The following is a 55,064-nucleotide window of genomic DNA, read 5'->3' on the forward strand; positions in this document are numbered from 1 at the left end:
ATTGCCCGTGAGGCTTGACCATATAACACCCAAGCAATTTGCTTACGCAGATTGTGGTGGTGAAGACGAAAGACCCGAAGATTCGTAAGGCCACAAATTCACATATCCGAATTGGCTGGGAGTGCTGCAAGGCATTCACGGCAACCGAATTTCTTGACGACCATAGAGCATTGGAACCACCTGATCCCATCCCGAACTCAGTAGTGAAACGATGCATCGCCGATGGTAGTGTGGGGCTTCCCCATGTGAGAGTAGGTCATCGTCAAGATTCATTTCGCAAAACCCCTATCTGCGTGAGCAGGTAGGGGTTTTGTCTTTGTGGCGCAAAAACCCCAGGCAGGTGCGGTCCTTGTAGGAGCGGCCTTGTGTCGCGATCGGGCGCGCAGCGGCCGTAATCCAGGTGACGCGATTGTCCTGGAGGACCGAGGCTGCAGGTTTTGCGGCCGCTGCGCGCCCGATCGCGACACAAGGCCGCTCCTACAGGGGGCGTGGCAGGGCCCGGGCCAGGCAGACCGCGTCGCTTGGTTCGCCAGCAAGGCTGGCTCCTACAGGCCGCAGGCGAACACCGGCGCAAAGCGGCGCCGGCGATCTTGGCATGAAGGCTGCGATCCTGGGTCTGCTGCGCAGCCCTTTCGCGACACAAGGCCGCTCCTACAGGGGCCGCTCGCCGCCGTTGCCGGACCCTTTTCCTATGCAAGCCAACAGCCCATAGCTATCATGCCAGCCTTATTCAAAGTCGAGACTGGCATGCTGAAGTTGTTGAATCTCCTCAAGGATGGCCGGTTCCATTCCGGAGAAGCCCTGGGGGCCGCCCTTGGGGTGAGCCGCAGCGCCGTTTGGAAGCAGCTGCAGCACCTCGAAAGCGAACTGAACCTGACCATCCACAAGGTCCGCGGCCGCGGCTATCAGCTGGCAGCGCCGTTGAACCTGCTCGAGTCGCAGGCGATCGCTGGCTTCGCCGAGGTTGAGCAGTGGCCGCTATTCATCCACGAGACCATCGACTCCACTAATGCCGAAGGGCTAAGGCTTGCCGCAGCTGGGCAAGTTGCCCCGTTCCTGGTGTTGGCCGAGCGACAAAGCGCCGGTCGCGGCCGGCGTGGGCGGCATTGGGTCAGTCCGTTCGCTGAAAACCTCTATTACAGCCTGGTCCTGCGCGTTGACGGCGGTATGCGTCAACTGGAAGGGTTGAGCCTGGTGGTGGGGTTGGCGGTGATGCGCACATTGCAGGCGTTCGGTCTCAAGGATGTCGGCCTGAAATGGCCAAACGACGTCCTGGTCAAAGGGCGGAAGATCACCGGAATCCTGCTCGAGTTAGTCGGCGACCCTGCTGATGTCTGCCACGTTGTGCTGGGGATCGGCATCAATGTGAATATGCAGGCCAGTGAAGGCATCGATCAACAATGGACCTCGATGCGCGCCGAGTCGGGCCAGCTCGTCGACCGCAACCGCTTGGTGGCTTTGCTCAGCCAGCAGTTGCAGCGTGAACTGGCCCGTCATCGGCGTTACGGGTTTGCCGCGTTCCAGGAGGAGTGGGAGCAGGCCCATTTGTGGCAAGGGCGCAAGGTGTCGCTGGTCGCCGGGACTACCCGTATCGATGGGGTGGCACGGGGCGTGGATGGCCAGGGCGGTTTGCGTCTTGAGGTCGACGGCGTGGAAAAGAGCTTCAGCGGTGGCGAGCTCAGCCTGAGGTTGCGTGATGATTCTTGAGCTCGATTGTGGGAACAGCTTTATAAAGTGGCGTGTGATCCACACTGCCGATGCCGCCATCACCGGGGGGGGGATTGTCGACTCGGACCAGGCGTTGCTGGCAGCGGTTGCGGGGCTCGGCGACTTGCCTCTGGTCGGTAGCCGAATGGTCAGTGTGCGCAGCGAGGAAGAAACCTCGGCATTATGTGCGTTGATCAAGGATCGCTTTGCGGTCGCCGTGAGCGTTGCCCAGCCGGTTCAGGAAATGGCCGGCGTTCGCAATGGTTATGACGACTACCAGCGCCTGGGCATGGACCGCTGGCTGGGAGCGCTGGGCGCTTTTCACCTGGCCAAGGGTGCCTGTCTGGTCATCGATTTTGGTACAGCGGCCAAGGCGGACTTTGTCGCGGCCGATGGCGAGCACCTGGGCGGCTATATATGTCCGGGTATGCCGTTGATGCGCAGCCAGTTGCGCACCCATACCCGGCGCATTCGTTATGACGATGCTTCTGCCGAGCGGGCGTTGAGCAGCCTCGCCCCGGGGCGCTCTACCGTTGAGGCGGTCGAGCGGGGTTGCGTGTTGATGCTGCAAAGCTTTGCCCGTGCGCAGATCGAACAGGCCAGGGCCCTGTGGGGCGATGACTTCACGGTGTTCCTCACTGGCGGTGATGCGCCCCTGGTGCGCGAGGCCGCTCCGCAGGCACGCATCGTCCCGGACCTGGTATTCGTTGGCCTGGCCATGGCCTGCCCATTGAACTGAGGTGCCTATGCGCTGGTTGTTTCTTCTATTGATCGTGCTGAACGTCTTCTATTACGTCTGGCACCAGCAGGAAGCGCCCCTCAAGGTGAAGGAAGTCGCGCCGCTGTCGCTGTACAAGGGTAGCCAGCAGGAAATTCGCCTGCTGCGCGAAACCGGGGTCTCGGCGCCGGCCAGGCGCCGTGACGAATGCCTGGTGGTCGGCGGCCTGACGCAACGTGAACAGCTCGAGGCGTTGCGTCAGCGCCTGTTGAGTCTTGATATCGCAGCGGTGGCGGTCGCGGGGCAGCTGCCGGGGGCCGATGGTTTCTGGCTCAAGGTAGCCCCTGAAAGCGAGCGTTTGCTGGACCCAGCAGTGCTCTCGACTCTTTCCAAGGATTTCAAAGACTTAAAACACAAAATTATTTTCTGCGAAGGTATTGCAACTGCTGAATAGCTTGATAGAATGGCGCCCGCTTCACAGGGAACACCACTGAGGTGGTTGAGCTGGAAGCGGTGTCAAAGCAGCTAAGTTTCAGATTTGATTGAAAAAATTTGAAAAAGCGCTTGACACTAGGACGGCAGACAAATAGAATGCCGGCCACATCTGGAGGGATTCCCGAGCGGTCAAAGGGGACGGACTGTAAATCCGTTGCGAGAGCTTCGAAGGTTCGAATCCTTCTCCCTCCACCAGTTTTAGCGAGAGCCGCAAGCTCCGCGGGTATAGTTTAGTGGTAGAACCTCAGCCTTCCAAGCTGATGATGCGGGTTCGATTCCCGCTACCCGCTCCAAGTTTTGCAGGGTTTTGCACAAAGTGTTTCGCTCTTGTAGCTCAGTTGGTAGAGCACACCCTTGGTAAGGGTGAGGTCAGCGGTTCAAGTCCGCTCAAGAGCTCCATATAGACAAAGGCAGATATGAAAATATCTGCCTTTGTTTTATCAGCGGTAAGTCTATTTCTTCTGCGGAGGATGTATCGATGGCTAAGGAAAAGTTTGATCGTTCCCTACCTCACGTTAACGTCGGCACCATCGGCCACGTTGACCACGGTAAGACCACTCTGACTGCAGCGCTGACCCGCGTCTGCTCCGAAGTTTTCGGTTCGGCCGTCGTTGAGTTCGACAAGATCGACTCGGCTCCGGAAGAAAAAGCGCGCGGTATCACCATCAACACCGCTCACGTCGAGTACAACTCGAACATTCGTCACTACGCTCACGTTGACTGCCCAGGTCACGCTGACTACGTGAAGAACATGATCACCGGTGCTGCCCAGATGGACGGCGCGATCCTGGTTTGCTCGGCCGCCGATGGTCCGATGCCACAAACCCGTGAGCACATCCTGCTGTCCCGTCAGGTTGGCGTTCCGTACATCGTGGTCTTCCTGAACAAGGCTGACCTGGTAGACGACGCTGAGCTGCTGGAACTGGTCGAGATGGAAGTTCGCGACCTGCTGTCCACCTACGACTTCCCGGGCGACGACACCCCGATCATCATCGGTTCGGCTCGTATGGCCCTGGAAGGCAAAGACGACAACGAAATGGGTACCAGCGCTGTCAAGAAGCTGGTTGAAACTCTGGATGCCTACATCCCTGAGCCAGTTCGTGCCATCGACCAGCCGTTCCTGATGCCGATCGAAGACGTATTCTCGATCTCGGGTCGTGGTACCGTTGTTACCGGCCGTATCGAGCGTGGTATCGTCCGCGTTCAGGATCCGCTGGAAATCGTTGGTCTGCGTGACACCACCACCACTACCTGCACCGGCGTTGAGATGTTCCGCAAGCTGCTGGACGAAGGTCGTGCTGGCGAGAACTGCGGCGTCCTGCTGCGTGGTACCAAGCGTGACGACGTCGAGCGTGGCCAGGTTCTGGTCAAGCCAGGTTCGGTCAAGCCGCACACTAAGTTCACCGCAGAAGTCTACGTCCTGTCGAAGGAAGAAGGCGGTCGTCACACTCCGTTCTTCAAAGGCTACCGTCCTCAGTTCTACTTCCGCACCACTGACGTGACCGGTAACTGCGAACTGCCGGAAGGCGTTGAAATGGTAATGCCAGGTGACAACATTCAGATGACTGTCACCCTGATCAAGACCATCGCGATGGAAGACGGTCTGCGCTTCGCTATCCGTGAAGGCGGTCGTACCGTCGGCGCCGGCGTCGTAGCAAAAATTATTGAATAAGTAGTTGATTTAAATGACCGGGCCGGTATAATGGCCGGCCTGGTACAGTGTTAAAGGTCAGTAGCTCAATTGGCAGAGCGACGGTCTCCAAAACCGTAGGTTGGGGGTTCGATTCCCTCCTGACCTGCCATTCACCTCGGTGTGATTGGCTTTCTTCTCACAGGATCCTCCTCGATGACTCCCAAAACTGAAGCCCAAGAATCGCGTTTTGATCTGTTCAAGTGGCTCGCTGTTGTCGCATTGGTAGTCGTTGGTGTTGTGGGTAATCAATATTACTCCGCCTCTCCGATCCTGTATCGCGTACTCGTCCTGCTTGCTTTGGCTGCTGTCGCTGGCTTCGTTGCCTTGCAGACCGCCAAGGGTAAGTCGTTCTTTGCGCTGGCGAAGGAAGCTCGTGCCGAGATTCGTAAAGTCGTGTGGCCAACCCGCCAAGAAACCACGCAGACCACGCTGATTGTCGTGGCTGTTGTTCTGGTCATGGCGCTGCTGCTGTGGGGTCTTGATTCCCTGCTCGGCTGGTTGGTCTCCTTGATCGTTGGCTAAGGGTGTCTCGTGGCTAAGCGTTGGTATGTTGTTCATGCTTACTCGGGTTACGAGAAGCATGTCATGCGCTCCCTGATCGAGCGTGTCAAGCTGGCTGGCATGGAAGACGAATTCGGCGAGATCCTGGTCCCGACCGAAGAAGTTGTCGAAATGCGCAACGGCCAGAAGCGCAAGAGCGAGCGCAAATTCTTCCCGGGCTATGTATTGGTCCAGATGGAAATGAACGAAGGGACTTGGCACCTCGTCAAGGACACCCCTCGGGTCATGGGTTTCATTGGTGGTACCGCAGACAAGCCTGCGCCGATCACCGATAAAGAGGCCGAGGCCATCCTGCGTCGCGTTGCCGACGGCAGTGACAAGCCGAAGCCGAAGACGCTGTTCGAGCCGGGTGAAGTGGTGCGCGTCATTGACGGTCCCTTCGCTGATTTCAACGGTAGCGTCGAAGAAGTTAACTACGAGAAGAGCCGCCTGCAGGTTGCAGTGCTCATTTTCGGTCGCTCCACCCCGGTGGAGCTCGAGTTCAGCCAGGTCGAGAAGGTCTAGCAGAACGAAGCATCCCATACCCCGCAGCCCTATGTGCTGCGGGGTTTTGTCGTCACTGGGATAAAACGCAAGTCATACGGGGAGCCATCTGGCGCTTGTACCCGATTTTGGAGTAGCTCATGGCTAAGAAGATTCAGGCTTACATCAAGCTGCAAGTAAAGGCCGGCCAGGCCAACCCAAGCCCACCCGTTGGTCCAGCACTGGGTCAACACGGTGTGAACATCATGGAGTTCTGCAAGGCCTTCAACGCCCGTACTCAGGGTCAAGAGCCAGGTCTGCCGACTCCAGTGATCATCACTGTCTACAGCGACCGTAGCTTCACCTTCGAGACCAAGAGCACTCCTGCCTCGGTTCTGCTGAAGAAAGCTGCTGGCCTGACCAGCGGTTCGGCTCGCCCGAACACCGTCAAGGTCGGTACCGTTACCCGTGCTCAGCTGGAAGAGATCGCCAAGGCCAAACAGGCCGATCTGACTGCCGCTGACCTGGATGCTGCTGTGCGCACCATCGCCGGCTCTGCCCGTAGCATGGGCCTGAACGTGGAGGGTGTGTAATGGCTAAGCTGACCAAGCGCCAAAAGGCTATCGCCGAGAAAATCGAAGCAGGCAAGGCCTACAACTTCGAAGAAGCAGCAACCCTGCTGGCTTCGCTGCCGGCGGCCAAGTTCGTAGAATCCTACGACATCGCCGTCAACCTCGGTGTTGATCCGCGTAAATCCGACCAGGTCGTTCGTAGCGCTACCGTGCTGCCACACGGCACTGGCAAGACCGTCCGCGTTGCCGTCTTCACCCAGGGCCCAGCTGCTGAAGCTGCTCTGGCTGCCGGCGCCGACCGCGTAGGTATGGACGATCTGGCTGCCGAAATGAAAGGCGGCGACCTGAACTATGACGTCGTCATCGCATCGCCTGATGCCATGCGCGTTGTCGGTCAGCTGGGTCAGGTCCTGGGCCCGCGCGGCCTGATGCCTAACCCGAAAGTAGGTACCGTGACCCCAGACGTAGCCACTGCCGTGAAAAACGCCAAGGCTGGTCAGGTTCGCTACCGTACCGACAAGAACGGTATCATCCATACCTCCGTTGGCAAGATCGGCTTCGAAGCTGGCAAGCTGAAGGAAAACGTTGAAGCCTTGATCGCTGATCTGAAGCGTATCAAGCCAGCTTCCTCGAAAGGTATCTACGTCAAGCGCGTTACCCTGAGCACCACCATGGGCCCAGGTCTGATCATCGATCAGAGCTCGCTGAACGTGTAATGCTCGGCCGCTGCGACCTGGTCGCGGCGGCTTACTAAATTGGGGTCCCTGCCTGGCGGGGGCTATCCAAGACCGTAGGCGGCGCAAGCCTTAAACCACAAGCCTACGCAGATGGTGCTCCCGATTCGTTTACGAATCAGACACCAAAACGACATCCGGCCTCGGCCAGATGAAACGGTAGAAACCAGGAGTAAACCCGTGGCAATTAAACTCGAAGACAAGAAGGCCATCGTCGCTGAAGTCAACGAGGCTGCCAAAGTCGCTCTGTCCGCTGTCGTGGCCGATGCCCGTGGTGTGACTGTAGGCGCAATGACCGGACTCCGTAAAGAGGCCCGCGAAGCTGGCGTATACGTGCGTGTCGTACGTAACACCCTGCTCAAGCGCGCTGTTGAAGGCACCGAGTACTCGATCCTCAACGACGCGTTCAAAGGCCCGACCCTGATTGCTTTCTCCAACGAACACCCGGGCGCTGCTGCTCGTCTGTTCAAAGAGTTCGCCAAGGGTCAGGACAAGTTCGAGATCAAGGCAGCTGCGTTCGACGGCAAGTTCCTTGCCGCTAACCAGATCGACGTGCTGGCAACCCTGCCAACTCGCGACGAGGCTATCGCACAGCTGATGAGCGTGATCCAAGGTGCAACCAGCAAGCTGGCTCGTACCCTGGCTGCTCTGCGCGACCAGAAAGAAGCTGCTGCTGCCTAAGGCCCGCGCAACTCTTTCAAAATCATACGTTTAATTTGATGGCTGCGTAGGCTGTCACCCCAATACAGGATTTAAGTCATGTCTCTGACTAACGAGCAAATCATCGAAGCGATCGGCCAGAAAACCGTTCTGGAAATTGTTGAACTGATCAAAGCGATGGAAGAAACCTTCGGCGTTACCGCTGCTGCCGCTGTTGCCGCTGGCCCAGCTGCTGGCGCTGCTGCCGCTGCCGAAGAGCAGACCGAGTTCAACGTCGTTCTGACCGAAGCTGGCGACAAGAAAGTCAACGTGATCAAGGCCGTTCGTGAACTGACCGGTCTGGGCCTGAAAGAAGCCAAAGAGAAAGTCGACGGCGCTCCTCAGGTTATCGCTGAAGGCGTTTCGAAAGAAGCCGCTGAAGACGCGAAGAAGAAGCTGGAAGAAGCTGGCGCTAAAGTCGAGCTGAAGTAATTTCGACTTTGCGACAACAGTCCGAGCGTTGAGCGAAGGGCTGATGGCTGGTGGCTTATGCCACCGGCCTTTTTCCGTTATTGGTGGCCGATCAGGTCGGCCCCGATAACGAGCTGCAAGACACCCAAGAGGGTGGCGCAAACCAAGGGGTTTGCACGATTTTCGGCTGCTCCCGCCGGGAGATGCCAAACAAGCAGGTGACCAAGCTGGGGAATGCTGATGGCTTACTCATACACTGAGAAAAAACGTATCCGCAAGGACTTTAGCAAGTTGCCGGACGTCATGGATGTGCCTTACCTCCTGGCCATCCAGCTGGATTCGTATCGCGAATTCCTGCAGGCGGGAGCATCCAAGGACCAGTTCCGCGACGTCGGCCTGCATGCGGCCTTCAAATCGGTATTCCCGATCATCAGCTACTCCGGCAATGCTGCCCTGGAGTACGTCGGCTATCGCCTGGGCGAGCCGGCGTTCGATGTGAAGGAATGTGTCCTGCGTGGTGTGACCTTCGCGGTCCCGCTGCGTGTGAAGGTGCGCCTGATCATCTTCGACAAGGAATCGTCGAACAAAGCGATCAAGGACATCAAAGAGCAAGAAGTCTACATGGGTGAAATCCCCCTGATGACTGAGAACGGTACCTTCGTTATCAACGGTACCGAGCGTGTGATCGTGTCTCAGCTGCACCGCTCGCCGGGTGTGTTCTTCGACCACGACCGTGGCAAGACCCACAGCTCGGGCAAGCTGCTGTACTCCGCTCGCATCATCCCTTACCGCGGTTCCTGGCTGGACTTCGAGTTCGACCCGAAGGACTGCGTGTTCGTGCGTATCGACCGTCGCCGCAAGCTGCCGGCCTCGGTACTGCTGCGCGCGCTGGGCTACAGCACCGAAGAGGTGTTGAACACCTTCTACACCACCAACGTCTTCCACATCTCCGGCGAGAAACTGAGCCTGGAGCTGGTGCCGCAGCGTCTGCGTGGTGAAGTCGCGGTCATGGACATCCATGACGGCAGCGGCAAGGTCATCGTCGAGCAGGGCCGCCGTATTACCGCGCGCCACATCAACCAGCTGGAAAAGGCTGGCGTGAAAGAACTCGACGTGCCGATGGAGTACGTGCTGGGCCGTACCACCGCCAAGGCCATCGTGCATCCGGCCACCGGCGAGATCCTGGCCGAGTGCAACACCGAGCTGACCACCGATCTGCTGATCAAGATCGCCAAGGCTCAGGTCGTGCGCATCGAGACCCTGTACACCAACGACATCGACTGCGGTCCGTTCATCTCGGATACCCTGAAGATCGACACCACCAGCAATCAGCTGGAAGCTTTGGTCGAGATCTACCGCATGATGCGTCCAGGCGAGCCGCCAACCAAGGACGCCGCCGAGACCCTGTTCAACAACCTGTTCTTCAGCGCCGAGCGTTACGACCTGTCCGCCGTTGGCCGCATGAAGTTCAACCGTCGTATCGGTCGTACCGAGATCGAAGGTTCGGGCGTGCTGAGCAAGGAAGACATCGTCGAGGTCCTCAAGACCCTGGTCGATATCCGTAACGGCAAAGGCATCGTCGACGACATCGACCACCTGGGTAACCGTCGCGTGCGTTGCGTCGGCGAGATGGCCGAGAACCAGTTCCGTGTTGGCCTGGTGCGTGTAGAGCGCGCGGTCAAGGAACGTCTGTCGATGGCCGAAAGCGAAGGCCTGATGCCGCAGGACCTGATCAACGCCAAGCCGGTTGCGGCCGCGGTGAAAGAGTTCTTCGGTTCCAGCCAGCTCTCGCAGTTCATGGACCAGAACAACCCGCTCTCCGAGATCACCCACAAGCGCCGTGTCTCTGCACTCGGCCCTGGCGGTCTGACCCGTGAGCGCGCAGGCTTCGAAGTCCGTGACGTACACCCGACCCACTATGGCCGTGTGTGCCCGATCGAGACCCCTGAAGGTCCGAACATCGGTCTGATCAACTCCCTGGCTGCCTATGCCCGCACCAACCAGTACGGCTTCCTGGAAAGCCCGTACCGCGTGGTGAAGGAAGGCGTGGTCAGCGACGACATCGTGTTCCTGTCCGCCATCGAAGAGGCCGATCACGTGATCGCCCAGGCCTCGGCCGCGATGAACGACAAGAAGCAGCTGATCGACGAGCTGGTAGCTGTTCGTCACCTGAACGAATTCACCGTCAAGGCGCCGGAAGACGTCACCCTGATGGACGTTTCGCCGAAGCAGGTTGTTTCCGTCGCTGCCTCGCTGATCCCGTTCCTCGAGCACGACGACGCCAACCGTGCATTGATGGGTTCGAACATGCAGCGTCAGGCTGTACCGACCCTGCGCGCCGACAAGCCGCTGGTAGGTACCGGCATGGAGCGCAACGTTGCCCGTGACTCCGGTGTCTGCGTGGTTGCTCGCCGTGGCGGTGTGATCGATTCGGTCGACGCTAGCCGTATCGTCGTTCGCGTCAATGACGACGAAGTCGAGACCGGCGAAGCCGGTGTGGACATCTACAACCTGACCAAGTACACCCGTTCCAACCAGAACACCTGCATCAACCAGCGTCCGCTGGTGAGCAAGGGTGACAAGGTTCAGCGTAGCGACATCATGGCCGACGGCCCGTCCACCGACATGGGTGAACTGGCGCTGGGTCAGAACATGCGCATCGCGTTCATGGCGTGGAACGGCTTCAACTTCGAAGACTCCATCTGCCTGTCCGAGCGTGTGGTTCAGGAAGACCGCTTCACCACGATCCACATCCAGGAACTGACCTGTGTGGCCCGTGACACCAAGCTTGGCCCAGAGGAAATCACCGCGGACATCCCGAACGTCGGTGAAGCTGCGCTGAACAAGCTGGACGAAGCCGGTATCGTCTACGTGGGTGCCGAAGTTGGCGCTGGCGACATTCTGGTCGGCAAGGTCACGCCAAAAGGCGAAACCCAGCTGACCCCAGAAGAAAAACTGCTGCGCGCGATCTTCGGTGAGAAGGCCAGCGACGTTAAGGACACCTCCCTGCGCGTGCCGACCGGCACCAAGGGTACCGTCATCGACGTACAGGTCTTCACCCGTGATGGCGTCGAGCGCGACAGCCGCGCCCTGGCCATCGAGAAGATGCAGCTGGATGAGATCCGCAAGGACCTCAACGAAGAGTTCCGCATCGTCGAAGGCGCAACCTTCGAACGTCTGCGTTCTGCCCTGAACGGCCAGGTGGTCGACGGTGGCGCGGGCCTGAAGAAAGGCACCGTGATCACTGACGAAGTGCTGGACGGTCTGGAGCACGGCCAGTGGTTCAAGCTGCGCATGGCCGAAGATGCACTGAACGAGCAGCTGGAAAAGGCTCAGCAGTACATCGTCGACCGTCGCCGTCTGCTGGACGACAAGTTCGAAGACAAGAAGCGCAAGCTGCAGCAGGGCGATGACCTGGCTCCAGGCGTACTGAAGATCGTCAAGGTCTACCTGGCAATCCGCCGTCGCATCCAGCCGGGTGACAAGATGGCCGGTCGTCACGGTAACAAGGGTGTCGTCTCGGTGATCATGCCGGTCGAAGACATGCCGCACGACGCCAACGGTACTCCGGTCGACGTCGTACTGAACCCGCTGGGCGTACCTTCGCGTATGAACGTCGGCCAGATCCTCGAAACCCACCTGGGCCTCGCGGCCAAGGGCCTGGGCGAGAAGATCGATCGGATGATCGAAGAGCAGCGCAAAGCCGCTGAACTGCGCACCTTCCTCACCGAGATCTACAACGAGATCGGTGGTCGTCAGGAGAACCTGGAAGAGTTCACCGACGAAGAGATCATCGCCCTGGCGAACAACCTGAAGAAAGGCGTGCCGATGGCCACCCCAGTCTTCGACGGTGCCAAGGAGCGTGAGATCAAGGCCATGCTGAAACTGGCAGACCTGCCAGAAAGCGGCCAGATGGTGCTGTTCGACGGCCGTACCGGCAACAAGTTCGAGCGTCCTGTGACCGTTGGTTACATGTACATGCTCAAGCTGAACCACTTGGTGGACGACAAGATGCACGCGCGTTCCACTGGTTCCTACAGCCTGGTTACCCAGCAGCCGCTGGGTGGTAAGGCGCAGTTCGGTGGTCAGCGTTTCGGGGAGATGGAAGTGTGGGCGCTGGAAGCATACGGCGCGGCATACACCCTGCAAGAAATGCTCACAGTGAAGTCGGACGACGTGAACGGCCGTACCAAGATGTACAAGAACATCGTGGATGGCGATCACCGTATGGAGCCGGGCATGCCCGAGTCCTTCAACGTGTTGATCAAAGAGATCCGTTCGCTCGGTATCGATATCGATCTGGAAACCGAATAACACGTGACGCGAAGGGGAGTGGGGCAGGTAATGCCCGCTCCCTGCTCCGCCAGGAGGAAAGGCCTTGAAAGACCTACTGAATTTGCTGAAAAACCAGGGTCAAGTCGAAGAGTTCGACGCCATCCGCATCGGTCTGGCGTCGCCTGAAATGATCCGTTCGTGGTCGTTCGGTGAAGTCAAAAAGCCGGAAACCATCAACTACCGTACGTTCAAGCCTGAGCGCGACGGCCTGTTCTGCGCCAAGATCTTTGGCCCAGTCAAGGACTACGAGTGCCTGTGCGGCAAGTACAAGCGCCTCAAGCACCGCGGTGTGATCTGCGAGAAGTGCGGCGTTGAGGTTGCCCTGGCCAAGGTTCGTCGTGAGCGCATGGCGCACATCGAGCTGGCCTCGCCGGTTGCCCACATCTGGTTCCTGAAGTCGCTGCCGTCCCGTATCGGCCTGCTGATGGACATGACCCTGCGTGATATCGAACGCGTGCTCTACTTCGAGAGCTACGTCGTGATCGACCCGGGCATGACCACCCTCGAGAAGGGCCAGCTGCTGAACGACGAGCAGTACTTCGAAGCGCTGGAAGAGTTCGGTGACGACTTCGACGCCCGCATGGGTGCCGAGGCTGTCCGCGAGCTGCTGCACGCTATCGACCTGGAGCACGAGATCGGTCGCCTGCGCGAAGAGATTCCGCAGACCAACTCGGAAACCAAGATCAAGAAGCTGTCCAAGCGCCTGAAGCTGATGGAAGCTTTCCAGGGCTCGGGCAACCTGCCTGAGTGGATGGTCCTGACCGTCCTGCCAGTACTGCCGCCGGACCTGCGTCCGCTGGTTCCGCTGGATGGCGGCCGCTTCGCGACCTCCGACCTGAACGACCTCTATCGTCGGGTGATCAACCGTAACAACCGTCTGAAGCGCCTGCTCGATCTGTCGGCGCCGGACATCATCGTGCGCAACGAAAAGCGCATGCTGCAGGAAGCGGTCGACGCCCTGCTCGACAACGGCCGTCGCGGTCGCGCCATCACGGGTTCGAACAAGCGTCCGCTGAAGTCGCTGGCCGACATGATCAAAGGCAAGCAAGGTCGCTTCCGTCAGAACTTGCTCGGTAAGCGCGTGGACTACTCCGGCCGTTCGGTAATTACCGTTGGTCCGACCCTGCGTCTGCACCAGTGCGGCCTGCCGAAGAAGATGGCCCTCGAGCTGTTCAAGCCGTTCATTTTCGGCAAGCTGGAAATGCGTGGTCTGGCGACCACCATCAAGGCGGCCAAGAAGATGGTCGAGCGCGAGCTGCCGGAGGTGTGGGACGTCCTCGCCGAGGTGATCCGCGAACACCCCGTCCTGCTCAACCGTGCGCCAACCCTGCACCGTCTGGGTATCCAGGCCTTTGAACCGGTTCTGATCGAAGGTAAGGCTATCCAGCTGCACCCGCTGGTCTGTGCCGCGTACAACGCCGACTTCGACGGTGACCAGATGGCCGTTCACGTGCCGCTGACGCTGGAAGCCCAGCTCGAAGCGCGCGCGCTGATGATGTCGACCAACAACATCCTGTCGCCAGCCAACGGTGAACCAATCATCGTTCCGTCGCAGGACGTGGTACTGGGTCTGTACTACATGACCCGTGAAGCCATCAACGCCAAGGGCGAAGGTCGCGTATTCGCCGACCTGCAGGAAGTCGACCGCGTATTCCGCGCCGGCGAAGCCGCCCTGCACGCGAAAATCAAGGTTCGTATCAACGAGACCGTGAAAGAGCGTGACGGGACCATCAACAAGAACACCCGCATCGTCGACACCACTGTCGGCCGTGCGCTGCTGTTCCAGGTTGTGCCGGCAGGCCTGCCGTTCGACGTCGTCAACCAGTCGATGAAGAAGAAGGCGATCTCCAAGCTGATCAACCAGTGCTACCGCGTGGTGGGTCTGAAAGAGACCGTTATCTTCGCTGACCAGCTGATGTACACCGGTTTCGCCTACTCGACCATTTCCGGTGTTTCCATCGGTGTGAACGACTTCGTCATCCCCGATGAGAAGGCGCGCATCATCGGTAACGCCACCGATGAAGTGAAGGAAATCGAGAGCCAGTACGCCTCCGGCCTGGTAACCCAGGGCGAGAAGTACAACAAGGTCATCGACTTGTGGTCCAAGGCGAACGACGAAGTGTCCAAGGCGATGATGGCCAACCTCTCGAAAGAGAAGGTCGTCGACCGCGAGGGCAAGGAAGTCGAGCAAGAGTCCTTCAACTCGATGTACATGATGGCTGACTCCGGTGCGCGTGGTTCCGCGGCTCAGATCCGTCAGCTGGCCGGTATGCGTGGCCTGATGGCCAAGCCGGACGGCTCGATCATCGAGACGCCGATCACCGCGAACTTCCGTGAAGGTCTGAGCGTACTGCAGTACTTCATCTCGACCCACGGTGCTCGTAAGGGTCTGGCGGATACCGCACTGAAGACCGCGAACTCCGGTTACCTGACCCGTCGTCTGGTAGACGTGGCGCAGGATCTGGTGGTTACCGAGATCGACTGCGGCACCGACCAGGGCCTGCTGATGACTCCGCACATCGAAGGCGGCGACGTTGTCGAGCCGCTGGGTGAGCGCGTACTGGGCCGTGTCATCGCCCGTGACGTGTTCAAGCCGGGCACCGAGGACGTCATCGTGCCTGCCGGCACCCTGGTGGATGAGCAGTGGGTCGAGTTCATCGAGCTGAACAGCATCGACGAAGTGGTCGTGCGTTCGCCGATCAGCTGCGAAACCCGCTACGGCATCTGCGCCAAGTGCTACGGTCGTGACCTGGCTCGCGGTCACCAGGTGAACATCGGTGAAGCTGTCGGCGTTATCGCCGCCCAGTCGATCGGTGAGCCGGGTACCCAGCTGACCATGCGTACGTTCCACATCGGTGGTGCTGCAAGCCGTACCTCGGCTGCCGACAGCGTCCAGGTGAAGAACGGCGGTATGGTGCGTCTGCACAACCTCAAGCAGGTCGAGCGCGCCGATGGCAACCTGGTTGCCGTATCGCGTTCCGGCGAGCTGGCCATTGCCGACGAATTCGGTCGTGAGCGTGAGCGCTACAAGCTGCCTTACGGTGCGGTGATTTCGGTCAAGGAAGGTGAGAAGGTCGAAGCTGGCGCCATCGTCGCCAAGTGGGACCCGCACACCCACCCGATCGTGACCGAGCTGAAAGGTACCGTGACCTTCGTGGGCATGGAAGAAAACATCACCATCAAGCGCCAGACCGACGAACTGACCGGCCTGACCAACATTGAAGTGATGGACGTGAAGGATCGTCCTGCCGCAGGCAAGGAAATCCGTCCGGCGATCAAGATGGTCGATGCCGCAGGCAAGGACCTGTACCTGCCAGGTACCGACGTACCGGCCCAGTACTTCCTGCCGGCCAACGCCCTCGTCGGTGTGGCTGACGGTGCCCAGATCGGCGTCGGTGACGTTATCGCGCGTATCCCGCAAGAAACGTCGAAGACCCGTGACATCACCGGTGGTCTGCCACGCGTTGCCGACCTGTTCGAAGCGCGTCGTCCGAAAGAAGCCTCGATCCTGGCTGAAGTCAGCGGCACCATTGCCTTCGGTAAAGAAACCAAGGGCAAGCGTCGCCTGGTCATCACCCCGACCGATGGCAGCGATCCGTACGAAGAGCTGATTCCGAAGTGGCGCCACCTGAACGTCTTCGAAGGCGAACAGGTAAACCGCGGCGAAGTTATCTCCGACGGCCCGAGCGATCCGCACGACATCCTGCGTCTGCTGGGTGTGAGCGCGCTGGCCAAGTACATCGTCAACGAGATCCAGGACGTTTACCGCCTGCAGGGCGTGAAGATCAACGACAAGCACATCGAGACCATCCTGCGTCAGATGCTGCGTAAAGTTGAGATCTCCGAGTCCGGCGATTCCAGCTTCATCAAGGGCGACCAGATGGAACTGACCCAGGTTCTGGTCGAGAACGAGCGTCTCGCCAGCGAAGACAAGTTCATCTCGAAGTTCACCCGTGTGCTGCTGGGTATCACCAAGGCCTCGCTGTCGACCGAATCGTTCATCTCGGCGGCTTCCTTCCAGGAAACCACCCGGGTACTGACCGAAGCGGCGGTAACCGGCAAGCGCGACTACCTGCGCGGCCTGAAAGAGAACGTGGTCGTGGGTCGTCTGATCCCGGCCGGTACCGGTCTGGCCTATCACAGCGAGCGCAAGCGTCGCCGTGATGCCGACAAGCCGCTGCGCGTGAGCGCCAGTGAGGTGGAAGCCGCACTGACCGAAGCGCTGAATTCCAGCGGCAGCTAAGGACAGGGCAGGGCCCCGGCACGCCTCGCCAGGGCATCGGTGACATGAATTGTTGCCGATGACCGGGCGAGGAGGGCCGGGGCCTCGTCTTGACTGGGTGCAAGATCCTCTTTAGACTTTTGTACCCTTAAATTTGGTGAGGCTCCGTCTCGCCAATTTTTGGCTTTCTTGCAAGACAATAGAGTCGCAAGACAATCAGTGGAGCTAGTAGATGGCAACTATCAACCAGCTGGTACGTCAGCCGCGTAAGCGTTCGGTCGAGAAGTCCGACGTTCCTGCGCTGCAGAACTGCCCGCAGCGTCGTGGCGTGTGCACCCGTGTGTACACCACCACGCCGAAAAAACCTAACTCGGCACTGCGTAAAGTATGCCGTGTGCGTCTGACCAACGGTTTCGAGGTTTCCTCGTACATCGGCGGTGAAGGCCACAACCTGCAAGAGCACAGCGTCGTCCTGATCCGTGGCGGCCGTGTAAAAGACTTGCCAGGTGTTCGTTACCACACCGTTCGCGGCTCTCTGGATACTTCGGGCGTCAAAGGCCGTAACCAGGGTCGTTCGAAGTACGGTACCAAGCGTCCGAAGTAATCGGCCGTTTGCAGACATCCATTTATTTGAGTCGATAAGAGTAAGGTCGGGCAGGGGTCGAAGACCCGCGTCCCGGGCTAACCTGAAGACCGTTTGAGGGCTTATCATGCCAAGACGTCGTGTAGCAGCAAAACGTGAGATCCTGGACGATCCGAAGTACGGATCCCAGATCCTCGCCAAGTTCATGAACCACGTGATGGAAAGCGGCAAGAAGGCCGTAGCCGAGCGCATCGTTTACGGTGCCCTGGATACCGTTAAAGCACGCAAGAACAGCGACCCCCTGGAAATCTTCGAGAAAGCTCTCGACGCCATCGCTCCGCTGGTCGAAGTTAAGTCCCGCCGTGTCGGCGGTGCCACTTACCAGGTTCCGGTTGAAGTTCGTCCATCTCGTCGTAACGCTCTGGCAATGCGCTGGCTCGTAGACTACGCCCGCAAGCGCGGCGAGAAGTCGATGGCTCTGCGCCTGGCCGGCGAACTGCTGGATGCTGCCGAAGGCAAGGGTGCTGCAGTCAAGAAGCGTGAAGACGTGCATCGTATGGCCGAGGCCAACAAAGCGTTCTCGCACTACCGCTTCTAATTCAAGCATCAATATTTTTGCGAGGGCTCTATGGCTCGTACTACAGCAATTAACCGCTACCGTAACATCGGTATCTGTGCCCACGTTGACGCGGGCAAGACTACCACTACCGAGCGGATCCTGTTCTACACAGGTCTGAGCCACAAGATGGGCGAGGTGCATGACGGCGCCGCGACCACCGACTGGATGGTGCAGGAGCAGGAGCGCGGTATCACCATTACCTCCGCTGCCGTTACCACCTTCTGGAAAGGTTCCCGTGGTCAGTACGACAACTACCGCGTAAACGTCATCGATACCCCCGGCCACGTTGACTTCACCATTGAAGTAGAGCGTTCGCTGCGTGTACTCGACGGCGCGGTCGTTGTGTTCTGCGGTACCTCCGGCGTTGAGCCGCAGTCCGAAACCGTATGGCGTCAAGCCAACAAGTACGGCGTTCCACGTGTTGTCTACGTGAACAAGATGGACCGTGCCGGTGCCAACTTCCTGCGCGTTGTCGGCCAGATCAAGAACCGCCTGGGTCACACCCCGGTTCCGGTCCAGCTGGCCATCGGTGCGGAAGACGACTTCCAGGGTCAGGTTGACCTGATCAAGATGAAAGCCATCTACTGGAACGATGACGACAAGGGCACCACCTACCGTGAGGAAGAGATTCCTGCGGATATGGTCGAGCTGGCTAACGAGTGGCGCAGCAACATGGTTGAAGCCGCCGCCGAAGCCAACGAAGAGCTGATGAACAAGTACCTTGAAGAAGGTGACCTGTCCGTCGAAGACATCAAGGCTGGTCTGCGCGCCCGTACCCTGGCGAGCGAGATCGTTCCTGCTGTCTGCGGTTCCTCGTTCAAGAACAAGGGTGTTCCCCTGGTTCTCGACGCCGTCATCGACTTCCTGCCTGCTCCGACCGAAATCCCGGCGATCAAGGGTATCCACCCTGACCTGATCGACGTGCCGAAGGATGAAGTCACCGCAGAGCAGTACGACGAGCGTCCTGCTGACGACGACGCGCCGTTCTCGGCCCTGGCGTTCAAGATCGCCACCGACCCGTTCGTGGGTACTCTGACCTTCGTTCGCGTTTACTCGGGCTTCCTGACCTCCGGTGACTCCGTCATCAACTCGGTCAAGGGCAAGAAAGAGCGCGTTGGTCGTATGGTGCAGATGCACGCCAACCAGCGTGAAGAGATCAAAGAAGTACGCGCTGGCGACATCGCTGCTCTGATCGGCATGAAGGACGTCACCACCGGTGACACCCTGTGCAACGCCGACAAGCCGATCATCCTCGAGCGTATGGACTTCCCTGAGCCGGTAATTTCGCTCTCCGTAGAGCCGAAAACCAAGGCTGACCAGGAGAAGATGGGTATTGCTCTGGGCAAGCTGGCCCAGGAAGACCCGTCGTTCCGCGTCAAGACCGATGAAGAAACCGGCCAGACCATCATCTCCGGTATGGGTGAGCTGCACCTGGACATCCTCGTTGACCGCATGAAGCGCGAGTTCAACGTCGAGTGCAACGTCGGCAAGCCTCAGGTTTCGTACCGCGAGAAGATCACCAAGTCCAACGTCGAGATCGAAGGCAAGTTCGTTCGTCAGTCGGGTGGTCGCGGTCAGTTCGGTCACTGCTGGATCCGTTTCTCGGAGCCGGACGTTGACGAGAAGGGCAACATCACCGAAGGTCTGGTGTTCACCAACGAAGTCGTTGGTGGTGTGATTCCTAAGGAATTCATCGCCCCGATCCAGAAGGGTATCGAAGAGCAGATGAAAAACGGCGTTGTTGCCGGCTATCCGCTGCTCGGCCTGAAGGCCACGGTATTCGACGGTTCGTACCACGACGTCGACTCCAACGAAATGGCGTTCAAGATCGCCGCTTCGATGGCGACCAAGCAACTGGCCCAGAAGGGCGGTGGCGTGGTGCTTGAGCCGATCATGAAGGTCGAAGTTGTAACCCCGGAAGACTACCTGGGTGACGTGATGGGTGACCTGAGCCGTCGTCGCGGGATGATCCAGGGTAATGAAGACTCGGTGTCCGGCAAGGTAATCACTGCTGAGGTACCGCTCGGAGAGATGTTCGGTTACGCAACCGACGTTCGTTCCATGTCTCAGGGTCGCGCAAGCTACTCCATGGAATTCTCCAAATACGCCGAAGCTCCGTCGAACATCGTCGAAGCACTCGTTAAAAAACAAGGCTAATCCCCTTTAGGCAAGAGGTTCACTGTCGTGGCTAAAGAAAAATTTGATCGTTCCCTTCCCCACGTTAACGTCGGCACCATCGGCCACGTTGACCACGGTAAGACCACTCTGACCGCAGCTCTGACCCGCGTCTGCTCCGAAGTTTTCGGTTCGGCCGTCGTTGAGTTCGACAAGATCGACTCGGCTCCGGAAGAAAAAGCGCGCGGTATCACCATCAACACCGCTCACGTCGAGTACAACTCGAACATTCGTCACTACGCTCACGTTGACTGCCCAGGTCACGCTGACTACGTGAAGAACATGATCACCGGTGCTGCCCAGATGGACGGCGCGATCCTGGTTTGCTCGGCCGCCGATGGTCCGATGCCACAAACCCGTGAGCACATCCTGCTGTCCCGTCAGGTTGGCGTTCCGTACATCGTGGTCTTCCTGAACAAGGCTGACCTGGTAGACGACGCTGAGCTGCTGGAACTGGTCGAGATGGAAGTTCGCGACCTGCTGTCCACCTACGACTTCCCGGGCGACGACACCCCGATCATCATCGGTTCGGCTCGTATGGCCCTGGAAGGCAAAGACGACAACGAAATGGGTACCAGCGCTGTCAAGAAGCTGGTTGAAACTCTGGATGCCTACATCCCTGAGCCAGTTCGTGCCATCGACCAGCCGTTCCTGATGCCGATCGAAGACGTATTCTCGATCTCGGGTCGTGGTACCGTTGTTACCGGCCGTATCGAGCGTGGTATCGTCCGCGTTCAGGATCCGCTGGAAATCGTTGGTCTGCGTGACACCACCACCACTACCTGCACCGGCGTTGAGATGTTCCGCAAGCTGCTGGACGAAGGTCGTGCTGGCGAGAACTGCGGCGTCCTGCTGCGTGGTACCAAGCGTGACGACGTCGAGCGTGGCCAGGTTCTGGTCAAGCCAGGTTCGGTCAAGCCGCACACTAAGTTCACCGCAGAAGTCTACGTCCTGTCGAAGGAAGAAGGCGGTCGTCACACTCCGTTCTTCAAAGGCTACCGTCCTCAGTTCTACTTCCGCACCACTGACGTGACCGGTAACTGCGAACTGCCGGAAGGCGTTGAAATGGTAATGCCAGGTGACAACATTCAGATGACTGTCACCCTGATCAAGACCATCGCGATGGAAGACGGTCTGCGCTTCGCCATCCGTGAAGGCGGTCGTACCGTCGGCGCCGGCGTCGTAGCCAAAATCATCGAGTAATCACTCGATCGGTTGAAAAAACCCCCGCTCAGCGGGGGTTTTTTTTATTGGGTTGACACTAAATTGGGGCGTCTATAGAATCACGCCTCCTTTTAACGGGCGTAGTGCGCCCGATGGGAACAGCCTGGAGTCTGAAATCCAATGCAAAATCAGCAAATCCGTATCAGGTTGAAGGCTTTCGACCATCGCCTGATCGACCAATCCACCCAGGAAATCGTGGAAACCGCGAAACGTACTGGTGCACAAGTGCGTGGTCCAATTCCACTGCCTACCCGCAAAGAGCGTTTCACCGTTCTGGTCTCCCCGCACGTCAACAAAGACGCGCGTGACCAGTACGAGATTCGCACTCATAAGCGTGTTCTGGACATCGTCCAGCCAACGGATAAAACCGTTGACGCGCTGATGAAGCTTGATCTGGCGGCCGGTGTGGAAGTGCAGATCAGCCTCGGCTAAGACTTCGGTCTGGTCGTGTAACGCTCTGAAATGGGCGGCCATAGCGGGTGAAAGCCCCGTACACTCATGAGGTTTACAACATGACTATTGGTGTAGTCGGTCGAAAAGCGGGTATGACCCGTATTTTCACCGAAGAAGGTGTCTCCATTCCGGTCACGGTCATCGAGATCGAGCCGAATCGCGTCACCCAGTTCAAAACCGAAGAAACTGATGGCTACCGTGCAGTGCAAGTCACTGTCGGCGAGCGTCGTGCTTCGCGTGTGACCGCCGCTCAGGCAGGCCACTTTGCCAAGGCTAACGTTGCCGCTGGTCGCGGTGTTTGGGAGTTCCGTCTTGAAGAAGGCGATTTCCAGGCTGGCGATCTGATCAAAGCTGAACTCTTCACTGCAGGCCAGCTGGTAGACGTAACCGGTCAGTCCAAAGGTAAAGGCTTCGCCGGTACCATCAAGCGTTGGAACTTCCGTGGTCAAGACAACACCCACGGTAACTCCGTATCGCACCGTGTCCCTGGCTCCATCGGCCAGTGCCAGACTCCTGGTCGTGTATTCAAGGGCAAGAAGATGTCCGGTCACATGGGCGCCGAGCGCGTGACTGTTCAGTCCCTGGAAGTAGTACGCGTAGACGCTGAACGCAACCTGCTGCTGATCAAGGGTGCCGTCCCAGGCGCTACTGGCGGCGACGTGGTCGTGCGTCCGGCTGTCAAGGCTCGCGGTTAAGGGGAAACTGACATGCAACTTAATGTAAATGACGCTCAGGCGATCGAAGTTTCCGAACTGACCTTCGGTGGCGAATTCAACGAGACGCTGGTACACCAAGCAGTCGTGGCCTACATGGCCGGCGGCCGTCAGGGCACCAAGCAGCAGAAGACCCGTTCTGACGTAGCCGGTGGCGGCAAGCGCCCATGGCGTCAGAAAGGTACTGGCCGCGCTCGTGCTGGTACTACCCGTGGTCCGATCTGGCGTGGCGGTGGTGTAACCTTCGCAGCTCGTCCTCAGGATCACTCGCAGAAGCTCAACAAGAAGATGTACCGCGCAGCCCTGCGCTCCATCCTCGCTGAGCTGGTGCGTAGCGACCGTCTGGTCGTGGTTCAGGACTTCGCTGTTGAAGCCCCGAAAACCAAAGACCTGCTGAACAAGCTGAACGGCATGGGTCTGAGCGATGTTCTGATCGTTTCGGACGCTGTTGATCAGAACCTGTACCTGGCTGCTCGCAACCTGCCGCACGTCGATGTACGTGACGTTCAAGGTTCCGACCCGGTCAGTCTGATCGCATACGAGAAAGTGTTGATCACTGTCTCGGCCGTGAAGAAATTCGAGGAGCTGCTGGGATGAACCAGGAACGCGTATTCAAAGTCCTCCTTGGCCCGCACGTTTCCGAGAAGGCTACCGTTCTGGCTGAGAAAAAAGGCCAGTTCGTATTCAAGGTTGCTACTGACGCAACCAAGCTGGAAATCAAGAAAGCTGTCGAAGGCCTGTTCAACGTAAAAGTTGAAAACGTGTCGACTGTTAACGTTCTGGGTAAAACCAAGCGTACCGCACGTGGTCTGGGCAAGCGTAATGACTGGAAGAAGGCGATCGTCTCCCTTCAGCCAGGCCAAGATCTCGATTTCAGCAGCAGTGCTGAGTAAGGAAGGGGTGCATCATGGCAATCGTTAAATGCAAACCGACTTCCCCTGGCCGCCGTTTTGTGGTCAAGGTGGTCAACAAGGAGCTGCACAAAGGCGCTCCTCACGCACCGCTGCTCGAGAAAAAATCGAAGTCTGGTGGTCGTAACAACAATGGCCGCATCACCACTCGTCACGTTGGTGGTGGTCATAAGCAGCATTACCGTCTGGTTGACTTCCGTCGCAACGACAAAGATGGCATCCCTGCCACTGTCGAGCGTATCGAATACGACCCGAACCGTACTGCTCACATCGCCCTGCTGTGCTACGCAGACGGTGAGCGTCGCTACATCATCGCCCCTAAAGGCGTGAGCGCTGGCGACCAGCTGATCGCAGGTGCCCTGGCCCCAATCAAGGCCGGTAACTCCCTGCAGCTGCGCAACATCCCAGTAGGTAGCACCATTCACGGCATCGAACTGAAGCCGGGTAAAGGTGCTCAGATCGCTCGTTCCGCTGGTGCTTCGGCTCAGCTGATCGCCCGCGACGGTGTCTATGTGACCCTGCGTCTGCGCTCTGGTGAAATGCGTAAAGTCCTGGCTGAGTGCCGTGCGACCCTGGGCGAAGTCTCGAACTCCGAGCACAGCCTGCGTTCGCTGGGTAAAGCGGGTGCCAAACGCTGGCGCGGCGTTCGCCCAACCGTTCGTGGTGTTGCCATGAACCCGGTTGACCACCCACATGGTGGTGGTGAAGGTCGTACCTCCGGTGGTCGTCATCCGGTATCGCCATGGGGCTTCCCAACCAAGGGTGCTAAAACCCGTGGTAATAAGCGTACCGACAACATGATCGTCCGTCGTCGCAAGTAACTAGAGGGATACGACAGTGCCACGTTCTCTGAAAAAAGGTCCTTTTATCGATCTTCACCTGCTGAAGAAGGTCGAAGTGGCGGTGGAGAAGAACGATCGCAAGCCAGTTAAAACCTGGTCGCGCCGTTCGATGATCCTGCCACAGATGGTCGGTCTGACCATCGCGGTACACAACGGTCGTCAACATGTCCCTGTTCTGGTGAACGAAGACATGGTCGGCCACAAACTGGGCGAGTTCGCCGGTACCCGCACTTATCGTGGGCACGTGGCTGACAAGAAAGCCAAGCGTTAAGGGGTAAGGAAATGGAAGTAGCCGCTAAGTTGTCGGGCGCTCGCATCTCCGCCCAGAAAGCCCGCTTGGTCGCCGACCAGATCCGCGGGAAGAAGGTGGGCGAAGCGCTCAACCTGTTGGCCTTCAGCAGCAAAAAAGCCGCTGAAATCATGAAGAAAGTCCTCGAGTCGGCCGTTGCCAACGCCGAACACAACGAAGGCGCAGACGTTGATGACCTGAAGGTCTCCACCGTCTTCGTCAACGAAGGGCGTTCGCTGAAGCGCATCATGCCACGTGCCAAAGGCCGTGCTGATCGCATCGTCAAGCGGTCTTGCCATATCACTGTCAAGGTTGCGGACAAGTAACGGAGTCGATCAGATGGGTCAGAAAGTACATCCCACTGGCATTCGCCTGGGAATCGTCAAGGAGCACACCTCCGTCTGGTACGCAGACGGCGCGACTTACGCAGATTACCTGCTGAAGGATCTGCAAACTCGCGAGTACCTCCAAGACAAACTAAAAAGCGCGTCCGTAAGCCGTATCGATATTCATCGTCCGGCTCAAACTGCACGCATCACCATCCACACCGCTCGTCCCGGTATCGTTATCGGCAAGAAAGGTGAAGATGTTGAGAAACTGCGTCAGGACCTGACCAAGCAGATGGGTGTGCCTGTGCACATCAACATCGAAGAGATCCGCAAGCCGGAACTCGACGCTATGCTGGTTGCTCAGAGCGTTGCCCAGCAGCTGGAGCGCCGCGTCATGTTCCGTCGCGCCATGAAGCGCGCCGTGCAGAACGCCATGCGTATTGGTGCCAAGGGCATCAAGATCCAGGTGAGCGGTCGTCTCGGCGGTGCCGAGATCGCACGTACCGAGTGGTATCGCGAAGGTCGTGTGCCTCTGCACACCCTGCGTGCCGATATCGACTACAACACCTACGAAGCTCACACCACCTACGGTGTGATCGGTGTGAAGGTTTGGATCTTCAAAGGCGAAGTAATTGGTGGTCGCCAGGAAGAGCTGAAGCCTCAAGCACCAGCGCCTCGTAAAAAAGCTGCTAAGTAAGGGGTACGCCAAATGTTGCAACCAAAGCGTACAAAATTCCGCAAGCAGATGACCGGCCACAACCGTGGTCTGGCACTGCGCGGTAGCAAGGTCAGCTTCGGCGAGTTCGCTCTGAAAGCTGTCGCTCGCGGTCGTCTCACCGCCCGTCAGATCGAGTCGGCACGTCGTGCCCTGACCCGTCACGTAAAGCGTGGCGGCAAGATCTGGATCCGTGTCTTCCCGGACAAGCCGGTTACCAAGAAGCCTCTCGAGGTTCGTATGGGTAAAGGTAAAGGTTCCGTGGAATACTGGGTTGCCCAGATTCAGCCAGGCAAAGTCCTGTACGAAATCGAGGGTGTTTCTGAAGAGCTGGCGCGCGAAGCTTTCGCCCTGGCTGCTGCAAAGCTGCCTCTCGCCACCTCCTTTGTTAAGCGGACGGTGATGTGATGAAAGCGAATGAACTTCGTGAAAAATCGGCACAGCAACTGAATGAGCAACTGCTCGGCTTGCTGCGCGACCAGTTCAATCTGCGCATGCAGAAAGCAACTGGCCAGTTGGGGCAGTCGCACCTGCTCTCGCAAGTTAAGCGTGACATCGCTCGCGTGAAAACTGTGCTCAACCAGCAGGCAGGTAAGTGATCATGGCTGAAGCTGAAAAAACCGTCCGTACGCTGACTGGCCGTGTCGTCAGCGACAAAATGGACAAGACCATCACCGTTCTGATCGAGCGTCGCGTCAAGCACCCGATCTACGGTAAATACGTTAAGCGTTCGACTAAGCTGCACGCGCACGACGAAACCAACCAGTGCAAAATCGGCGACAAAGTTTCGATCACCGAAACTCGTCCGCTGGCCAAGACCAAGTCCTGGGCACTGGTTGAAGTCCTCGAACGCGCTGTTGAAGTCTAAGGGCTAGGGGTCGGAGAAATTTTATGATTCAGACTCAATCCATGCTCGATGTGGCCGATAACAGCGGCGCTCGTCGCGTCATGTGCATCAAGGTGCTCGGCGGTTCGCACCGCCGTTACGCCGGCATCGGTGACATCATCAAGGTAACCGTCAAGGAAGCGATTCCGCGCGGTAAGGTCAAAAAAGGCCAGGTGATGACCGCTGTTGTCGTCCGTACCCGTCACGGTGTACGTCGCGCTGACGGTTCCATCATTCGTTTCGACGGCAACGCTGCTGTTCTGCTGAACACCAAGCAAGAGCCGATCGGCACTCGCATCTTCGGGCCAGTGACCCGTGAACTTCGTACCGAGAAGTTCATGAAGATCGTCTCGCTCGCCCCTGAAGTGCTGTAAGGAGATCCGACATGCAAAAGATTCGTCGTGACGACGAGATCATCGTGATCGCCGGCAAAGACAAAGGTAAGCGCGGTAAGGTGCTGAAGGTGCTCGCTGACGACCGTCTGGTCATCGGTGGTGTCAACCTGGTCAAGCGTCACACCAAGCCTAATCCGATGGCGGGCGTCCAGGGCGGTATCGTCGAGAAAGAAGCGCCTCTGCACGCTTCCAACGTTGCCATCTTCAACAGCGAAACCAACAAGGCTGACCGCGTTGGCTTCAAAGTTGAAGAAGGTAAAAAAATTCGTGTCTTCAAGTCGACCCAAAAAGCGGTTGATGCTTGAACACTGCTAGGTAGAAGACCATGGCACGACTGAAAGAGATTTACCGGAACGAAATCGCTCCTAAGCTTAAGGAAGAACTTAAGCTGTCGAACGTGATGGAAGTTCCGCGCGTTACCAAAATCACCCTGAACATGGGTCTGGGCGAAGCGATCGGCGACAAGAAAGTCATCGAACACGCTGTTGCCGACCTGGAAAAGATCACCGGTCAAAAGCCGGTCGTGACTTTCGCTCGTAAATCCATCGCGGGCTTCAAAGTCCGTGAAGGCTGGCCGATCGGTGTCAAGGTGACCCTGCGTCGCGAAAAAATGTACGAGTTCCTGGACCGCCTGCTGGCGATCTCCCTGCCACGGGTTCGCGACTTCCGCGGCCTGAATGCCAAGTCCTTCGATGGCCGCGGCAACTACAGCATGGGCGTGAAAGAGCAGATCATCTTCCCGGAAATCGACTACGACAAGATCGATGCTCTGCGCGGTTTGGACATCACCCTGACCACCACTGCTCGTTCGGACGACGAAGGCCGCGCTCTGCTGCGTGCTTTCAAGTTCCCGTTCCGCAACTGATTGGAGTAGGAAAATGGCCAAGAAGAGCATGAAAAACCGCGAGCTGAAGCGTCAGCTCACGGTAGCCAAGTACGCCAAAAAGCGTGCCGAGCTGAAAGCGACCATCGTCAACCAGAACGCCTCTCCTGAAGAGCGTTTCGCTGCCGTTGTCGCCCTGCAGAAGCAACCACGTGACGCCAGCGCCTCGCGCATGCGTAACCGTTGCCGCATCACCGGCCGTCCGCACGGCGTGTACCGCAAGTTCGGCCTCGGCCGTAACAAGCTGCGCGAAGCCGCCATGCGCGGTGACGTACCAGGTCTGGTCAAGGCCAGCTGGTAATCCGGTTGGCGTGACCACCGGCGGGAGGGGAGTGATCTTCCGACCGTCGGTGACCTCGCAACGAAACAAGCCCCTATATGGGGCTTGTTTCGTTTCTGCCTTGTGTCTAGAATGACCGGCTCACCTGAGCCTGGGTTTTTTGCCCTGCCTGCTCGGGTGGTTGTGATAGCCGCAAGGCTAATAATTCTTGTATCAGGAGCATCTAGCCCATGAGTATGCAGGACCCGTTAGCGGACATGCTAACTCGCATCCGTAATGCCCAGATGGCTGAAAAGTCTGTCGTAAGCATGCCTTCCTCCACCCTGAAGGTCGCGGTTGCCAAAGTACTGAAAGACGAAGGTTACATCGCCGGCTACGAAGTCACTGGCGAAGCCAAGCCTTCCCTGTCGATCGAGCTGAAGTACTTCGAAGGCCGTCCGGTCATCGAAGAGCTGAAGCGTACCAGCCGTCCTGGCCTGCGCCAGTACAAGGCCGTTACCGAGCTGCCGAAAGTACGTGGCGGCCTGGGCGTGTCTATCGTCTCCACCAACAAAGGTGTGATGACTGACCGCGCTGCGCGCGCTGCCGGTGTCGGCGGCGAAGTTCTGTGCACAGTGTTCTAAGGGGAGATAGGCATGTCTCGCGTCGCTAAGAACCCCGTTAAGCTGCCAGCAGGCGTCGAAGTCAAATTCGCCGGCCAGCAGCTTTCGGTGAAGGGTGCCAAGGGCACTCTCGAACTGAACGTTCACTCGTCTGTTGAAGTTACCGAAGAAGCTGGTGAGCTGCGTTTCGCACCTCGCAACGGTGATCAGCAAGCTCGCGCCATGGCCGGTACCACCCGCGCCCTGGTCAACAACATGGTCCACGGCGTAAGCCAAGGCTTCGAGCGCAAGCTCCAGCTGGTCGGTGTTGGTTACAAGGCACAGGCCAAGGGCACCGTCCTGAACCTGGCCCTGGGCTTCTCGCACCCAGTGGATTACGAACTGCCAGCCGGTATCACCGCTGAAACCCCAAGCCAGACCGACATCCTGATCAAGGGTATCGACAAGCAGCTGGTAGGTCAGGTGGCCGCTGAAGTCCGCGGTTTCCGTCCGCCAGAGCCTTACAAGGGCAAGGGTGTGCGTTACGCGGACGAAGTAGTCCGTCGTAAAGAAGCCAAGAAGAAGTAGGGCCTAGCAAATGACCGACAAAAAAGTTACTCGACTGCGTCGCGCTCGCAAAGCACGCCTGAAAATGCACGAGCTCGAAGCCGTGCGTCTGTGCGTGTTCCGCTCCTCGCAGCACATCTATGCCCAGGTCATTTCGGCCGACGGCAGCAAGGTTCTGGCAAGCGCCTCGACCTTGGACAAAGAACTGCGTGATGGCGCCACCGGCAACATCGACGCGGCCACTAAGGTTGGCAAGCTGGTAGCTGAGCGCGCGAAAGCCGCCGGTGTATCTCAAGTTGCCTTTGACCGTTCCGGCTTCAAGTACCACGGCCGCGTCAAGGCGCTGGCTGATGCTGCTCGTGAAGGCGGGCTGGAGTTCTAAGTTATGGCAAATAACGATCAAAAGCGCGACGAAGGCTACATCGAGAAGCTGGTTCAAGTTAACCGCGTAGCCAAGACCGTCAAGGGCGGCCGTATCTTCACCTTCACCGCGCTGACCGTGGTGGGTGATGGCAAGGGCCGCGTTGGTTTCGGCCGTGGCAAATCGCGCGAAGTACCTGCCGCGATCCAGAAAGCCATGGAAGCTGCTCGCCGCAACATGATTCAGGTTGACCTGAAGGGCACCACCCTGCAGTACGCCACCAAGGCCGCCCACGGCGCCTCGAAGGTCTACATGCAGCCTGCCTCGGAAGGTACCGGTATCATCGCCGGTGGCGCCATGCGTGCCGTCCTGGAAGTCGCTGGCGTCCAGAACGTTCTGGCCAAGTGCTACGGCTCGACCAACCCGGTGAACGTGGTTCACGCCACCTTCAAGGGTCTGAAAGCCATGCAATCCCCTGAGTCCATTGCTGCCAAGCGCGGCAAGACTGTTGAGGAGATCATCTGATCATGGCAACCGTAAAAGTAACGCTGATCAAGAGCACCGCCGGCCGCCTGCCTAACCACAAGCTGTGTGTTAAAGGCCTGGGTCTGCGTCGCATCGGTCACACTGTAGAAGTCCAGGATACTCCCGAAAACCGCGGGATGATCAACAAGGCTTACTACATGCTGAAGGTCGAGGGTTAATCGATGAAACTCAATGATCTGAGTCCAGCGCCGGGTTCCCGTCGCGAGAAGCACCGTCCAGGCCGTGGTATCGGTAGCGGTCTGGGCAAGACCGGTGGCCGTGGTCACAAAGGTCAGACCTCCCGCTCCGGTGGCTCCATCGCTCCAGGCTTCGAAGGCGGTCAACAGCCGCTGCACCGTCGCCTGCCGAAGTTCGGCTTCGTTTCCCTGAAAGCCATGGACCGCGCCGAAGTGCGTCTGTCCGAGCTGGCCAAGGTGGAAGGCGATCTGATCACCGTTCAGTCCCTGAAGGACGCCAACGTGATCGGCCAGCACGTACAGCGTGTGAAAATCATGCTGTCGGGCGAAGTCACTCGCGCAGTCACCCTCAAGGGTATCGCCGTCACCAAAGGTGCACGTGCGGCTATCGAAGCAGCTGGCGGCAAGTTCGAGGAATAAATGGCTAAGCAAGGTGCTCTCTCTTCGCTCGGTAAGGGCGGGATGTCGGAACTCTGGGCTCGTCTGCGCTTTCTGTTCATGGCGATCATCGTCTATCGGATTGGCGCGCACATCCCAGTGCCAGGCATTAACCCGGACCGTCTCGCGGATCTGTTCCGGCAGAATGAGGGGACCATTCTTAGCTTGTTCAACATGTTTTCCGGTGGCGCGCTGGAGCGCATGAGCATCTTTGCACTGGGGATCATGCCGTACATCTCGGCATCGATCATCATGCAGCTCATGACCGCTGTCAGCCCGCAGCTGGAGCAGTTGAAGAAGGAAGGTGAAGCTGGCCGTCGCAAGATCAGCCAGTACACCCGCTACGGCACCGTTATCCTGGCGCTGGTTCAAGCCATTGGCATGTCCATTGGCCTGGCCAACCAGGGCGTGGCGTTTTCTGCAGGCCTCGGCTTCCATGTCGTCGCCGTCTCCACCTTCGTGGCGGGCGCGATGTTCATGATGTGGCTCGGCGAGCAGATCACCGAGCGCGGTGTGGGCAACGGTATCTCGATGTTGATCTTCGCAGGTATCGTTGCCGGTCTTCCGAGAGCAATCGGGCAGTCTTTCGAGTCTGCGCGTACAGGCGATATCAACATCTTCGCCCTGGTCGCTATCGGTTTGCTGGCAGTAGCGATTATCGGCTTCGTGGTGTTCATCGAGCGTGGTCAGCGGCGTATCGCCGTTCACTACGCCAAGCGTCAGCAGGGCCGCAAGGTCTTCGCTGCGCAGACCAGCCACCTGCCGCTGAAAGTGAACATGGCGGGGGTCATCCCGGCCATTTTCGCGAGCAGCATCTTGCTGTTCCCGGCTTCGCTGGGTGCCTGGTTCGGTCAGTCCGAAGGTATGGGCTGGCTGCAGGACATCTCGCAGTCGATCGCTCCTGGTCAGCCGTTGAACATTCTGCTGTTTAGTGCAGGGATCATTTTCTTCTGCTTCTTCTACACAGCGCTGATGTTCAACCCGAAAGACGTAGCGGAAAACCTGAAGAAGTCCGGTGCCTTTATTCCGGGTATCCGTCCTGGTGAGCAGTCGGCACGCTACATTGATGGCGTTCTGACCCGTTTGACCATGTTCGGTGCTCTTTACATGATGGCCGTCTGCCTTCTGCCCCAGTTCCTGGTGGTGGCTGCAAACGTGCCGTTCTACCTTGGCGGGACCTCGTTGCTGATTGTGGTAGTGGTTGTGATGGACTTCATGTCCCAAGTACAATCGCACCTCGTTTCGCACCAGTACGAATCCCTGATGAAGAAAGCCAACCTGAAAGGCTACGGCGGCAGCGGTCTGCTGCGCTGATCTAGCCCCTTAAGGTTCGAGGAGTCGGTAATGAAAGTTCGTGCATCGGTGAAAAAGCTGTGCCGCAACTGCAAGATCATTCGTCGCGAAGGTATCGTGCGCGTGATCTGCAGCGCGGAACCGCGTCACAAGCAGCGCCAAGGCTGAGTGTGATCCGCGCTTCAAACCCAGCAGCTAGTGTGCTGCTGGGTTGATTATTCGTTTCTACAGCGATATTATCTCGCGCCCTATTTCTTGGCTTCCGGGGCGTAGGTAGCTGTCAATTGGAGTCCCACTGAATGGCCCGTATTGCAGGCGTCAACATTCCAGATAACAAGCATACTGTTATCTCGCTGACCTACATCTATGGTGTCGGTCGCACTACTGCACAGAAAATCTGTGCAGACGCTGGTGTCAACCCAGCCGCAAAGATCAAGGATCTGAGCGACGAGCAAATCGAAACCCTGCGTGGCGAAGTCGCGAAGTTCACCACCGAAGGTGACCTGCGTCGTGACATCAACATGAAGATCAAGCGCTTGATGGACCTGGGTTGCTACCGCGGCCTGCGTCATCGTAAAGGTCTGCCGGTTCGCGGTCAGCGCACCAAGACCAACGCACGCACCCGCAAGGGCCCGCGTAAGCCGATCCGCAAGTAATCGCCCAGGAATATAGACATGGCAAAACCTGCTGCTCGTCCTCGTAAAAAAGTCAAAAAGACAGTGGTTGATGGCATCGCCCACATCCATGCGTCTTTCAACAACACCATCGTGACCATCACCGACCGTCAGGGCAACGCACTGTCCTGGGCTACTTCCGGTGGTTCGGGTTTCCGTGGTTCGCGCAAATCCACCCCGTTCGCAGCTCAGATCGCTGCTGAGCGTGCTGGTCAAGCTGCGCTGGAATACGGTCTGAAGAACCTCGACGTTAACGTCAAGGGTCCAGGTCCAGGTCGTGAGTCCGCCGTTCGTGCACTGAACAGCTGCGGCTACAAGATCGCCAGCATCACCGACGTGACGCCAATCCCGCATAACGGGTGCCGTCCGCCGAAGAAGCGTCGCGTGTAATCAGGAGACAGATAAATGGCACGTTACATTGGTCCAAAATGCAAACTGTCTCGCCGTGAAGGCACTGACCTGTTCCTGAAGAGCGGCGTTCGCGCTCTGGAATCGAAGTGCAACATCGAAGCAGCCCCAGGTATCCACGGCCAGCGCCGTGGCCGTCAGTCCGACTACGGTACCCAGCTGCGCGAGAAACAAAAAGTCCGTCGTATCTACGGCGTGCTGGAGCGTCAATTCCGCGGTTACTACCAAGCGGCTGCCTCGAAGAAAGGCGCCACCGGTGAGAACCTGCTGCAGATGCTCGAGTGCCGTCTGGACAACGTCGTTTACCGTATGGGCTTCGGTTCCACCCGTTCCGAGTCCCGTCAGCTGGTTTCGCACAAAGCGATCAGCGTGAACGGCAAGACCGTAAACATTCCATCCTACCAAGTTCGTCCGGGTGACGTGGTCGCAGTTCGCGAGAAGTCGCTGAACCAGCTGCGCATTGTTCAAGCCCTTGAACTGTGCGCCCAGCGTGGCCGCGTTGAGTGGGTTGACGTGGATGCTGCCAAAAAGTCGGGCGTTTTCAAGAACGTTCCTGCTCGCAGCGACCTGTCCGCCGACATCAACGAAAACCTGATTGTCGAGCTCTACTCCAAGTAAGGGCTAGAAAATAGGTGCATCCATGCAGATTTCGGTAAATGAGTTTCTGACACCCCGTCACATCGACGTGCAGGTTGTCAGTCCAACCCGCGCCAAGATCACGCTCGAGCCTCTCGAGCGTGGCTTCGGCCATACCCTGGGCAACGCGCTGCGCCGCATCCTGTTGTCCTCCATGCCTGGCTGTGCAGTAGTCGAGGCCGAGATCGATGGCGTACTCCATGAGTACTCCGCGATCGAAGGTGTACAGGAAGACGTCATTGAAATCCTGTTGAACCTGAAAGGCCTGGCTATCAAGCTGCACGGTCGTGACGAAGTTACGCTGACCTTGTCGAAAAAGGGTTCGGGGGTGGTTACCGCTGCCGATATTCAGCTGGATCACGATGTCGAGATCGTCAACCCCGATCACGTAATCGCGAACCTGGCGTCCAACGGCGCCCTGAACATGAAGCTCACCGTAGCTCGTGGTCGCGGTTACGAGCCGGCCGACTCCCGTCAGACTGACGAAGACGAAAGCCGCAGCATTGGCCGTCTCCAGCTGGACGCTTCGTTCAGCCCGGTGCGTCGTATCGCCTACGTGGTCGAGAACGCCCGTGTTGAACAGCGTACCAACCTGGACAAGCTGGTCATCGATCTGGAAACCAACGGCACCCTGGATCCTGAAGAGGCTATCCGTCGCGCCGCGACCATCCTGCAACAGCAGCTGGCCGCGTTCGTCGACCTCAAAGGTGACAGCGAGCCGGTCGTGGTCGAGCAGGAAGACGAGATCGATCCGATCCTGCTGCGCCCGGTTGACGACCTGGAACTGACTGTACGTTCGGCCAACTGCCTCAAGGCGGAGAACATCTACTACATCGGCGACCTGATTCAGCGTACCGAAGTAGAGCTGTTGAAGACTCCTAACCTGGGCAAGAAGTCCCTGACTGAAATCAAGGACGTCCTGGCCTCTCGTGGTCTGTCTCTCGGCATGCGCCTCGACAACTGGCCGCCTGCAAGTCTTAAGAAAGACGACAAGGCGACTGCCTGATCGTCGTAATCACCGAACGTAGTGTTTGGTAAGGAATGAATCATGCGTCATCGTAAAAGTGGACGTCACCTGAGCCGTACCAGCTCTCACCGCAAGGCTATGTTCCAGAACATGGCAGTGTCGCTGATCGAGCACGAGCTGATCAAAACCACCCTGCCGAAAGCCAAGGAACTGCGCCGCGTTGCCGAGCCGCTGATCACCCTGGCCAAGGAAGACAGCGTAGCCAACCGTCGTCTGGCCTTCGATCGTACCCGTTCGAAGTCCGCCGTTGGCAAACTGTTCAACGACCTGGGCAAGCGTTACGCCACCCGTCAGGGCGGCTACCTGCGCATCCTGAAGTGCGGTTTCCGCGCTGGCGACAACGCGCCTATGGCGTACGTCGAGCTGGTTGATCGTCCGGTCGGTGGTGTTGTAGAAGCTGCCGAGTAAGACGTTCTGTCTGCTACAAGAAACCGGGCCTAGGCCCGGTTTTTTGTTGTCGGATGAATTGTTATTTTCTATTGATGTGAGTCACTTAATGAATTTGTTCTTGTAACGCTGCTCGTCAATACTCTCTCCAAGCCGATTAGCCGGCCGTTCAAGACCCGATAAGGAGAGCCCATGAGCAAGATTCTCACCACCGCCAGCGGTGCCCCCGTTGCTGACAACCAGAATTCCCGTTCCGCCGGCCCGCGCGGCCCGCTGCTGCTCGACGACTTCCATCTGATCGAGAAGCTGGCCCACTTCAATCGCGAGAACATTCCTGAGCGTCGTGTCCATGCCAAGGGCTCGGGCGCCTACGGTACCTTCACCGTCACCCGTGATATCAGCGGCTACACCAGCGCCAAGTTGTTCGATGCCATTGGCAAGCGCACCGAAACCTTCCTGCGTTTCTCCACGGTCGGTGGTGAGCGCGGCTCCGCCGATACCGAGCGCGATCCACGTGGCTTCGCGGTGAAGTTCTACACCGAGGAAGGCAACTGGGACATTGTTGGCAACAACACCCCGGTGTTCTTCATCCGCGACCCGCTGAAGTTTCCCGACTTCATTCACACCCAGAAGCGCCACCCGCAGAGCAACCTGAAGAACGCCCAGATGATGTGGGACTTCTGGTCGCATTCGCCCGAAGCGCTGCACCAGGTCACCATCCTGTTCTCCGACCGCGGCATCCCGGATGGCTATCGCCACATGCACGGCTTCGGCAGCCACACCTACAGCCTGATCAATGCCAAGGGCGAGCGCACCTGGGTCAAGTGGCACTTCAAGACCCAGCAGGGCATCAAGAACCTGGCACCGGCCGATGCCGCGCGCCTGGCTGGCACTGACCCGGACTACGCCCAGCGTGACCTGTTCGAAGCCATCGAGCGTGGCGACTTCCCGCGCTGGACCGTGTGCATCCAGGTGATGAGCGAAGCCGAAGCGGCTGCTCGGGCAGAAAACCCCTTCGACGTGACCAAGACCTGGTCGCAGAAGGAGTACCCGCTGATCGAAGTGGGAGTGCTGGAGCTCAACCGCAACCCGCTCAACTACTTCGCCGAGGTCGAGCAGGCCACCTTCGGCCCGAGCAACATGGTCCCGGGTGTCGGCCTGTCGCCGGACCGCATGCTGCAAGGCCGGGTATTCGCCTACGCCGATGCGCACCGCTACCGGGTGGGCACCAACCATCAGCACTTGCCGGTCAATGCCGCGCGCAGCCCGGTCAACAGCTACCAGCGTGACGGTTCGATGGCGATGGGCAGCTACGGCAGCGCGCCGAACTACGAGCCCAACAGCTATGCCGACGCGCCGAAGCAGTCGCCACGCCATGCCGAGCCGGCGCTGGCACTCAGTGGGGCGGCGGATCGCTACGATCACCGTGAAGACAGCGACTACTACAGCCACGCAGGCGCGCTGTTCCGCCTGATGAGCGCCGAGCAGAAGGCGCTGCTGATCAGCAACATCGCCGGCACCCTGGTCGGGGTCAGCGAGGATGTAGTGCAGCGTCAGTTGCAGCACTTCTTCAAGGCTGATCCGGCCTACGGCGAAGGCATCGCCAAGGCCCTGGGCGTGAATCTCGCCTAAGTCGAAGTGATAAGAAGAACCGCCCTCATTTGGGCGGTTTTTCAATGAATATCACTACTGTTTAACCGATTTTTTGCATCCGATTGCGCGGTTTTCAGTGACCGCGGGCAAAAGCTGGTTCACACTAGTGGTCATTGACGCATTCACAGGGAGAAGCAGGGCGATGCAAGGTCACCCGGACGTAATCAACTACCTCGTCACGTTGCTGAAGGGCGAACTGGCAGCACGCGATCAGTATTTCATCCACTCGCGCATGTACGAAGACTGGGGCCTGACCAAGCTCTACGAACGTATCAACCACGAGATGGAAGAAGAGACGCAGCACGCCGATGCCCTGATGCGCCGTATCCTCATGCTCGAAGGCACCCCCGACATGCGTGCCGATGATCTCGAAGTCGGCACCACGGTGCCCGAGATGATCGAGGCCGACCTCAAGCTCGAGTACAAGGTGCGCGCCGCGCTGTGCAAGGGCATCGAGCTGTGCGAACTGCACAAGGACTACATCAGCCGCGACATCCTGCGCGCGCAGTTGGCCGATACCGAAGAAGACCACACCTACTGGCTGGAAAAGCAGCAGGGCCTGATCAAGGCCATCGGCCTGGAAAACTACCTGCAGTCGCAGATGTAAACAGCGGGGCTGCTTTGCAGCCCATCGCGACACAAGGCCGCTCCTACAGGCGATCGCGCAGCCTCGTGCGTCCCCCTGTAGGAGCGGCCTTGTGTCGCGATAGGGGCGCAAAGCGCCCCCATGGCCTTCAAGCCCGATCCCGCTCCAGCAGCGGTTTCAGGTAATGCCCGGTATACGACTGCTTCTTCTCGGCCAGCTCTTCCGGCGTGCCGCAGGCAATGATCTGCCCACCCTTGGAGCCACCCTCCGGCCCCAGGTCCACCAGCCAGTCGGCGGTCTTCACCACATCCAGGTTATGTTCGATCACCACCACGGTGTTGCCGTGGTCGCGCAGGCGGTGCAACACGTCCAGCAACTGCTGGATATCGGCGAAGTGCAGGCCGGTGGTCGGCTCGTCGAGGATGTACAGGGTCTTGCCGGTGTCGCGCTTGGACAGCTCGCGGGACAGCTTCACGCGCTGCGCCTCGCCCCCCGACAAGGTGGTCGCCGACTGCCCCAGCTTGATGTACGACAAACCGACGTCCATCAGGGTTTGCAGCTTGCGCGCCAGCGCCGGCACCGCGTCGAAGAACTCGCGGGCATCCTCGATGGTCATTTCCAGCACCTCGTGGATGTTCTTGCCCTTGTACTTGATCTCCAGGGTTTCACGGTTGTAGCGCTTGCTCTTGCACACGTCGCACGGCACGTAGATGTCCGGCAGGAAGTGCATTTCCACCTTGATCAAGCCATCGCCCTGGCAGGCTTCACAACGGCCGCCCTTGACGTTGAACGAGAACCGCCCCGGGCCGTAGCCGCGTGAGCGCGATTCTGGCACGCCGGAGAATAGCTCGCGGATCGGTGTGAAGATGCCGGTGTAGGTCGCCGGGTTCGATCGCGGGGTGCGGCCGATCGGGCTCTGGTCGATATCCACCACCTTGTCCAGGTGCTGCAGGCCATCCATGCTGCTGTGCGGTGCGGCCTCCAGGCTGCTTGCGCCATTCAGGGCGGTGGCAGCCAGCGGGAACAGGGTGTTGTTGATCAAGGTCGACTTGCCCGAGCCGGAAACCCCGGTCACGCAGGTCAGCAGGCCGATCGGGATTTCCAGGTCGACGTTCTGCAGGTTGTTGCCGCGCGCGCCCTTGAGCTTGAGCTGCAGCTTCTTGTTGCGCGGGGTGCGCTTGGCTGGCACGACGATCTTCTTGCGCCCGGACAGGTACTTGCCGGTCAGCGAGTCTGGGTGGTCCATGACCTCCTGCGGCGAACCCTCGGCGACGATCTGGCCACCGTGCACCCCGGCGCCCGGGCCGATGTCGACCACGTAGTCGGCCAGGCGAATGGCGTCTTCGTCGTGTTCCACCACGATCACCGTGTTACCCAGGTCGCGCAGGTGGTTGAGGGTGGCCAGCAGGCGGTCGTTGTCCCGTTGATGAAGGCCGATGGACGGCTCGTCGAGGATGTACATCACCCCCACCAGGCCGGCACCGATCTGGCTGGCCAGGCGGATCCGCTGGGCTTCACCGCCAGACAGGGTATCGGCACTGCGGTCCAGGGTCAGGTAGTCGAGGCCGACGTTGACCAGGAACTGCAGGCGTTCGCAGATTTCCTTGAGGATCTTCGCCGCGATCTCGCCGCGCCGCCCGGTCAGGGTCAGCGCGCCGAAGTAGTTGCTGGCTTCGCCGATCGGCAGGTTGGTCACCGCCGGCAGGGTCTTCTCGCCCACCCATACGTGGCGCGCTTCACGGCGCAAACGGGTGCCGCGGCAGTCGGGGCAGGGCTGGGTGCCGAGGAACTTGGCCAGCTCTTCGCGCACGGTGGCCGACTCGGTCTCGCGGTAGCGGCGCTCAAGGTTCGGCACGATGCCTTCGAACGGGTGCGAGCGCTTGACGATATCGCCGCGGTCGTTGAGGTACTTGAAATCGACGCTCTGCTTGCCGCTGCCGTGCAGGATGACTTTCTGGTGATCGGCCGAGAGCTGGCCGAACGGCTCCTCGAGGCTGAAGCCATAGTGCGCGGCCAATGAGCCGAGCATCTGGAAGTAATAGACGTTGCGCCGGTCCCAGCCGCGTATCGCACCCTCGGCCAGGGTCAGTTCGGCGTTGACCAGGCGCTTGGTGTCGAAGAACTGTTTCACGCCCAGGCCATCGCAGGTCGGGCAGGCGCCGGCCGGGTTGTTGAAGGAGAACAGCTTCGGCTCCAGCTCGCTGATCGCGTGGCCGCAGACCGGGCAGGCGAAGCGCGCGGAGAAGATCATGTGCTCGCCAGGCTCGTCGTCCATCGGTGCTACCAAGGCGATGCCGTCGGCCAGCTTGAGCGCGGTCTCGAACGACTCGGCCAGGCGCTGCTGCAGGTCGGCGCGGACCTTGAAGCGGTCCACCACCACGTCGATGCTGTGCTTTTTCTGTTTATCCAGCTTGGGCAGCTCGTCGAGCTCGTAGAGCTTGCCGTTGACCCGGGCCCGCACGAAGCCCTGGGCGCGCAGCTCGTCGAACACCGCCAGGTGCTCGCCCTTGCGCTCGCGGACCACCGGCGCCAGCAGCATCAGCTTGCTGCCTTCGGGTTTTTCCAGCACCAGGTCGACCATCTGGCTGATCGTTTGCGCCTCCAGCGGGATGTCGTGGTCCGGGCAGCGCGGCGTGCCGACCCGGGCATAGAGCAGGCGCAGGTAGTCGTAGATTTCGGTGATGGTGCCCACGGTCGAGCGCGGGTTGTGCGAGGTCGACTTCTGTTCGATGGAGATCGCCGGCGACAGGCCTTCGATGGTGTCGACGTCGGGCTTTTCCATCATCGACAGGAACTGCCGGGCATAGGCCGACAGCGACTCGACGTAGCGGCGCTGGCCTTCGGCATACAGCGTGTCGAACGCCAGCGAGGACTTGCCGGAGCCGGACAAGCCGGTGATCACGATCAGTTTGTCCCGGGGCAGGGTCAGGTCGATGTTCTTCAGGTTGTGGGTACGCGCCCCACGGATCAGGATCTTGTCCACTACGGCCTCGCTCGGCGGGCATAAACAAAGGAGTATACGGCGCGCTGCCATTACGCGGCAAAGCGTCGCGTATATGCCGTCAAGGCGTCGGACTGATAGAATCGCCGCCGGTTCACACGAGGTTAATCCATGCACGACACCCACAACGAGCGCATGAGCGGCAGCGAAACCCGCGCCGCGAGCGGCCTGGCCCTGGTCTTTGCCTTTCGTATGCTGGGCATGTTCATGGTGCTGCCGGTGCTGGCCACCTACGGCATGGACCTGGCCGGCGCCACCCCCGCGCTGATCGGCCTGGCCATCGGTGCCTATGGCCTGACCCAGGCGGTGTTGCAGATCCCGTTCGGGGTGATTTCCGACCGCATCGGCCGCCGTCCGGTGATCTACCTGGGGCTGGTGATCTTCGCCCTGGGCAGTGTGCTGGCGGCCCAGGCCGACTCGATCTGGGGCGTGATCGCCGGGCGCATCCTGCAGGGCGCCGGGGCGATCTCCGCGGCGGTCATGGCCTTGCTCTCGGACCTGACCCGCGAACAGCACCGGACCAAGGCCATGGCCATGATCGGCATGAGCATCGGCCTGTCGTTCGCCGTGGCGATGGTGGTCGGGCCACTGCTGACCCGCGCCTTTGGCTTGTCAGGATTGTTCCTCGCCACCGCAGGACTTGCCTTGGTCGGCATTGGCCTGATCGCCTTCGTCGTGCCCAATTCGCACAGCGTGCTGACCCATCGTGAGTCTGGTGTCGCCCGTCAAGCCCTTGGCCCGACCCTGCGCAATCCGGACCTTCTGCGCCTGGACATCAGCATTTTCGTGCTGCACGCCATCTTGATGGCCAGCTTCGTCGCGCTGCCCCTGGCCTTCGTCGAGCGCGGCGGGCTGCCCAAGGAACAGCACTGGTGGGTGTACCTGACCGCGCTGCTGGTTTCATTTTTTGCAATGATCCCCTTCATCATTTACGGGGAGAAGAAGCGCAAGATGAAACGCGTGTTGCTTGGCGCGGTCAGTGTCCTGCTGCTGGTGGAGGTGTTCTTCTGGCAGTGGGCTGACAACTTGCAGGGACTGGTGATCGGCACCGTGGTATTCTTTACCGCATTCAACCTGCTGGAGGCATCCTTGCCTTCGCTGGTCAGCAAGGTATCGCCTGCCGGTGGCAAGGGGACGGCAATGGGGGTGTATTCCACCAGCCAGTTCCTCGGCGCCGCGCTGGGAGGCATCCTCGGTGGCTGGTTGTTCCAGCACGGTGGCTTGAGCATGGTGTTCCTCGGGTGTGCGGTGTTGTGCGTCCTGTGGTTGCTCACTGCGTTGCGCATGAACGAGCCACCCTACGTGACCAGCCTGCGCATGCCTTTGACGCCAGAGGCGGTCCGGGAAGCCGGGCTGACCGAGCGCCTGTTGGCCGTGCCGGGTGTGACCGACGCCGTGGTGGTGGCAGAAGAAGCCGCCATCTATATCAAACTGGATACGAAAATTTTGGACCGCGCGACCCTCGAGCGTCTGGTGAACCCAGCCGCTTCGGCGTGCGAAGCCTAGGAGAACGTTATGGCCCGTGGGGTTAACAAAGTCATTCTGGTCGGCACCTGCGGTCAGGATCCCGAAGTCCGCTACCTGCCCAACGGTAACGCCGTGACCAACCTGAGCCTGGCCACCAGCGAGCAGTGGACCGACAAGCAGTCGGGCCAGAAGGTCGAGCGTACCGAGTGGCACCGCGTCTCGCTGTTCGGCAAGGTCGCCGAGATCGCCGGCGAGTACCTGCGCAAAGGTTCGCAGTGCTACATCGAAGGCAAGCTGCAGACCCGCGAGTGGGAAAAGGACGGCATCAAGCGCTACACCACCGAGATCATCGTCGACATCAACGGCACCATGCAGCTGCTCGGCGGTCGTCCGCAGGGCCAGCAGCAGGGCGGTGACCCGTACAACCAGGGTGGCGGCAACTACAACCAAGGTGGCGGCCAGCAGCAACAGTACAACCAGGCTCCGCGTCAGCAGGCGCCACGCCCGCAGCAGGCGCCGCAGCGTCCTGCGCCACAGCAGCCGGCTCCGCAGCCAGCCGCTGACTTCGATAGCTTCGACGACGATATTCCGTTCTAAGTTGTATTGAGCGATACCTGTTTCGGCTCTCATCCAGAAAAGTATCAGCGCTCTGTAAAAGCCTCGCATCCTCAGGGATGCGAGGCTTTTTCTTTTCTCGCCGTAGGAAAATTCCGAGTCGTCTCGGGGTAGTTGAAATGGTCGTTTGGCACTAAGTAATGTTCACCTTCAACGCCAGTATTTACTACAAAACTCTCGGCAGAAATACAGCATGTTACGCATTCCTGTTAATTATCTTGCAATGTTTCAAGAAATATCTCGGGAGGAGTTCGGAATTAACTTCTCCACGCGCTAAGGGTATGCATTAGCGATATCAGGTAAACCCCTAGATACCCATTTGCGCCATGCTTTTCACGCGTTCGAGTGATTGCAAAGTGCCATTGATGGCATTAGGCTATTTGTCCGTTTGATCAACGGCTCACCGGATTGTGAGCTGAGTCAATAGAACTTTCCAGGTTCAGACATTCTGAGGCACCAGTTCCAGAATTCTCCTGCAAGTTCGAGCTGCGAGAAATGGATGTCCTACTCTTCGAAACTGACTGCGCGCTACCTTGATCTCGGCAAGAATGCCGTCTCGCCGGGTTCCTTCGGCGGTGAGGACGTGCGGTTCTCCACCGAGTTCGAAGCCCTCGAGGGCGAGCTGACCCGCGCCCAGTCGATCCATGCCAGCGGCCAGGTGGACTGGCTGAAGATCCTCGAGAACAGTGAAGCGCTGCTGCGCGACCAGTCCAAGGATCTGCGCGTGGCCTCCTGGCTCACCTGGGCCCTGTTCCAGCGTGAGTCCTACGCCGGCCTTCTGGCAGGCATCAGCTTGCTTCGAGAGCTGTGCGAGCAGCATTGGGACGACGTCCACCCTGCCAAGCCCCGTACGCGCTCCGCTGCCATCGGCTGGCTGGTGCCGCGCCTCGAACAGGCGCTGGGCGCCGACATCGCGATCAAGGAACAATTGCCGCTGTTCCAGCAGATGGTCGAGCAGCTCGGCGGCCTCGAGGCGGCGCTGTCGGCCCGGCTGGGCGACGATGCGCCCCTGCTGCTACCCATCTGCCGGTCATTGAAAGGCCAGGTCCAGCGCTCGGCCAGCAATGAACCGCAGCCTGGCGCGGTAGGTGCCATCGTTGCCCAGGTCAAGCAGGCGGCGACCCAGCTGTTCACGCCGGGCGAGCCGGTTGAGAACGAAAAGGACGCGAGCAAGGCCCTGCGGGCGCAGCAGGAGCAAGGCCGGCAGCTGTGCGTCTGGTGGCAGCGGCAGAAAGCCACCGACCTGCGGGCTTTGCGCCTGAACCGCACGTTGCTGTGGCTGCCCATCGAGGCGATGCCCGAGCGCAATGCCGAGAACGTCACGGCGTTGCGCGGCCTGCCCGCCGACAAGCTCAAGAGCTACAAGGAGCGGTTCGAGCAGGGACATTACGCCGACCTGCTGGTGGAGTTGGAAAACAGCGTGGCCAAGGCGCCGTTCTGGTTCGATGGCCAGCGCCTGGTCTGGGAGTGCTGCCAGGCACTGAGCGTCGAGGCCGGCATGCGCGAAGTGGAGATGAATTTCGCCTCGTTGCTGCAGCGCCTGCCCAGCGTGATCGAGTTGAAGTTCCACGACGGTACCCCGTTTGCCGACCCCGAGACCCGCGCCTGGATTGCCGCCCAGGTCATTCCCCACCTGCAGGCCGAGGTGAGCCAGCCGGTGGCCGAGCCCGGTGAGCGCCAGGCGCCCTGGGAGCAGGTCCTGGAGGCGGTCCTGCCGATCCTGCGCAAGGATGGCCTGAAGACCGCGGTACAGCAACTCAAGCAGCAGATGCAAGGCGCCCATGGAGGGCGCGAGCGCTTTTTCTGGCAGTTGAGCCAGGCGCGGCTCTGCTTCACGGCCAAGAAATACGAACTGGCCAAGACCCAGCTGGAAGCCCTCGACGAGCAACTGCGCCAATCCGGCGTGGATGCCTGGGAACCTGATCTGTCGCTGCAGGTGTTGCACCTGCTGCATACCTGTTGCGAGCTGCTACCGCAGAACCATGTGGTGCGCGAACGCAAGGACGAGATCTACCGCAGGCTGTGCTACCTCGATCTCGAAGTCGTACTCGAATAGGCCCAAGGGCCATAACCCTCAAGGAGAAAACCAATGGCCAAAGAAGGCTCGGTAGCCCCCAAGGAACGCATCAACGTCACCTTCAAACCCGCCACCGGCGGAGCTCAGGAAGAGATTGAACTGCCGTTGAAACTACTGGCGATCGGTGATTACACCCTGCGCGCCGACGATCGCAAGATCGAAGACCGCAAGCCGATCAGCATCGACAAGATGAACTTCGACGAAGTGCTGGCCAAGCAGGAACTGAGCATGACCCTGGCCGTGCCGAACCGCCTGCAGGAAGGCGCCGAAGGTGACGAGCTGGCGGTGAGCCTGCGGGTCAACACCATGAAGGACTTCAACCCGGCCAGCCTGGTCGAGCAAGTCCCGGAGCTGAAGAAGCTGATGGAGCTGCGTGAAGCCCTGGTCGCCCTGAAAGGCCCGTTGGGCAACGCCCCTGCCTTTCGCAAGGCCATCGAGGGTGTGCTGGCCGACAACGAGTCCCGCGAGCGCGTGCTCGGTGAACTGGGCCTGAACGCCCAGCCGGACGCCTGATCCCCATAGTCAAGGAAGCCTAATTGCCATGAGCACCGCCGCACAGCAACAGAGCGCCGAGAACAGCGAATTCAGCATTCTCGACAGCATCATCGCCGAAACCCGCTTGACCCCGGACGACGAAGCCTACGACATCGCCAAGCGCGGCGTGTCGGCCTTCATCGAAGAACTGCTCAAGCCGCAGAACGACGGTGAGCCGGTCAAGAAGGCGCTGGTCGACCGTATGATCGCCGAGATCGATGCCAAGCTCAGCCGCCAGATGGACGAGATCCTCCACCACCCGGACTTCCAGTCCATGGAGTCCGCTTGGCGCGGCCTGCAACTGCTGGTCGACCGCACCAACTTCCGCGAAAACATCAAGATCGAGATCCTCAACGTCTCCAAGCAAGACCTGCTGGACGACTTTGAAGACTCGCCGGAAGTGATGCAAGCTGGCCTGTACAAGCACATCTACACCGCTGAGTACGGTCAGTTCGGTGGCCAGCCGGTTGGTGCGGTGATCGCCAACTACTACCTGTCGCCAAGCTCGCCTGACGTAAAGCTGATGCAGTACGTCTCCAGCGTCGCCTGCATGTCCCACGCGCCGTTCATCGCCGCCGCCGGCCCGAAATTTTTCGGCCTGGAAAGCTTCACTGGCCTGCCGGACCTGAAAGATCTGAAGGATCACTTCGAAGGCCCGCAGTTCACCAAGTGGCAGAGCTTCCGCGAGTCCGAGGACGCGCGCTACATCGGCCTGACCGTGCCGCGTTTCCTCCTGCGCAACCCGTACGACCCGGAAGAGAACCCGGTCAAGTCGTTTGTCTACAAGGAAACCGTGGCCAACAGCCATGAGCACTACCTTTGGGGCAACACCGCATACGCCTTCGGCACCAAGCTGACCGACAGCTTCGCCAAGTTCCGCTGGTGCCCGAACATCATCGGCCCGCAGAGCGGTGGCGCGGTGGAAGACCTGCCGCTGCACCACTTCGAGAGCATGGGCGAGATCGAGACCAAGATCCCGACCGAAGTGCTGGTGTCCGACCGTCGCGAGTACGAGCTGGCCGAAGAGGGCTTCATCGCCCTGACCATGCGTAAAGGTAGCGACAACGCGGCGTTTTTCTCGGCCAACTCGGCGCAGAAACCGAAGTTCTTCGGCATCAGCGCAGAAGGCAAGACTGCCGAGCTGAACTACAAGCTGGGCACCCAACTGCCGTACATGATGATCGTCAACCGCCTGGCTCACTACATCAAGGTCCTGCAGCGCGAGCAGCTGGGCTCCTGGAAGGAACGCACCGACCTGGAGCTGGAACTGAACAAGTGGATCCGCCAGTACGTTGCCGACCAGGAGAACCCGAGCGCCGAAGTCCGTGGCCGCCGTCCGCTGCGCGCCGCCCAGGTGATCGTCAGCGACGTGGAAGGTGAGCCGGGCTGGTACCGCGTGAGCCTGAACGTGCGTCCGCACTTCAAGTACATGGGTGCCGACTTCACCCTGTCGCTGGTCGGCAAGCTGGACAAGGAGTAAGCGACGATGGGCAATGGCTACGGAAGCCTGTTCGAGCGCCTGAGCGGCGAAGCCGACCTGCGCGCCAACTGGCGGCGTGAAGACGCCGCGATGGCTTCCGTGGCCGCCCATCTGGCGAAGATGCTCAGCACCCGGGCCGGCAGCGTGCAGACGCTCGCTGACTACGGGCTGCCCGACCTCAATGACATGCGCCTGAGCCTGCACGACGCGCTCAGCCAGGCCCGCCGGGCCATCGAGTGCTTCATTGAGGCCTACGAACCGCGCATGTCCGATGTCACGGTGGTGTCTCGCCCGCGTGATCACGATCAGCTCAAGCTGGCTTTCAGCATCGAAGGCCAGCTTGAGGTGGACGGTATCAAGCGCCAGGTCAGTTTTGCCGCGCGCCTGGATGGCAGCGGGCAAGTCCGAGTCAGTCAAGGAGACTAGCGATGTCACGGCGCGCATAGCCTGAGATTTCCCCAACCCTTGCGCGGCAAGCGGCGGCCCTGCAGCTGGCCCGGCCCGCGCATGCGCAGTACCGGCCACGGGCGGTACCCGAGAGCAGAATTCAGGAGGAACGACAAATGTCCTTCAATTACTACTACCAAAGCGAGCTGACGGCACTGCGCCAGCTGGGGCGGCGTTTTGCCGAACGCAGCCCGGCGCTGGCGCCGTACCTCGGCCAGGCCGGGCGCGACCCGGACGTCGAGCGCCTGCTCGAAGGTTTTGCCTTCCTCACCGGCCGCCTGCGGCAGAAGCTCGACGACGAACTGCCCGAGCTGACCCACTCGTTGATGCACCTGCTGTGGCCGAACTACATGCGCCCGCTGCCGGCGTTCAGCATCCTGCAGTTCGACCCCCTGCGCCAGGCCGGCCCGGCCCTGCGGGTCGAACGCGACACCCCGGTGGAAGGGCGGCCGATCGATGGCGTGAGCTGCCGTTTCCGTACCTGCTACCCCACCGACGTACTGCCCTTGCGCCTGAGCGCGCTGAACTACTCGCTCAATGGCCAGGGCGCGCTGCTGAGCCTGCGCCTGGACATGAACTGCGACGGCAACCTCGGCGACGTGAAGCTCAGCAAGCTGCGCCTGCACCTGGCCGGCGAGCGCTACATCAGTCAGATGCTCTACCTGAGCCTGCTGCGCAGCCTGGCCGGCATCGAGCTGATGCCGTTGGACAGCCACGGCAAACCGATGCTCAACGCCAAGGGCGACCCGCTGCTGCTGCGCGCCCCAGCGGCCAAGGTGCACCCGGTGGGCTTCGCCGAAGAAGAAGCGCTGATCCCGTACCCGCTGAACACCTTCCGCGGCTACCGCTTCCTCCAGGAGTACTTCGCCTTCCAGGACAAGTTCTTGTTCGTCGACGTGACCGGCCTGGACGTGTTGCAGAGCCTGCCCGAAGAAACCCTCAAGCAGGTGCACGGCCTGGAGCTGCGCTTCGACATCCGCAAGGGCGAGGCCCAGCGCCTGCGCCCGACCCTGGACAACGTCAAGCTGTACTGCACGCCAATCGCCAACCTGTTCAAGCACGACGCGTTGCCGATCCGCCTGGACGGCAAGCAGGACGAATACCTGCTGCTGGCGGCCGAGCTCGACCCCGAGCATTGCGGGGTGTTCTCGGTCGACAGCGTGACCGGCTGGAGCCCGGGCGGCCTGGGCTACCAGAACTACGTGCCGTTCGAGTCGTTCGAGCACGACGCCAGCTTCGACGTGCCGGAGAACCGCCCGCACTACAGCATCCGCCAGCGCTCCTCGCTGCTGCACGACGGCCTCGACACCTACCTGAGCTTCGGCGTGCACCAGGCCGAGACCCACGAGACGCTGTCGATCGAGCTGACCTGCACCAACCAGAACCTGCCGCGACGCCTGAAGCTCGGCGACATCTGCATGCTCAGCGAAGAGACCCCGGAGTTCCTCACCTTCCGTAACATCACCCCGGTCACCGCCAGCTACGCGCCACCGCTGAACCGCGACTTCCTGTGGAAACTGATCAGCAACATGTCGCTGAACTACCTGTCGCTGGCCGACGTTGACGCGCTCAAGGTGATCCTCGAAACCTACGACCTGCCGCGTTACTACGACCAGCACGCGGAAAAGGTCAGCCGCCGCCTGCTCGGCGGGCTCAAGGCGATCCGCCATCAGCACGTCGACCGCCTGCACCGTGGCCTGCCACTGCGCGGCCTACGCACCGAGCTGACCATCGACCCTGAGGGCTACATCGGCGAGGGCGACCTGTTCGTCTTCGCCTCGGTGCTCAATGAATTCTTCGCGCTCTACGCCAGCCTCAACTCGTACCACGAGTTGCGGGTGAAAAGCACACAAGGGGAGGTGTACCAATGGACACCACGCATGGGCCTGCAACCGCTGCTGTAAGCCGGTTGAGCCGGAGCATCCGCGAGTACTCGCTGTTCCAGGCCGTGCTGCTGGTGATGGATCAGCTGCGCGAGGCCTACCCGTATCTCGAGGACGAGGAACTCTACGATCTGGTCGAGTTCCAGGCCAACCCCAGCCTGGGCTTCCCCGGCAGCGACGTCGACCGCATCGAGTTCTTCCACGAGCACGGCCAACTGCGCGCGCGCATGCGCTTCAACCTGATCGGCCTGGTCGGCTCCAGCTCGCCGCTGCCGGCGTTCTATGGCGAACAGGCGTTGGGCGACAACGAGGACGGCAACCCGACGCGGATGTTCCTCGACCTGTTCCACCACCGCCTGCAACGCCTGCTGCTGCCCATCTGGCGCAAGTACCGCTACCGCGCCAGTTTCGAGAGCGGCGCCCTGGACGGCTTCTCGTCGCACCTGTTCGCCCTGATCGGCCTGGGCGGCGACCAGATCCGCCAGGCCAAGGAGCTGAACTGGAAACGCCTGTTGCCGTACCTGGGTGTGCTCAGCCTGCGCGCCCACTCGGCGGCGCTGATCGAAGCCGTGCTGCGTTACTACTTCAAGCACGCCGACCTGGTCATCGAGCAGTGCCTGGAGCGGCGCGTCGACATCCTCGAAGAACAGTGCAACCGCCTGGGCCTGGCCAACAGCCTGCTGGGCGAAGACGCCGTACTCGGCGAGCGCGTGCGCGACCGCAGTGGCAAGTTCCGCATCCACATCACCCAGCTGGACTGGCAACGCTTTCACGAATTCCTGCCGATCGGTTTCGGCTACCAGCCGCTGTGCGCGCTGACCCGCTTCACCCTGCGCGACCCGCTGGACTACGACATCCGCCTGGAGCTGCGCCGCGAAGAGATCCGCGAGCTGCGCATCGGCGAACAGAACGTCTGCCACCTGGGTTGGACCAGCTGGCTGGGTCGCGAGCGCGCCGATGGCGTGGTGACCTTGGGAAGCAAAATTCATTAAGGACCAATGGCCATGATCAACGTAGACCTGCAACAACTTGTCCAGGCCCTGGACGCCGACAGCCGCCGCGACCTGGAACGCTCCGCCGAGCGCTGCGTCGCCCGCGGCGGCAGCAAGATCCTCGTCGAGGACCTGCTGCTGGGCCTGCTCGAACGCCCTGAAAGCCTGTTGCAGCGAGCGCTGCAGGACGCCGCGATCGATGCCGGTGAGCTCAGTGCCGCGCTGCAGCCGAATGTCGAGCACAGCGCCACCCGCAACCCGGTGTTCGCCCCGGAGCTGGTGCAGTGGCTGCAGGATGCGTTGCTGGTCTCCAACCTCGAGCTGGGCCAGAGCCAGGTCGACCAGGCGGCCTTGATTCTCGGCCTGCTGCGCAATCCGCTGCGTTACGCCGGCAGCCGCTACTACAAGCTGCTTGGCGGCTTGGACATCGAGCGCCTCAAGGGCTACGCCCTGGCCCAGCAACCCGCCGCACCCAAGATCGGCGGCGGGCCCCAGGGCGAATCGATACTCCAGCGCTTCACCCACAACCTCACCCAGCAGGCCCGTGACGGCAAGCTCGACCCGGTGCTGTGCCGCGACGCGTCGATCCGCCAGATGATCGATATCCTCGCCCGCCGCCGCAAGAACAACCCGATCGTGGTCGGCGAGGCCGGCGTGGGCAAGACCGCCGTGGTCGAAGGCCTTGCCGCGCGCATTGTCGCCGGCGAAGTGCCACCGGCCCTGCAAGGGGTCGACCTGCTGGCGCTGGACATGGGCCTGTTGCAGGCTGGCGCCAGCGTCAAGGGCGAGTTCGAGCGCCGCCTGAAGGGCGTAATCGACGAGGTCAAGGCCGCGCCGCGCCCAGTGATTTTGTTCATCGACGAAGCCCACACCCTGATCGGCGCCGGCGGCAACGCCGGTGGCTCCGACGCCGCCAACCTGCTCAAGCCGGCGCTGGCCCGTGGCGAGCTGCGCACAATCGCCGCTACCACCTGGGCCGAGTACAAGAAGTACTTCGAGAAAGACCCGGCCCTGGCCCGTCGTTTCCAGCCGGTGCAGTTGCTCGAACCGACCGTGGGCGAGGCGGTGACTATCCTGCGTGGCCTGGCCCAACTCTATGAGAAGAGCCACGGCATCTATCTACGTGACGACGCCGTGGTCGCCGCCGCCGAACTGTCGGCGCGCTACCTGACCGGCCGGCAGCTGCCGGACAAGGCAGTCGATGTGCTCGACACCGCCTGTGCCCGGGTGCGCATTAGCCTGGTCGCCGCCCCCGACAGCCTGGAACGCCTGCGCGCCGAACTGGCCGAGGGCGAGCGCCAGCGCAACGCCCTGCGCCGCGACGCCGAAGCGGGACTGGCCATCGACCAGGAAGCCTTCGAGCAGCTGGAGCTGCGCCTGGCCGAAGCCCACGACCAGGAGATCGAACTGGCCGCCCGCTGGGCCCGTCAGCGCGAGCTCGCCGAGCAGGTGCTGGAACTGCGCCAGCAAGTCGCCAACGCCCCTGCCGCAGCGGCCGCGCCAGCCGAAGGGGAGGAGAGTGGGCCGGTCGTCGAAGGTGAAAGCCGCGAGCAGCTGCAACAACGCCTGGCCGAGACCCACCAGGCCCTGCTCGACGCCCAGGCCGAAGAGCGCCTTGTCAGCGCCGAAGTGTGCCCGCGCCTGGTGGCCGAGGTGATCAGCGCCTGGACCGGCGTGCCGCTGAGCCAGCTGGCCCGCGAGCATAACGCCAAGGTGATCACCTTCGCCGACGACCTGCGTGCCCGCATCCGTGGCCAGGAGCAGGCTGTGCATGCGCTGAACCGCTCGATGCGCGCCACCGCCGCCGGCCTGAACAAACCCGACGCACCGGTGGGCGTGTTCCTGCTGGTCGGCCCCAGTGGCGTCGGCAAGACCGAGACCGCGCTGGCGCTGGCCGACCTGCTGTACGGCGGCGACCGTTTTATCACCACCATCAACATGTCCGAGTTCCAGGAGAAGCACACCGTCTCGCGCCTGATCGGCGCGCCGCCCGGCTACGTCGGTTACGGCGAGGGCGGCATGCTTACCGAGGCCGTGCGCCAGAAACCGTATTCGGTGGTGTTGCTGGACGAGGTGGAGAAGGCCGACCCTGACGTGCTCAACCTGTTTTACCAGATCTTCGACAAGGGCGTGGCCAACGACGGTGAAGGGCGCCAGATCGACTTCCGCAACACGCTGATCCTGATGACCTCGAACCTGGCCAGCGACCAGATCAGCGCCTTGTGCGAAAACGGTGAGCGCCCGGATGCCGAGTTGCTCGAACAGCACATCCGCCCGGTACTCAGCCGCCACTTCAAGCCGGCCCTGCTGGCGCGCATGCGCGTGGTGCCGTACTACCCGGTCGGCGGCCCGGTGCTGCGCGAGCTGATCGAGATCAAGCTGGGCCGCCTGGGCGAACGCCTGCAACGTCGGCAACTGGCGTTCAGCCACTGCCAGGCGCTGGTCGACCACCTGGCCGAGCGTTGCAGCCAGAGCGAAGCCGGCGCGCGCCTGATCGACCACCTGATCGACACCCACGTGCTGCCCAAGGTGGCCGACCGTCTGCTCGACGCCATGGCCAGCGGCGAGGCGATCAGCCGTGTGCACGCTACCCTCGACGCGGATGCCGGCGTGATCTGCGAGTTTGCCTGAGGTGGGCGTGATGTTCGCACACGTGCCGCACCCGCTGGCCTATGCCGAGACGCTGCTGGGCACCTTCACCGACCTGGCCCGGGCGGCGGACGACCAGTGCCTGTTGCAGGTGCTGGTGCAGGCCGTGGCCGGGCTCAGTGGCTGCCCGCTGGTGCAGGTGTACCTGCTCGACCCGACCCATACCCGGCTCGGGCTCGAAGCTGCCTGGCTCGACGGCAAGCTGCTGGCGCGCGACTGCTCCAGCCTGCCGGCCGACTACAACGGCGAGCAGCTGTTGCAGTTCGCCCTGTGCCAGAACCGTGTGGTGAACATCGCCGAACTCTCTGCCAGCCTGTTCGACACCAGCTTCCTGCCCTGTCAGGCCAGGCCCTGGCAGGCGCTGCTGGCGGTACCATTGGTGACGGCGCAGCAGCGCGTCGCCGGGGTGTTGCTGTGCGTGAACCGCGAGCGCGGCGCGCTGGAAGGGTTCGCCGATTCCCTGGGGCGCCTGGGCGGTTTCGCCATGGGCCAGCTGCAGCTGTTGCGACGGCTGCGCCAGCCCGGGCCACAACCCCTGGCGGCGAGCAGCACACCGGTCGCTGCCAGCAGCTACGGCCTGATCGGCCAGAGCCCGGCCATGCGTCAGACCTGCCAGATGATCAGCAAGGTCCTGCACAGTCCGTACACCGTATTGCTGCGTGGCGAAACCGGTACCGGCAAGGAACTGGTGGCCCGCGCCATCCACGACTACGGCCCACGCCGTTCGGGTGCCTTCGTGGTGCAGAACTGCGCGGCTTTCCCCGAGAGCCTGCTGGAAAGCGAGCTGTTCGGCTACCGCAAGGGCGCGTTCACCGGTGCCGAGCGTGACCGCCCGGGGCTGTTCGACGCCGCCGATCGCGGCACCCTGTTGCTCGACGAGATCGGCGACATGCCCCTGGCTCTGCAGGCCAAGTTGCTGCGTGTGTTGCAAGAGGGCGAGATCCGCCCCCTCGGGTCTAACGTCACCCACAAGATAGACGTGCGCATCATCGCCGCCACCCACCGCGACCTGGCGCAGATGGTCAGCGACGGTCTGTTCCGCGAAGACTTGTACTACCGTCTGGCACAGTTCCCCATCGAGTTGCCTGCGTTGCGCCAGCGTAGCGGGGATGTCATCACCCTGGCCCGGCATTTCTGCGACAAGGCCTGCACATTCCTTCAGCGCAGCCAGGTGGGCTGGTCCCAGGCCGCCCTCGACCATCTCGAGAGCTATGCCTTCCCCGGTAACGTGCGCGAACTCAAGGGTCTGGTGGAGCGTGCGGTGCTGCTGTGCGAGGGCGACGAACTGGAGATCGGCCACTTCTCGCTCAACCTGGCGGAGCCACCGCCGGACGACGGCGAGCTGAATCTGCGCGAACGCCTGGAAAAGGTTGAGCGCAGCCTGCTCCTCGACTGCCTGCGCAAACACGATGGTAACCAGACCCTGGCCGCCCGTGAGCTCGGGCTGCCGCGGCGCACCCTGCTGTACCGGCTCGGGCGCCTGAACATTCAGCTCGCCGATGGCGAGGGCTGAACGGCATGAGACCTACATCCTTTCATTTCACCCAAGGCTCGCCCGTGGCGGCGCATGCCTCATCCGTACATGGAGTCGTCCCGATGTTTCACCGTCACTGGCGGGGCACGTTGCTGGCCCTGGTTTGCGCGTTCGCCCTGGCCGGTTGTGCCGGCAACTACAAGTTCGACGATGACAGCTATCGCCCACTCGGCGATCCCCAGGCCCTCAACCGTGACAAGTGAGTACAAGGAGCTATGACCATGGAAGTGGTTTTCGAACTGCTCGATAAACGTCAGCACGGACGCGCCGACTCGCCGAGCAAGACCTTCGACCGTGCCGGTGGTGACATCGGTCGGGCCAAGGACTGTCATTGGTGCATCGACGACGACAAGCGGCACCTGTCCAGCCACCACGCCCATGTCTCGTTCGAGAACGGCGAGTTCTTTCTGACCGACACCAGCAGCAACGGTATTCGCCTGGCAAATAGCGGTGCTCAGTTGCGCAAGGGCGAGGCCTATCGCATCGAGCAGGGTGCGGTGTATCGCATGGGCGATATCGAAGTGCGCGCACGGCTGATTGACAGCGAACCGGGTTTGGATATCGGCCTGGGCATGCCGGGAGCTAACATCATTCCCGATGACGCCTTCCTCGGCCTGGACCCGATCACCGCGCTGGACCAGCAAGAGATTGCGCTGCGTCCGATGGATGAACTGGTGGCCATGACCATGCCCGAGCCACCTGCGCGTCAGCGCGCCGACTATGCACAGATCGATCACGAGAACTTGATCGTGCCGACCCTGGTGCCCGTGCTGACGCCTGAACCGACGCCCGCCCCGCCCCAGCGGGAACCTCGCGATGATGCCTTCTGGAAGCGTTTCGGCGCAGCCCTTGGCGTGGATCTGGACGACCTCGACGAGCAGGCCCGCGAAACGCTCGCGGTGCAGGCCGCCGGTCTGCTGCGCCATAGCATCGCCAGCCTGCAGCAGAGCCTGCGGACCCGCAGTGAGCTGAAGAATGAGTTGCGACTGTCCCTGACGACCCCGCAGGGCGCCAGCCGCAACCCGATCAAGGCGCCGCTGGAGGCCGATCAGGTACTCGGCGAGCTGCTCAAGCCCCGGCGTGGCGGCCAATTGACCGGCGAGCAGGCAGTGTCCCAGGCGTTTCGTGACTTGCAGGCACACCAGG

Annotated in this window: 59 protein-coding genes, 4 tRNA genes and 1 rRNA gene (1 of these 64 running past the window's edge); 63 read left to right on the top strand and 1 reads right to left on the bottom strand. The window is 60.4% G+C overall.

Translation table 11 applies throughout. The annotated features are described in order from the left end of the window. Positions 1-152 precede the first annotated feature (152 nt). The 51 genes from rrf to bfr all read left to right on the top strand — a co-directional run bounded on the left by rrf (position 153) and on the right by bfr (position 37,260). Positions 153-268: ribosomal RNA gene (gene rrf / locus NJG22_RS20615) — 5S ribosomal RNA — on the top strand. A 479-nt stretch (positions 269-747) separates the two neighbouring features. Continuing rightward, the gene (birA, locus tag NJG22_RS20620) at positions 748-1,707 is read left to right on the top strand and encodes a bifunctional biotin--[acetyl-CoA-carboxylase] ligase/biotin operon repressor BirA (protein ID WP_253097355.1); all 960 of its coding nucleotides are present in this window, start codon (positions 748-750) and stop codon (positions 1,705-1,707) included. Next, positions 1,697-2,446 (top strand): pantothenate kinase, encoded by a 750-nt coding sequence (locus tag NJG22_RS20625; protein ID WP_253097357.1) that lies wholly within the window; start codon positions 1,697-1,699, stop codon positions 2,444-2,446. Before birA ends, NJG22_RS20625 begins: the two co-directional genes overlap by 11 nt. 7 nt (positions 2,447-2,453) lie before the next feature. Next, positions 2,454-2,879 (top strand): hypothetical protein, encoded by a 426-nt coding sequence (locus NJG22_RS20630; protein ID WP_253097359.1) that lies wholly within the window; start codon positions 2,454-2,456, stop codon positions 2,877-2,879. A gap of 152 nt (positions 2,880-3,031) precedes the next feature. Continuing rightward, positions 3,032-3,115, top strand: a tRNA-Tyr gene (locus tag NJG22_RS20635). Positions 3,116-3,139: 24 nt separating this feature from the next. Continuing rightward, positions 3,140-3,213, top strand: a tRNA-Gly gene (locus NJG22_RS20640). A gap of 30 nt (positions 3,214-3,243) precedes the next feature. Beyond that, a tRNA-Thr gene (locus NJG22_RS20645) sits at positions 3,244-3,319 on the top strand. Positions 3,320-3,398: 79 nt separating this feature from the next. Then, entirely contained in the window at positions 3,399-4,592 is a 1,194-nt protein-coding gene (tuf, locus tag NJG22_RS20650; RefSeq protein ID WP_182323863.1) for an elongation factor Tu, read from the top strand. A gap of 54 nt (positions 4,593-4,646) precedes the next feature. Further along, positions 4,647-4,722, top strand: a tRNA-Trp gene (locus NJG22_RS20655). 44 nt (positions 4,723-4,766) lie between these two features. Continuing rightward, positions 4,767-5,135 carry a preprotein translocase subunit SecE gene (gene secE, locus NJG22_RS20660; protein ID WP_182323867.1) on the top strand — a complete coding sequence of 123 codons (369 nt, stop codon included), beginning with the start codon at positions 4,767-4,769 and terminating at the stop codon, positions 5,133-5,135. Between the two features lie 9 nt (positions 5,136-5,144). Beyond that, complete coding sequence (gene nusG, locus NJG22_RS20665) at positions 5,145-5,678, top strand: transcription termination/antitermination protein NusG (protein WP_011531880.1); 534 nt, start codon at positions 5,145-5,147, stop codon at positions 5,676-5,678. A gap of 119 nt (positions 5,679-5,797) precedes the next feature. After that, entirely contained in the window at positions 5,798-6,229 is a 432-nt protein-coding gene (gene rplK / locus NJG22_RS20670; protein WP_166891829.1) for a 50S ribosomal protein L11, read from the top strand. After that, entirely contained in the window at positions 6,229-6,924 is a 696-nt protein-coding gene (gene rplA / locus NJG22_RS20675; RefSeq protein ID WP_028692260.1) for a 50S ribosomal protein L1, read from the top strand. The genes rplK and rplA overlap by 1 nt, the downstream gene beginning before the upstream one ends. A 198-nt stretch (positions 6,925-7,122) precedes the next feature. Then, a complete protein-coding gene (rplJ, locus tag NJG22_RS20680) occupies positions 7,123-7,623 on the top strand; it encodes a 50S ribosomal protein L10 (protein ID WP_043215352.1) in 501 nt (166 codons plus the stop codon). Positions 7,624-7,701: 78 nt separating this feature from the next. Beyond that, positions 7,702-8,073, top strand: coding sequence for a 50S ribosomal protein L7/L12 (rplL, locus tag NJG22_RS20685; RefSeq protein WP_133330037.1), 372 nt, complete (start codon positions 7,702-7,704; stop codon positions 8,071-8,073). Positions 8,074-8,292: 219 nt separating this feature from the next. Beyond that, positions 8,293-12,366, top strand: a complete 4,074-nt coding sequence (gene rpoB, locus NJG22_RS20690) for a DNA-directed RNA polymerase subunit beta (RefSeq protein WP_217850661.1) — start codon at positions 8,293-8,295, stop codon at positions 12,364-12,366. A 64-nt stretch (positions 12,367-12,430) separates the two neighbouring features. After that, a complete protein-coding gene (rpoC, locus tag NJG22_RS20695; protein ID WP_253097361.1) occupies positions 12,431-16,630 on the top strand; it encodes a DNA-directed RNA polymerase subunit beta' in 4,200 nt (1,399 codons plus the stop codon). A 211-nt stretch (positions 16,631-16,841) separates the two neighbouring features. After that, positions 16,842-17,213 carry a 30S ribosomal protein S12 gene (rpsL, locus tag NJG22_RS20700; RefSeq protein ID WP_003255492.1) on the top strand — a complete coding sequence of 124 codons (372 nt, stop codon included), beginning with the start codon at positions 16,842-16,844 and terminating at the stop codon, positions 17,211-17,213. Positions 17,214-17,319: 106 nt separating this feature from the next. Next, positions 17,320-17,790: a 30S ribosomal protein S7 gene (gene rpsG / locus NJG22_RS20705; protein ID WP_003246741.1), complete on the top strand. Its 471-nt coding sequence runs from the start codon at positions 17,320-17,322 to the stop codon at positions 17,788-17,790. A 30-nt stretch (positions 17,791-17,820) separates the two neighbouring features. Further along, positions 17,821-19,968, top strand: coding sequence for an elongation factor G (gene fusA, locus NJG22_RS20710; RefSeq protein WP_253097369.1), 2,148 nt, complete (start codon positions 17,821-17,823; stop codon positions 19,966-19,968). A gap of 27 nt (positions 19,969-19,995) precedes the next feature. Further along, positions 19,996-21,189: an elongation factor Tu gene (gene tuf / locus NJG22_RS20715; protein ID WP_182323863.1), complete on the top strand. Its 1,194-nt coding sequence runs from the start codon at positions 19,996-19,998 to the stop codon at positions 21,187-21,189. 141 nt (positions 21,190-21,330) lie between these two features. After that, positions 21,331-21,642, top strand: coding sequence for a 30S ribosomal protein S10 (gene rpsJ / locus NJG22_RS20720; RefSeq protein WP_003186070.1), 312 nt, complete (start codon positions 21,331-21,333; stop codon positions 21,640-21,642). A gap of 80 nt (positions 21,643-21,722) precedes the next feature. Beyond that, the gene (rplC, locus tag NJG22_RS20725) at positions 21,723-22,358 is read left to right on the top strand and encodes a 50S ribosomal protein L3 (RefSeq protein ID WP_011531887.1); all 636 of its coding nucleotides are present in this window, start codon (positions 21,723-21,725) and stop codon (positions 22,356-22,358) included. Positions 22,359-22,370: 12 nt separating this feature from the next. Then, positions 22,371-22,973 (top strand): 50S ribosomal protein L4, encoded by a 603-nt coding sequence (rplD, locus tag NJG22_RS20730; RefSeq protein ID WP_003255485.1) that lies wholly within the window; start codon positions 22,371-22,373, stop codon positions 22,971-22,973. Further along, entirely contained in the window at positions 22,970-23,269 is a 300-nt protein-coding gene (gene rplW / locus NJG22_RS20735; RefSeq protein ID WP_003255484.1) for a 50S ribosomal protein L23, read from the top strand. The genes rplD and rplW overlap by 4 nt, the downstream gene beginning before the upstream one ends. A gap of 14 nt (positions 23,270-23,283) precedes the next feature. Further along, positions 23,284-24,108 carry a 50S ribosomal protein L2 gene (gene rplB / locus NJG22_RS20740; RefSeq protein ID WP_016393391.1) on the top strand — a complete coding sequence of 275 codons (825 nt, stop codon included), beginning with the start codon at positions 23,284-23,286 and terminating at the stop codon, positions 24,106-24,108. A gap of 16 nt (positions 24,109-24,124) precedes the next feature. Continuing rightward, positions 24,125-24,400, top strand: a complete 276-nt coding sequence (gene rpsS, locus NJG22_RS20745; RefSeq protein WP_003255482.1) for a 30S ribosomal protein S19 — start codon at positions 24,125-24,127, stop codon at positions 24,398-24,400. Positions 24,401-24,411: 11 nt separating this feature from the next. Beyond that, complete coding sequence (rplV, locus tag NJG22_RS20750) at positions 24,412-24,744, top strand: 50S ribosomal protein L22 (protein ID WP_003103908.1); 333 nt, start codon at positions 24,412-24,414, stop codon at positions 24,742-24,744. 13 nt (positions 24,745-24,757) lie between these two features. Continuing rightward, complete coding sequence (gene rpsC, locus NJG22_RS20755) at positions 24,758-25,444, top strand: 30S ribosomal protein S3 (RefSeq protein ID WP_011531889.1); 687 nt, start codon at positions 24,758-24,760, stop codon at positions 25,442-25,444. Between the two features lie 12 nt (positions 25,445-25,456). Further along, on the top strand, positions 25,457-25,870 hold the full coding sequence (gene rplP, locus NJG22_RS20760; protein ID WP_009397508.1) for a 50S ribosomal protein L16: 414 nt from the start codon (positions 25,457-25,459) through the stop codon (positions 25,868-25,870). Next, a complete protein-coding gene (gene rpmC, locus NJG22_RS20765) occupies positions 25,870-26,061 on the top strand; it encodes a 50S ribosomal protein L29 (protein WP_002555481.1) in 192 nt (63 codons plus the stop codon). Before rplP ends, rpmC begins: the two co-directional genes overlap by 1 nt. Positions 26,062-26,063: 2 nt before the next feature. Beyond that, a complete protein-coding gene (gene rpsQ / locus NJG22_RS20770) occupies positions 26,064-26,330 on the top strand; it encodes a 30S ribosomal protein S17 (RefSeq protein ID WP_023534981.1) in 267 nt (88 codons plus the stop codon). A 23-nt stretch (positions 26,331-26,353) separates the two neighbouring features. Further along, the gene (gene rplN, locus NJG22_RS20775) at positions 26,354-26,722 is read left to right on the top strand and encodes a 50S ribosomal protein L14 (RefSeq protein ID WP_008089810.1); all 369 of its coding nucleotides are present in this window, start codon (positions 26,354-26,356) and stop codon (positions 26,720-26,722) included. A gap of 11 nt (positions 26,723-26,733) precedes the next feature. Further along, positions 26,734-27,048: a 50S ribosomal protein L24 gene (gene rplX / locus NJG22_RS20780; RefSeq protein WP_023629180.1), complete on the top strand. Its 315-nt coding sequence runs from the start codon at positions 26,734-26,736 to the stop codon at positions 27,046-27,048. 20 nt (positions 27,049-27,068) lie between these two features. Then, positions 27,069-27,608, top strand: coding sequence for a 50S ribosomal protein L5 (gene rplE, locus NJG22_RS20785; RefSeq protein ID WP_012316517.1), 540 nt, complete (start codon positions 27,069-27,071; stop codon positions 27,606-27,608). 13 nt (positions 27,609-27,621) lie between these two features. Continuing rightward, the gene (rpsN, locus tag NJG22_RS20790) at positions 27,622-27,927 is read left to right on the top strand and encodes a 30S ribosomal protein S14 (protein ID WP_134693399.1); all 306 of its coding nucleotides are present in this window, start codon (positions 27,622-27,624) and stop codon (positions 27,925-27,927) included. Positions 27,928-28,136: 209 nt separating this feature from the next. Then, positions 28,137-28,529 (top strand): 30S ribosomal protein S8, encoded by a 393-nt coding sequence (gene rpsH, locus NJG22_RS20795; RefSeq protein WP_134693400.1) that lies wholly within the window; start codon positions 28,137-28,139, stop codon positions 28,527-28,529. Positions 28,530-28,541: 12 nt separating this feature from the next. Beyond that, positions 28,542-29,075, top strand: a complete 534-nt coding sequence (gene rplF / locus NJG22_RS20800; protein ID WP_253097371.1) for a 50S ribosomal protein L6 — start codon at positions 28,542-28,544, stop codon at positions 29,073-29,075. A 10-nt stretch (positions 29,076-29,085) separates the two neighbouring features. After that, positions 29,086-29,436 carry a 50S ribosomal protein L18 gene (rplR, locus tag NJG22_RS20805; protein ID WP_011531893.1) on the top strand — a complete coding sequence of 117 codons (351 nt, stop codon included), beginning with the start codon at positions 29,086-29,088 and terminating at the stop codon, positions 29,434-29,436. A gap of 3 nt (positions 29,437-29,439) precedes the next feature. Continuing rightward, a complete protein-coding gene (rpsE, locus tag NJG22_RS20810; protein ID WP_023629184.1) occupies positions 29,440-29,940 on the top strand; it encodes a 30S ribosomal protein S5 in 501 nt (166 codons plus the stop codon). Positions 29,941-29,942: 2 nt separating this feature from the next. Further along, a complete protein-coding gene (gene rpmD, locus NJG22_RS20815; protein WP_028690238.1) occupies positions 29,943-30,119 on the top strand; it encodes a 50S ribosomal protein L30 in 177 nt (58 codons plus the stop codon). Between the two features lie 3 nt (positions 30,120-30,122). Next, positions 30,123-30,557: a 50S ribosomal protein L15 gene (gene rplO, locus NJG22_RS20820; protein WP_011531896.1), complete on the top strand. Its 435-nt coding sequence runs from the start codon at positions 30,123-30,125 to the stop codon at positions 30,555-30,557. Continuing rightward, on the top strand, positions 30,558-31,889 hold the full coding sequence (secY, locus tag NJG22_RS20825; RefSeq protein WP_003255459.1) for a preprotein translocase subunit SecY: 1,332 nt from the start codon (positions 30,558-30,560) through the stop codon (positions 31,887-31,889). It abuts the gene before it with no gap. A gap of 30 nt (positions 31,890-31,919) precedes the next feature. Beyond that, positions 31,920-32,036, top strand: coding sequence for a 50S ribosomal protein L36 (gene rpmJ / locus NJG22_RS20830; protein ID WP_011531897.1), 117 nt, complete (start codon positions 31,920-31,922; stop codon positions 32,034-32,036). A gap of 131 nt (positions 32,037-32,167) precedes the next feature. After that, a complete protein-coding gene (gene rpsM, locus NJG22_RS20835) occupies positions 32,168-32,524 on the top strand; it encodes a 30S ribosomal protein S13 (RefSeq protein ID WP_003255457.1) in 357 nt (118 codons plus the stop codon). A gap of 18 nt (positions 32,525-32,542) precedes the next feature. After that, positions 32,543-32,932, top strand: a complete 390-nt coding sequence (gene rpsK, locus NJG22_RS20840) for a 30S ribosomal protein S11 (protein WP_003255454.1) — start codon at positions 32,543-32,545, stop codon at positions 32,930-32,932. 15 nt (positions 32,933-32,947) lie between these two features. Beyond that, positions 32,948-33,568 carry a 30S ribosomal protein S4 gene (gene rpsD / locus NJG22_RS20845; RefSeq protein WP_134693401.1) on the top strand — a complete coding sequence of 207 codons (621 nt, stop codon included), beginning with the start codon at positions 32,948-32,950 and terminating at the stop codon, positions 33,566-33,568. A 22-nt stretch (positions 33,569-33,590) separates the two neighbouring features. Further along, the gene (rpoA, locus tag NJG22_RS20850; RefSeq protein ID WP_003255452.1) at positions 33,591-34,592 is read left to right on the top strand and encodes a DNA-directed RNA polymerase subunit alpha; all 1,002 of its coding nucleotides are present in this window, start codon (positions 33,591-33,593) and stop codon (positions 34,590-34,592) included. A 42-nt stretch (positions 34,593-34,634) separates the two neighbouring features. Then, a complete protein-coding gene (rplQ, locus tag NJG22_RS20855; protein ID WP_134693402.1) occupies positions 34,635-35,021 on the top strand; it encodes a 50S ribosomal protein L17 in 387 nt (128 codons plus the stop codon). A 171-nt stretch (positions 35,022-35,192) separates the two neighbouring features. Continuing rightward, positions 35,193-36,632 (top strand): catalase, encoded by a 1,440-nt coding sequence (locus NJG22_RS20860; RefSeq protein ID WP_253097372.1) that lies wholly within the window; start codon positions 35,193-35,195, stop codon positions 36,630-36,632. Between the two features lie 163 nt (positions 36,633-36,795). Further along, complete coding sequence (gene bfr, locus NJG22_RS20865) at positions 36,796-37,260, top strand: bacterioferritin (RefSeq protein ID WP_217850656.1); 465 nt, start codon at positions 36,796-36,798, stop codon at positions 37,258-37,260. Between the two features lie 127 nt (positions 37,261-37,387). Here the strand turns inward: bfr and uvrA are convergent, their stop codons facing one another. Beyond that, positions 37,388-40,222: an excinuclease ABC subunit UvrA gene (gene uvrA / locus NJG22_RS20870; protein ID WP_253097375.1), complete on the bottom strand. Its 2,835-nt coding sequence runs from the start codon at positions 40,220-40,222 to the stop codon at positions 37,388-37,390. A gap of 129 nt (positions 40,223-40,351) precedes the next feature. Here uvrA and NJG22_RS20875 point away from each other — a divergent pair, with 129 nt between their 5' ends. The 12 genes from NJG22_RS20875 to tagH form a co-directional block, all read left to right on the top strand. Next, positions 40,352-41,746 carry an MFS transporter gene (locus NJG22_RS20875; RefSeq protein ID WP_253097377.1) on the top strand — a complete coding sequence of 465 codons (1,395 nt, stop codon included), beginning with the start codon at positions 40,352-40,354 and terminating at the stop codon, positions 41,744-41,746. Between the two features lie 9 nt (positions 41,747-41,755). Continuing rightward, a complete protein-coding gene (locus NJG22_RS20880; protein WP_186662108.1) occupies positions 41,756-42,304 on the top strand; it encodes a single-stranded DNA-binding protein in 549 nt (182 codons plus the stop codon). A gap of 517 nt (positions 42,305-42,821) precedes the next feature. After that, positions 42,822-44,378 (top strand): type VI secretion system protein TssA, encoded by a 1,557-nt coding sequence (gene tssA, locus NJG22_RS20885; RefSeq protein ID WP_253097386.1) that lies wholly within the window; start codon positions 42,822-42,824, stop codon positions 44,376-44,378. A gap of 33 nt (positions 44,379-44,411) precedes the next feature. Then, positions 44,412-44,912 (top strand): type VI secretion system contractile sheath small subunit, encoded by a 501-nt coding sequence (gene tssB / locus NJG22_RS20890; RefSeq protein WP_110996291.1) that lies wholly within the window; start codon positions 44,412-44,414, stop codon positions 44,910-44,912. 28 nt (positions 44,913-44,940) lie between these two features. Next, positions 44,941-46,413 (top strand): type VI secretion system contractile sheath large subunit, encoded by a 1,473-nt coding sequence (gene tssC, locus NJG22_RS20895; RefSeq protein ID WP_253097388.1) that lies wholly within the window; start codon positions 44,941-44,943, stop codon positions 46,411-46,413. Between the two features lie 6 nt (positions 46,414-46,419). After that, the gene (gene tssE / locus NJG22_RS20900; RefSeq protein ID WP_253097395.1) at positions 46,420-46,839 is read left to right on the top strand and encodes a type VI secretion system baseplate subunit TssE; all 420 of its coding nucleotides are present in this window, start codon (positions 46,420-46,422) and stop codon (positions 46,837-46,839) included. 137 nt (positions 46,840-46,976) lie between these two features. Continuing rightward, positions 46,977-48,764 carry a type VI secretion system baseplate subunit TssF gene (tssF, locus tag NJG22_RS20905; RefSeq protein ID WP_253097398.1) on the top strand — a complete coding sequence of 596 codons (1,788 nt, stop codon included), beginning with the start codon at positions 46,977-46,979 and terminating at the stop codon, positions 48,762-48,764. Further along, a complete protein-coding gene (gene tssG, locus NJG22_RS20910; protein WP_253097399.1) occupies positions 48,728-49,735 on the top strand; it encodes a type VI secretion system baseplate subunit TssG in 1,008 nt (335 codons plus the stop codon). Before tssF ends, tssG begins: the two co-directional genes overlap by 37 nt. Before the next feature lie 6 nt (positions 49,736-49,741). After that, on the top strand, positions 49,742-52,366 hold the full coding sequence (tssH, locus tag NJG22_RS20915; protein ID WP_253097401.1) for a type VI secretion system ATPase TssH: 2,625 nt from the start codon (positions 49,742-49,744) through the stop codon (positions 52,364-52,366). Between the two features lie 10 nt (positions 52,367-52,376). Then, positions 52,377-53,897, top strand: a complete 1,521-nt coding sequence (locus NJG22_RS20920; protein ID WP_253097403.1) for a sigma 54-interacting transcriptional regulator — start codon at positions 52,377-52,379, stop codon at positions 53,895-53,897. Positions 53,898-53,980: 83 nt separating this feature from the next. Beyond that, positions 53,981-54,121, top strand: coding sequence for a YgdI/YgdR family lipoprotein (locus NJG22_RS20925; protein WP_253097405.1), 141 nt, complete (start codon positions 53,981-53,983; stop codon positions 54,119-54,121). 18 nt (positions 54,122-54,139) lie between these two features. After that, positions 54,140-55,064: the 5' portion of a type VI secretion system-associated FHA domain protein TagH gene (gene tagH, locus NJG22_RS20930; RefSeq protein ID WP_253097407.1), read on the top strand. 257 nt of this gene lie beyond the right edge of the window; only the first 925 of its 1,182 coding nucleotides appear in the window; its start codon is at positions 54,140-54,142; its stop codon lies off the right edge, out of view.

The organism is Pseudomonas sp. VA159-2 (genome assembly GCF_024126635.1).
GTDB lineage: Bacteria > Pseudomonadota > Gammaproteobacteria > Pseudomonadales > Pseudomonadaceae > Aquipseudomonas > Aquipseudomonas muyukensis.

What these genes read in the sequence shown, in the direction of transcription:
- birA (WP_253097355.1), top strand. Translation starts at nt 748, where the DNA reads ATGCTGAAGTTGTTGAATCTCCTCAAGGATGGCCGGTTCCATTCCGGA.
- NJG22_RS20625 (WP_253097357.1), top strand. Translation starts at nt 1,697, where the DNA reads ATGATTCTTGAGCTCGATTGTGGGAACAGCTTTATAAAGTGGCGTGTG.
- NJG22_RS20630 (WP_253097359.1), top strand. Translation starts at nt 2,454, where the DNA reads ATGCGCTGGTTGTTTCTTCTATTGATCGTGCTGAACGTCTTCTATTAC.
- tuf (WP_182323863.1), top strand. Translation starts at nt 3,399, where the DNA reads ATGGCTAAGGAAAAGTTTGATCGTTCCCTACCTCACGTTAACGTCGGC.
- secE (WP_182323867.1), top strand. Translation starts at nt 4,767, where the DNA reads ATGACTCCCAAAACTGAAGCCCAAGAATCGCGTTTTGATCTGTTCAAG.
- rplK (WP_166891829.1), top strand. Translation starts at nt 5,798, where the DNA reads ATGGCTAAGAAGATTCAGGCTTACATCAAGCTGCAAGTAAAGGCCGGC.
- rplA (WP_028692260.1), top strand. Translation starts at nt 6,229, where the DNA reads ATGGCTAAGCTGACCAAGCGCCAAAAGGCTATCGCCGAGAAAATCGAA.
- rplL (WP_133330037.1), top strand. Translation starts at nt 7,702, where the DNA reads ATGTCTCTGACTAACGAGCAAATCATCGAAGCGATCGGCCAGAAAACC.
- rpoB (WP_217850661.1), top strand. Translation starts at nt 8,293, where the DNA reads ATGGCTTACTCATACACTGAGAAAAAACGTATCCGCAAGGACTTTAGC.
- rpsL (WP_003255492.1), top strand. Translation starts at nt 16,842, where the DNA reads ATGGCAACTATCAACCAGCTGGTACGTCAGCCGCGTAAGCGTTCGGTC.
- rpsG (WP_003246741.1), top strand. Translation starts at nt 17,320, where the DNA reads ATGCCAAGACGTCGTGTAGCAGCAAAACGTGAGATCCTGGACGATCCG.
- fusA (WP_253097369.1), top strand. Translation starts at nt 17,821, where the DNA reads ATGGCTCGTACTACAGCAATTAACCGCTACCGTAACATCGGTATCTGT.
- rpsJ (WP_003186070.1), top strand. Translation starts at nt 21,331, where the DNA reads ATGCAAAATCAGCAAATCCGTATCAGGTTGAAGGCTTTCGACCATCGC.
- rplC (WP_011531887.1), top strand. Translation starts at nt 21,723, where the DNA reads ATGACTATTGGTGTAGTCGGTCGAAAAGCGGGTATGACCCGTATTTTC.
- rplD (WP_003255485.1), top strand. Translation starts at nt 22,371, where the DNA reads ATGCAACTTAATGTAAATGACGCTCAGGCGATCGAAGTTTCCGAACTG.
- rplW (WP_003255484.1), top strand. Translation starts at nt 22,970, where the DNA reads ATGAACCAGGAACGCGTATTCAAAGTCCTCCTTGGCCCGCACGTTTCC.
- rplB (WP_016393391.1), top strand. Translation starts at nt 23,284, where the DNA reads ATGGCAATCGTTAAATGCAAACCGACTTCCCCTGGCCGCCGTTTTGTG.
- rplV (WP_003103908.1), top strand. Translation starts at nt 24,412, where the DNA reads ATGGAAGTAGCCGCTAAGTTGTCGGGCGCTCGCATCTCCGCCCAGAAA.
- rpsC (WP_011531889.1), top strand. Translation starts at nt 24,758, where the DNA reads ATGGGTCAGAAAGTACATCCCACTGGCATTCGCCTGGGAATCGTCAAG.
- rplP (WP_009397508.1), top strand. Translation starts at nt 25,457, where the DNA reads ATGTTGCAACCAAAGCGTACAAAATTCCGCAAGCAGATGACCGGCCAC.
- rpmC (WP_002555481.1), top strand. Translation starts at nt 25,870, where the DNA reads ATGAAAGCGAATGAACTTCGTGAAAAATCGGCACAGCAACTGAATGAG.
- rpsQ (WP_023534981.1), top strand. Translation starts at nt 26,064, where the DNA reads ATGGCTGAAGCTGAAAAAACCGTCCGTACGCTGACTGGCCGTGTCGTC.
- rplN (WP_008089810.1), top strand. Translation starts at nt 26,354, where the DNA reads ATGATTCAGACTCAATCCATGCTCGATGTGGCCGATAACAGCGGCGCT.
- rplX (WP_023629180.1), top strand. Translation starts at nt 26,734, where the DNA reads ATGCAAAAGATTCGTCGTGACGACGAGATCATCGTGATCGCCGGCAAA.
- rplE (WP_012316517.1), top strand. Translation starts at nt 27,069, where the DNA reads ATGGCACGACTGAAAGAGATTTACCGGAACGAAATCGCTCCTAAGCTT.
- rpsN (WP_134693399.1), top strand. Translation starts at nt 27,622, where the DNA reads ATGGCCAAGAAGAGCATGAAAAACCGCGAGCTGAAGCGTCAGCTCACG.
- rpsH (WP_134693400.1), top strand. Translation starts at nt 28,137, where the DNA reads ATGAGTATGCAGGACCCGTTAGCGGACATGCTAACTCGCATCCGTAAT.
- rplF (WP_253097371.1), top strand. Translation starts at nt 28,542, where the DNA reads ATGTCTCGCGTCGCTAAGAACCCCGTTAAGCTGCCAGCAGGCGTCGAA.
- rplR (WP_011531893.1), top strand. Translation starts at nt 29,086, where the DNA reads ATGACCGACAAAAAAGTTACTCGACTGCGTCGCGCTCGCAAAGCACGC.
- rpsE (WP_023629184.1), top strand. Translation starts at nt 29,440, where the DNA reads ATGGCAAATAACGATCAAAAGCGCGACGAAGGCTACATCGAGAAGCTG.
- rpmD (WP_028690238.1), top strand. Translation starts at nt 29,943, where the DNA reads ATGGCAACCGTAAAAGTAACGCTGATCAAGAGCACCGCCGGCCGCCTG.
- rplO (WP_011531896.1), top strand. Translation starts at nt 30,123, where the DNA reads ATGAAACTCAATGATCTGAGTCCAGCGCCGGGTTCCCGTCGCGAGAAG.
- secY (WP_003255459.1), top strand. Translation starts at nt 30,558, where the DNA reads ATGGCTAAGCAAGGTGCTCTCTCTTCGCTCGGTAAGGGCGGGATGTCG.
- rpmJ (WP_011531897.1), top strand. Translation starts at nt 31,920, where the DNA reads ATGAAAGTTCGTGCATCGGTGAAAAAGCTGTGCCGCAACTGCAAGATC.
- rpsM (WP_003255457.1), top strand. Translation starts at nt 32,168, where the DNA reads ATGGCCCGTATTGCAGGCGTCAACATTCCAGATAACAAGCATACTGTT.
- rpsK (WP_003255454.1), top strand. Translation starts at nt 32,543, where the DNA reads ATGGCAAAACCTGCTGCTCGTCCTCGTAAAAAAGTCAAAAAGACAGTG.
- rpsD (WP_134693401.1), top strand. Translation starts at nt 32,948, where the DNA reads ATGGCACGTTACATTGGTCCAAAATGCAAACTGTCTCGCCGTGAAGGC.
- rpoA (WP_003255452.1), top strand. Translation starts at nt 33,591, where the DNA reads ATGCAGATTTCGGTAAATGAGTTTCTGACACCCCGTCACATCGACGTG.
- rplQ (WP_134693402.1), top strand. Translation starts at nt 34,635, where the DNA reads ATGCGTCATCGTAAAAGTGGACGTCACCTGAGCCGTACCAGCTCTCAC.
- NJG22_RS20860 (WP_253097372.1), top strand. Translation starts at nt 35,193, where the DNA reads ATGAGCAAGATTCTCACCACCGCCAGCGGTGCCCCCGTTGCTGACAAC.
- bfr (WP_217850656.1), top strand. Translation starts at nt 36,796, where the DNA reads ATGCAAGGTCACCCGGACGTAATCAACTACCTCGTCACGTTGCTGAAG.
- NJG22_RS20875 (WP_253097377.1), top strand. Translation starts at nt 40,352, where the DNA reads ATGCACGACACCCACAACGAGCGCATGAGCGGCAGCGAAACCCGCGCC.
- NJG22_RS20880 (WP_186662108.1), top strand. Translation starts at nt 41,756, where the DNA reads ATGGCCCGTGGGGTTAACAAAGTCATTCTGGTCGGCACCTGCGGTCAG.
- tssA (WP_253097386.1), top strand. Translation starts at nt 42,822, where the DNA reads ATGTCCTACTCTTCGAAACTGACTGCGCGCTACCTTGATCTCGGCAAG.
- tssB (WP_110996291.1), top strand. Translation starts at nt 44,412, where the DNA reads ATGGCCAAAGAAGGCTCGGTAGCCCCCAAGGAACGCATCAACGTCACC.
- tssC (WP_253097388.1), top strand. Translation starts at nt 44,941, where the DNA reads ATGAGCACCGCCGCACAGCAACAGAGCGCCGAGAACAGCGAATTCAGC.
- tssE (WP_253097395.1), top strand. Translation starts at nt 46,420, where the DNA reads ATGGGCAATGGCTACGGAAGCCTGTTCGAGCGCCTGAGCGGCGAAGCC.
- tssF (WP_253097398.1), top strand. Translation starts at nt 46,977, where the DNA reads ATGTCCTTCAATTACTACTACCAAAGCGAGCTGACGGCACTGCGCCAG.
- tssG (WP_253097399.1), top strand. Translation starts at nt 48,728, where the DNA reads ATGGACACCACGCATGGGCCTGCAACCGCTGCTGTAAGCCGGTTGAGC.
- tssH (WP_253097401.1), top strand. Translation starts at nt 49,742, where the DNA reads ATGGCCATGATCAACGTAGACCTGCAACAACTTGTCCAGGCCCTGGAC.
- NJG22_RS20920 (WP_253097403.1), top strand. Translation starts at nt 52,377, where the DNA reads ATGTTCGCACACGTGCCGCACCCGCTGGCCTATGCCGAGACGCTGCTG.
- NJG22_RS20925 (WP_253097405.1), top strand. Translation starts at nt 53,981, where the DNA reads ATGTTTCACCGTCACTGGCGGGGCACGTTGCTGGCCCTGGTTTGCGCG.